This window comes from Pseudomonas sp. PvP027 (genome assembly GCF_017833005.1).
Lineage (GTDB): Bacteria > Pseudomonadota > Gammaproteobacteria > Pseudomonadales > Pseudomonadaceae > Aquipseudomonas > Aquipseudomonas congelans.
In genome coordinates, this window is record NZ_JAFIBK010000001.1 from 2,014,198 (window position 1) to 2,070,910 (window position 56,713).

Sequence of the window (56,713 nt, forward strand, 5' to 3'; positions counted from 1 at the left end):
AGCATCGAATTCGAGCACCGCTTCGAAGCGGACCTGCCGTTATATCTGGGCATCAGCCGTAACGGGCTGAACCTGCACCTCTCCGAGCATCACGGTGATGCCTGTCCAGGTGCGGCGGTGTTCATCCCCACGCAAAACATCGAGCAATTTCGCGACGAGCTGATCGACAAGCAGTATGGCTATGCCCGCCCGGACATCGTTCAGCAAGGCTGGGGAAAAACCCTGGAAGTCTGCGACCCGTTCGGTAACCGTCTGAGGTTCTGCGAGAGTTGAGAACCCCGCATTAATGTCAGCCGCAGGGCGATACATTTGCCCCAGGCTGGCACGACCCATCTTTGTGCACGCAAACATATTCAAGCGCAAACATGACGCATGCCTGCAGCGAAACACCCCGTCAATTCTCAGTAATCTCTCCGTAAATCATCCTCCGGCCGAGTTTGGCCCGTAACGTGCAAACGCGTCAGTTCATCTTGTATACATGAATGAACACCACCATGACCGCACTCGATATCCCTGAACTTCAGTCGGCGCTCCGCTCGGGCGAAACCACGCTGACGACACTGGTGCACACCCTGACCGCACAGATTGATACGGATGACCGGGCAGAGGTCTGGATTCATCGCGTTCCTCTGGCACAGCTGGTCGAGCGGGCAAAGGCGCTGGAGAGCATTGCCGTACAACTGGGCGATGCGGTTTATGAGCGGCTGCCGCTGTTCGGCGTGCCCTTTGCGGTCAAGGACAATTTCGACGTGGCGCACATGCCGACCACGGCTGCATGCCCGACGTTCGCCTACGTGGCCGAGGACAATGCGCACGTTGTGCAGCTGCTGCTCGACAGCGGCGCAATCCTGATGGGCAAGACCAATCTCGATCAATTCGCCACTGGCCTGGTGGGCGTTCGTTCGCCCTACGGCGCGGTACGCAATGCGCATGATCCGGCCTACGTCAGCGGCGGTTCGAGTTCCGGCTCGGCAGTGGCGGTAGCGCGTGGCTACGTCAGTTTTGCACTGGGCACAGACACCGCTGGTTCAGGCCGCGTGCCGGCCGGTTTCAACGGCATCGTCGGGCTCAAGCCCAGCCTTGGCCTGTTCAGCAGTCGAGGGATCGTGCCTGCCTGCCGCACGCTGGACTGCCCCTCCATATTTGCCAGGGATGTCATGCAAGCCTGGCAGGTGGCGCAGGTCATTGCAGCTTACGACCCACTGGATGCGTCCAGTGTGGCTGTGCAGACATTGCCGGTGCAGCGCAGGGTTCGGCGTGTCGCCGTCGCACGGCACTGCGAGTTCTTCGGTGACGAGCAGGCAAAGGCGGCTTACCTCAAAACCCTGGAAGCCCTGCAGAACGACCCGCTGGTGACTGTCAGCGCTATCGAGTTTGACGTCTTCGCCGAAGCAGCTGCCCTGCTGTATCAAGGCCCGTGGGTGGCAGAACGCCGCGCTGCCATCGGCGAATTCTTCGCCAGCAACGCTGCCGATATTCATCCTGTGGTGCGCGACATTGTGCAGAGCGCGGATTCATTCGACGCCGTGGATACGTTCAAGGCCCGCTATCGCCTGGCAGAACTGACTCGCGCTGCGCAGCAGTTGCTGACCGACATCGATGTGCTGGTGGTGCCGACCGCGCCGTGCATGCCGACCATCGAAGCGGTGCTCGGCAACCCGGTCGCGCTCAACTCACAGCTCGGCTATTACACCAACTTCGTCAACCTGATGAACATGTGCGCCATCGCCATCCCGACAGATCGTCGCGCGGACGGACTGCCTGCGGGCATCACACTGATCGGCCCGGCCGGTGCCGATCAGCGCCTGGCAGAGATCGCCGCAGCCTGGCAGCCGCTGTTCGGCCAGGCTGACCAGCGTGACGTCGTGGCGATGGCTCCCCTGCCCTATAACAGCCCGACCGTGCAGGTGGCGGTTGTCGGTGCACACCTGGTCGGCCAGCCACTCAACTGGCAGTTGCTCGAAGGCGGCGCACGTCTGCTGCGCACCACAACCACCAGCGCGGATTACCGCCTGTATGCGCTGGCAGAAACGTCGCCGCCGAAACCTGGACTGGTGCGCGTGGCTGAACAAGGCGCAAGCATCGAAATAGAAGTCTGGGAAATGCCGCTTAGCCAGTTCGGCGCTTTCGTCGCGGCCATTCCCGCGCCACTGGGCATCGGCTCCCTGCAATTGGCTGACGGCCAGTGGGTCAAGGGTTTCATCTGTGAGCCTGGCGGCCTTGAAGGCGCGTTGGACATCACCGACTACAAAGGCTGGCGCGCCTACCGCGCTGCGCACACATCTTCCATCGTTCAATGACCAGAGGTAGCACACATGTCGAATGTTGATCGTCGCAGTTTCATCAAGTTGGCGGGCATTATCGGCCTGAGCGCAGCGCTGCCTTTCGGTCGCGCCTATTCAGCCGATGCACCGCTGGTAGTGGGTTTTATTTACGTCGGCGCTCGCGACGACTTTGGTTACAACCAGGCCCACGCCCAGGCAGCGGCCATCATCAAGACGCTGCCCAACGTCAAAGTGATCGAGGAAGAAAACGTTCCGGAAACCGTGGCCGTACAGAAGACCATGGAAGCCATGATCCGTCAGGACGGCGCAACGTTGATTTTCCCGACCTCGTTCGGCTACTTCGAACCGCACGTGGTCAAGGTCGCCAAAAAGTACCCGGATGTACGTTTCGCGCACTGCGGTGGTCTGTGGCAGAAAGGTCGCGACCCGATGAACGCGGGGAGCTTTTTCGGTTACATCGATGAAGCGCAATACCTCAACGGCGTGATTGCCGGGCACATGAGCAAGAGCAAAAAGCTCGGGTTCGTCGCCGCCAAACCTGTGCCTCAAGTGCTGCGCAACCTGAACGCGTTCGCCATGGGTGCCCGCTCGGTGGACCCGAGCATCGTCACCACGGTGATCTTCACCGGTGACTGGTCGCTGCCGGTCAAGGAAGCAGAAGCTGCCAACGGCCTGATCGACCAGGGTTGTGACGTGCTGACCTGCCATGTCGACGGGCCCAAGGTGATTGTCGAGACCGCTGAAAAACGCGGCGTCATGACCTGTGGCTACCACGCCAGCCAGGCTGCGCTGGCCCCCAAAGGCTACCTGACCGGTGCCGAATGGAATTGGGAAACACCTTATCGTGCTCACGTCGCGGCAGCCCAGAGTGGCGCGCCGATGATCAACTTCCTGCGCGGCGGGCTGAAGGAAGGCTTCGTCAAAACGTCCGCCTACGGGCCTGCGGTAACCGCCGACGCCAGGCAGAAAGCAGATGCCATCAAGGCGCAGATGATGGCCGGTCAGTTCGTGATTTTCAAAGGCCCGCTCAAGGACAACAAGGGCAACGTGGTGATTGCCGATGGCGTTGCCCAAGGCCAGACCGACATTGCTCTGGAGAGCATGAATTATCTGGTCGAAGGTGTGCTTGGCCAGCTCTGAGGAACGTTCATGAGTTCATCGATAAGTCTGCGCCGCCTGGCCAGCGCGTTGTTGCCGGGGCTGCCTACGGTGCTCGCGGTGTTTTCCTCGTGCGTGCTGTTCGGGCTGTTTCTGGCGGTTCAGGGCAAGCCTGCCTGGCAGGCGCTGCACCTGGTCGGCGAAGGTGCGTTCGGCTCGTGGTTCGCCCTGGAAAACACCTTGCAACGCGCCGCGCCGCTGATGCTGACCGCACTGTGCGTTGCCCTGCCCGCGCGGGCCGGGCTGATCATCATCGGCGGCGAAGGTGCGCTGGTACTGGGCGGCCTGGCTGCCGCAGTGACCCCCTTGTGGCTCAGCCATCTGCCAGCCGGTTTGATGCTCGCCTGCATGGCGGTCGCCGCAATGACCGTGGGCGCACTGTGGATCGGCCTGAGTGGCTGGATGCGCCAGCGGCGCGGGGTCAATGAAACGATCAGCAGCCTGCTGCTTTCGTACATCGCCCTGGCGCTGTTCAGGCAGTTGGTGGAAGGGCCGCTGCGCGACCCGGCCAGCCTGAACAAGCCATCGACTCCGCCGCTGGACGATGCCTATATGATCGGCACGATCAGCGACAGTTTCGAGGTGCACTGGGGCCTGGTGGCGGGCGTCGCTGCCTGTGTGCTGGCATATGTGCTGGTGCGCCACAGCGTCAAGGGTTTTGCCCTCGCCGTGGTCGGCGGCAACGTGCGGACCGCGCTGATGATCGGCTTGCCGGTGGACCGGCTGATCATGCTCAGTTGCCTGCTGGGCGGTGCGGCGGCTGGCCTGGCCGGCATGTTCGAGGTCACCGCAGTACAAGGCAGCGCCAACGCTGCCTTGATCGCAGGCTATGGCACCAGCGGCATCCTCGTGGCCTTCGCCGCTCGCCATCATCCGCTGGCAATTATCGTCTGCGCCATCCTGCTTGGCGGACTGGAAGCCAGTGGCGGACTGCTGCAACGACGGCTCGGTCTGCCGGACGCCACCACGCTGATTCTTGAAGGTCTGCTGTTCACCAATCTGCTGCTCTGGGAAGCCCTGGGCGGGCGTATCGCGGCCTGGAAGATCCGGCTGACGGCGTCGCCTGCGCCGCTCGACAAGGGAGCACTGCAACATGGCTGATATCGACCTGACTACATTTCTCCTTGCCCTGCTGGCCGGCGCTATCCGCGTCGGCACACCCTTTCTGTTCGTCAGCCTGGGCGAATGCCTGACTGAAAAAAGCGGCCGGATCAACCTGGGGCTCGAGGGCATTCTGGTAGCGGGTGCCATGTCCGGATACGCCGTCGCGTGCCTGAGCGGCTCGGCGTGGCTGGGCGTCGGCGCGGCTGCCGGGGTCGGCATTCTACTGGGCCTGCTGCATGGGCTGGCGTGCTCGTTGCCACGGGTCAATGACATCGCTTTCGGCATCGCGCTGATCCTGCTCGGCACCGGCCTGGCGTTCTTTCTCGGCAAGGCCTTTATCCAGCCACAGGCGCCCATGCTGCCTTCACTGGCGCTGGGCGCCTGGAGCAGCGAAGAACGTGTGCGCTCGGCGCTGAACATCAATGTGCTGTTCTTCGTCGGTGCCGCGCTGGCGTTCGTTCTGCATTGGGGGCTAAGCACCACGCGCTGGGGGCTGATGCTGCGTCTGGTCGGCGACCATGCCGAAACCGCTCAGGCGCTGGGCTATCGACCGCTCAAAGTACGCATTGTGGCCACTGCGGTCGGCGGCGGGCTGGCCGGTATCGGCGGCGCCTATCTGTCGCTCTATTACCCCGGCAGCTGGAACGAAGGGCTGTCCAGCGGTCAGGGGCTGATGGCCGTGGCGCTGGTGATCTTTGCCCGCTGGCGTCCGCTGGCATGTCTGTGGGCGTCGTTGCTGTTCGGCGCTGCCGGTGCCATCGGTCCTGCCCTGCAAGCGGTCGGTATCAGCAGCGGCTATTACCTGTTTGCCGCTGCACCTTATGCGCTGACGCTGGTGGTGATGTACGCCACCTGCCGCCGTGGTCGCACTCTGAACGGCGCGCCTGGCGAACTCAGCCTGACGCGATGAACTGATCTTTTCGAGGAGACATTGCATGGCCAGTGGTCTTGGTGGTTTGAACAAGTCGCCCAATGGCGTGGTGATCGGCCTGGCGCAGCTGGCGTTGCCCGATCCGCATACGCGCGAGGCGTTGTGGGCGCAGACACAGAAAGTGGTCGGCATGGTCGCCAAGGCGCGACGCAGCAACCCGGGCATGGACCTGATCGTATTTCCCGAATACTCGTTGCACGGCCTTTCGATGAGCACCGCACCGGAGATCATGTGCAGCCTCGACGGCCCGGAAGTGATCGCGCTGCGCGAGGCGTGCAAGGCGCACCGGATATGGGGCTGCTTCTCGATCATGGAAGCCAACCCGCACGGCAACCCGTTCAACAGTGGCCTGATCGTCGATGACCTCGGGGAGATCCGCTTGTACTACCGCAAGCTGCACCCGTGGGTGCCGGTCGAACCCTGGGAGCCTGGCGATCTGGGCATTCCGGTCTGCGACGGACCGCGCGGCAGCAAGCTGGCGCTGATCATCTGCCACGACGGCATGTTCCCGGAAATGGCCCGCGAGTGTGCCTACAAGGGCGCCGACATCATGCTGCGCACTGCGGGCTACACCGCACCAATCCGCCACTCGTGGAAGATCACCAATCAGAGCAACGCCTTCACCAACCTGATGCAGACCGCAAGCGTCTGCATGTGCGGCTCCGACGGCACGTTCGACTCCATGGGCGAAGCGATGTTTGTCGACTTCGACGGTACGATCATGGCTGAAGGGGGTGGCCGGGCCGACGAAATCGTCTGCTGCGAACTGCGCCCCGACCTGGTCCGCGAAGCCCGTGTGCACTGGGGCGTGGAGAACAACATCTATCAATTCGGGCATCGCGGCTATGTGGCGGTCAAAGGTGGCGCACGCGACTGTCCTTACACCTACATGCACGATCTGAGCGCAGGCCGGTATCGTCTGCCGTGGGAAGACGACGTCGTGCATACCGATGGCAGCTCGTGCGGTTTTGCAGCCCCCGAGCGCGACTTCAAACCTACCCCCAGCAGCTGGAAGGAGTAACGCCATGAGCGAACGTCATATTGCATCGGCGCCCTACCCCTGGCCCTGGAATGGGCAATTGCATGCGCACAATACGGCCTTGATCGTGATCGACATGCAGACCGACTTCTGCGGCGTCGGCGGCTACGTGGACAGCATGGGTTACGACCTGGCCCTGACCCGTGCGCCCATCGAGCCGATCAAGGCGCTGCTCGCCGCGATGCGCCCGCTGGGCTTCACCATCATCCACACCCGCGAAGGCCATCGCCCGGACCTCAGTGACTTGCCCGCCAACAAGCGCTGGCGCTCGCAGCGTATCGGCGCGGGGATCGGCGACCCCGGTCCGTGCGGCAAGATTCTGGTACGTGGCGAGCCGGGCTGGGAAATCATCGACGATCTGGCACCGCTGCCCGGCGAAATCGTTATCGATAAACCCGGCAAAGGCTCGTTCTGCGCCACCGATCTGGAACTGATTCTGCGCACTCGCGGCATCGACAACCTGATCCTGACCGGTATCACCACCGACGTCTGCGTGCACACCACCATGCGCGAAGCCAATGACCGTGGCTTCGAGTGCCTGCTGCTGGAAGACTGCTGCGGGGCGACCGACGCTGGCAACCATGCAGCGGCCCTGAGCATGGTCAAAATGCAGGGGGGCGTGTTCGGCGCAGTCGGCCATTCCTCGATGCTTCGCGACTTGTTGGGAGCATGAACATGCGCGCCCCGAGCCTTGAGACGATTGGTGCCAGCAAGCATTTCGGTGCATTTCGCGCACTCGACGAGGTGTCCTTCAAGGTCCGCGCCGGCACCGTCCACGCCCTGCTCGGCGAGAACGGCGCCGGCAAGAGTACGCTGGTCAAGGGCATCATCGGCTACAGCCCGCTGCAGTCGGGCAGCATTCTGATCAACAACCGCGAACACGAGATTCGTACCCCGCGCGACTCTCATCAATTGCAGATCGGCATGGTGTATCAGCACTTCACTGTCGCACCGGGCCTGAGCGTTGCGGAAAACCTGGTGCTGGCGCGCGGCGATCTGCCCTGGCGTATCGACTGGGCCAACGAGCACCAGCGTCTGGAAGCGTTCATGGCAAAGATGCCTTTTCGTCTGGACATCCATCGCCCGGTCAGCAGCCTGGCGGCCGGCGAAAAGCAGAAACTGGAAATCCTCAAACAGCTGTACCTGGAGCGTCGACTGGTCATTCTCGACGAACCCACTTCGGTGCTCACGCCGCAGGAAGCCGACGAAGTGCTGGGGCTGATGCAGGCGATGGCGCATCGTGGCGAACTGACCGTCTTGATGATCACCCACAAGTTTCGCGAAGTCAGCACCTACGCCGATGACGTCACGGTGTTGCGCAAGGGTCGCTGGGTGGGCAGCGCGGCAGTGGCTGATACCAGCACGCAACAGATGGCGGCATGGATGATGGGCGAAGCGCAGGTACGCGGGGTGAGCACCGAGCGCCCAGTGATGGCGGCCCGCCCGCCCCAGTTGCAGGTGGCAGGTCTGGATGTCCCTGGCGACAAAGGCACGCTGGCGGTGAAGAACCTGTCTCTGGCCGTTCACCCGGGAGAGATCGTCGGGGTTGCAGGTATCTCCGGCAACGGTCAGCGCGAACTCACCGAAGCGCTGCTCGGCCAGCGAGCCTTAAGCGCCGGGCAGATATCGGTCGACGGTCAGCCTTACCACGCGCGGCGCAACCAGATGCAGCGCCTGCGCGTGTTCAGCCTGCCTGAGGAACCCTTGCGCAACGCCTGCATCGGCACGTTCAGCGTGGCTGACAACCTGGCCCTGCGTAATTTCGACCAGCCGCCCCTGTGCCGGCAGGGCTGGCGCCTGGATCGTCGCGCGGCAGGTGTCCAGGCACGCAGCCTGATTGAACAGTTCCAGGTATCGCCCAACGATCCGAACCGGCCGATCGGCACCTTGTCCGGGGGCAACGTGCAGCGCGCTGTACTGGCCCGTGAACTGACCCATGATGTCGCGGTGCTGATCGTCGCCAACCCGGTATTCGGCCTGGACTTCGCCAGTGTCGCGCTCATTCACCAGCGCCTCATTGATGCTCGCAACAGCGGCACAGCGGTCCTGCTGCTCAGTGAAGACCTCGACGAACTGCTGAGCCTGGCAGACCGAATCGTGGTCATCCACGATGGCGAGCTGGTGTTTGAAACCAGCGCAGCGGACGCCGACCGTACCGAACTGGGTCGACACATGGCCGGTGCCGAACACCTCACGGGGGAACCGGCATGAACAAGGTCAATGCACGCCCTGACAGCTTCGCCTTCGACACGTCCCGTACCGCTGTGGTGATCATCGACATGCAGCGCGATTTTCTCGAACCCGGTGGCTTTGGTGCCGCGCTGGGCAACGATGTCGCACCGTTGCAGGCCATCGTTCCGTCCGTGCAACGCCTGCTGGCGCTGGCCCGCGATGAGGGCATTGCGGTGATCCATACCCGTGAATCGCACCGTGCCGACCTTGCCGATTGCCCGCAAGCCAAACGTGACCATGGCTCGCCGGGCCTGCGCATCGGCGATCCCGGTCCGATGGGACGCATCCTGATTCGCGGCGAACCCGGCAATCAGATTATCGACGCCCTTGCGCCGCTCGCTGGCGAGTGGGTCATCGACAAACCCGGCAAAGGCATGTTCTTCGCCACCGAACTGCAGCAGCGGCTGAGCGAAGCCGGGGTCACCCATTTGATCTTTGCCGGCGTCACCACCGAAGTCTGCGTGCAGACCAGCATGCGCGAAGCCAATGACCGGGGTTATCGCTGCCTGCTGATCGAGGACGCGACCGAAAGCTATTTCCCCGCGTTCAAGCGGGCCACGCTGGAGATGATCACCGCACAAGGCGGGATTGTCGGCCGGGTTGCCTCACTGATGGACCTGGAGCAGGCGCTGCAGACAAGGAGCACACACTGATGGACATCAACCTCCCCCACGTGGTCGCCGAAGTGACCCACGCTTTTCACGACTACGAACGCGCCCTGCTGGCCAATGAACTGACCACGCTGGATGCGTATTTCTGGGATTCAGAACACACCGTCCGCTATGGCGTTGCCGAGAACCTGCAGGGCGCGGACACGATCGCGCGCTATCGACGCCAGTGTCAGCCGGTCGGACCGGGACGCACACTGCTGCATACCGTGGTGAGCACCTTCGGTGAAGACTTCGCCACGGTCAGTACCGAGTTTCATGATGGCGTCACCCAGCGCCTTGGTCGGCAGATGCAGACCTGGGCGCGACTGGAGGGCGGCTGGAAAGTCGTTGCCGCACATGTCAGCATTGACCTGAGCAGCCTGGAGCCACGCCCTTGAATTCCCCGAACACCACCAACGCGCTGGCCGAAGACGTCTATCGGCGGCTCAAGCAGGAGATTTTCGACTTCTACCTGCTGCCCTACGACCGGTTTACCGAAACCCAACTGGCCGACCGTTATCAGGTCTCGCGAACACCGGTGCGTGATGCGCTCTATCGCTTGCAACGCGAAGGCTACCTGGATGTCGAGTTCCGGCGCGGCTGGTCGGTCAAGCCTCTGGATTTCAACCAGATCGATCAGCTCTACGACCTGCGCATCGTGCTGGAGTGCGCGGCGGTCGAGCGCATCTGTGCATCCGCCGATGTGCATCCGGAACTCAATATTCTGCGCCAGCACTGGTTGATCGATCGCGATCGCTGGCAGATAGACATGCAAGTGGTCGCCGACCTTGATGAACAGTTTCACACTCAACTGGTGGCCGCTTCGGGCAATCTGGAAATGGCCCGTATTCATCAGGAAGTGACCGAGCGCATCCGTATTGTGCGCCGCCTGGACTTCTTCAAAAGCGCCCGTATCGAACACACCTACCTCGAACACGCCGCGATCCTCAATGCACTTCAGGCGCGCAAACGTGACGAAGCGTTATTGCTGCTGCGCTCCCATGTAGAGATCAGCAAACTGGAAGTACGCAAACTGACGATTTCCATGCTCAGTGATGCGCGGCGGCGGTATGAGGCGTGAGGTTTCATGTCAAATTTCCAGGTAGACAAACCATTGCGTGAGCGCAAATCATCGAGGCTGTTAATCGTCAGCCCGTCGATGAGAATACTGCTTTTCAGATTTCAGCACACAAAAGGGGCGTTGGCCGGCAGCAATTATTGGGCAACGCCTGGTGGAGGCGTCGAAGACGGCGAAACTTATGAGGCCGCCGCCATACGTGAATTGCGCGAAGAAACCGGTATTAGGGTCAACTCGGTCGCTGAGCATATTGCCAACAGACGTTTTCCAATGCTGCTCCCTAGTGGTGAGAGCGTACTCGCTGTTGAACGCTATTACGTTGTATATGCAGAGAGCCAGGTAATCTCTCGATCAGAATGGACGCTGCAGGAAACCCAGGTGATGACGGAGCATCGGTGGTGGTCCGCCCATGAACTGAACTCGACGACGGAAATCATCAAACCGGATGATCTAGTGAGAACGCTTGAGAAAGCGGGTGTCTTTAAAGCTGAGCGTTAGGAGCACCGTAACGCTACAAATAGCATGGCTGCGAACGACTCCAACTTCCCCTTACTGGCTCATTCATATGAGCAGGCCAACTTCGACTCTCCGTCTGACGCTATCACTCCACAATAGCGCTAGCACTCCATGCGGATAGATATGATCCCATGCAACCTTTTCAAACCAGCCCTGTCCTAGCCATTAGTACGTAATGGCACTTAACCATCATCTCTTATTCGATGTATTGACACATGACTCCCTACTGCAGATTAGCCGGTGAATGACCGTCTGGCTCGTTATGCAATGGGTCAGTCGTCGCCTCGACCAAACATCGTGAGCAACTTCAAGTCTGTACGTAGTCGCAGCTGAAAACTGCTAAGTCAACCAGGCCATGTCTGCGCGCAGCTGGAAGAGGTCCACAGGACGGATCCGCCGCTTATGCGCCGCCAAACATGATCCGGGCCACACATGCGCGCCACTCAGGAATAGTGATCGATGAACCCACAGGGCTATGAGCACGACCACGTCATACCGACGAATATTGAAGATGTTGCCAAGGTATTGCAGGCCGCTGCTCACTCCGCCTTGTGCACCGCCGGTTTGCTGATGGTATCCAGCGCTACAGGCTGGGAGCAGTTGGTCAGCTCCGGTCAAAGCCTGCCCAAAGCGGATGAGGCATGGTTGAGGATGATCTCGTCTTATGGCGACGTGGTGCTGGTCGGTAAGGACAGCCCGGCGGATACGATGGAAACCAACAGGTCGGGGTCTACGCTGATCTACGTTGCTATCCGTGGTTTCAGGCATGAGTTGCTCGGCGCAATGCTGTTGAGCAACAGCGATGACGCAATGGTGCTGAGCGCTGCGCAACGCTATGCGCTGCAGGCCCAGGCGGCTCATATTCGTACTTACCTGCAACCGGGCCGTGATCCCGAGGCCAATAACCCGCTGGTCACCTCGTTCGAACGCCTGCGCTTGCTTGAGTCGGTGGTCATCAACGCCAATGACGCGATTCTTATCACCGAAGCGGAACCCATCGATCTGCCGGGCCCGCGTATCGTCTATTGCAACCCTGCGTTTCTGGCGATCACCGGCTTCACTGAAGAGGAAGTCATAGGTCGCACGCCCCGCATCCTGCAGTGTGAGGACACCAGCCGGGCAACGCTGGACGTCATTCGTGAGGCACTCAGTCAATGGCGGGCGGTTGAGGTCGAACTGCTCAACACCCGCAAGGATGGCAGCAAGTTCTGGGTCGAGCTGAGCATTGTGCCGGTGGCCAATGAAAAAGGCTGGTTCACCCACTGGGTGTCCGTGCAGCGCGACATCACCGAGCGCAAGGAGTCTCAGCAACTGGCTCAGCGAGCCCGTCTGGAGTGGGAAGAAAAGCTTGCGCTACAGAGCCGGCTGGAGGAGCGCGAACGCATTTCCGAAGAGCTGACCTATATCGCTTTTCACGATGAGCTGACCTCACTGTTCAACCGCGCTTACCTGATGAACGAGTTGACCACGGCCTTTGAAATCCGCGACCCCCGATACGAACGGGCAACGGTACTCTTTCTGGACCTGGACGGCTTCAAGGTGGTCAACGACAGCATGGGGCACCTGGCCGGTGACAAGTTGCTCAAGGCAGTGGCGAATCGATTGCAGACCTGCGTTCGCTCTAATGACGTTTTAGCGCGAATCGGCGGCGACGAATTTGCGATCCTGCTGATGGGCAAGGATCAGCCGGAGACTGCGGTAAAAATGGCTGAACGTATCGTCAGTCAATTGCACACGGCAATACAGATCGAAGGCCAGGACATTTTCATCTCGTGCAGCATCGGCATTGTCACCGCAGGTGAAAGCCATACCAAGCCCGAAGAATTGCTGCGTGACGCCGATGTGGCCATGTATTCCGCGAAAAAACAGGGCAGAGGGCGCTGGAGCATCTTCAACTCCTCGATGCGCGAGGCGGCGATCGACACGCTTGTGATTCAAAACGCGCTGCGCCAGGCACTGGAAGACAAGGATTTCCTGGTCTTTTATCAGCCGATCTACAGCGGCAACTGTGAACATCTGGTCGGGGTCGAGGCGCTGGTCAGGTGGAACCATGCGACCATGGGCATCATCTCCCCCGATGCGTTTATTCCGATTGCCGAAGACCTCGGGATCATTCATGAATTGGGGGCCTGGGTGATGCATCAGGCCTGTAGCGAAGTGCAGGCCTGGCGCAAGGAATTCTCTCACCTGGACCTGAGGCTCAACGTCAACGTGTCCGGAAAAGAGTTGAGCCATCCCGGGTTCGTCGATCAGGTGACACGGATCATCGCCGCCACCGGCCTGCCTGCGGGCCAGCTTCAGATCGAGGTCACCGAATCGGTGTTTCTCTATCAGCCTGACGCGATCGCCGAGGTTCTCCGGCAGATCAGGCAGCTTGGCGTGAGGGTGGCGCTGGATGATTTCGGTACGGGTTACAGCTCGCTCGGCTACATTGACCGTTACCCGATCGATGCGGTGAAGATCGATCGCTCCTTCGTGTCCCGAATGATGACGTACGAACGCAGCAAAGCCATTGTCAGCAGCATCCTGTCGCTGGGCCGAGCGCTGAATCTGGATATCACGGCGGAAGGTGTCGAGACCGCAGAACAATACAACCTGCTGCGCAAGATGGGCTGCCCTTACTTTCAGGGCTACCTGTTGAACAGACCGATGCGCTCAGAGGCGCTGTTGCATATCATCAAGTCCGCAGCCGAATGCACTGCCTGATTTACGCCGACGTTGATGGGCCGGAATGACTCCCGGCCATACCGCAGCCTGAGCGTGAGCATGCTGTCTTGTAATGTGTCTCTACCTGTAAAATCTTGCCAGTGATCTGGTAACTGATCCAGGAAGCTCTGCGCAGCGTACTGAATACTGTCGTGATGGGCATCATGCACCCGTTTATTCATGGAGGTATAGTGCCTGTGCAACCAGTGCTCAGTGCCTGCGGTCCAACTCACTGCATCCATTGTCCAACCGGCATTGCGTCACACATTATCTGATCAGAGCCGCGATCAATTAACGGATCACTCGACAGGAAATCAGATGACCTCATCCAGCCAGCGTCTTGCCTTGCTTGAAGCAGTTGTCGAACAGTCATTCAATGCCGTATTGATCACCGACGCCAATCTGGCCAATGGCGGCCCCTTCATTGTGTACGTCAATCCGGCATTCTGCTCCATGACCGGCTACACGGCCGAGGCATTGATCGGTGCTTCGCCGCGAATCCTGCAAGGCCCGGACACCGATCCTCAAGTGATCGAGCGGATGCGCGAATGCCTGAGCGAGAGTCTTTTTTTCGAAGGGTCGACGGTCAATTACCGCGCGGACGGAAGTCCTTATATCGTCGAATGGAAGATTTCTCCGGTGCGCGACGATGCAGGCACGGTGTGCAACTTTGTCTCCGTGCAGCAAAACATCAGCCCGCGCATCCGCGCCGAACGTGAGCAACACCTGCTGGCGCAGGCACTGAACGCTGCGCTTGATCCGATTATCATCACCGACTGCAATTCCACCATCGTGTTTGCCAATGAAGCCTTTCAGCAGATCACGGGCTACAGCAGCAGCGAAATTATCGGCGAAAACCCGCGGATGCTGCGCTCCGGAAAACACGATGAGGCGTTCTATGCGCAATTCAGGGAAGCGCTGAAGAGTGGCGCCCCGCTGCGCACGACCTTCATCAACAAGCGCAAGGATGGCTCGTTGTTCTATGCGGAACACAGCATTTCTCCGCTGTGTAACCTGGAGGGCGCAATCACCCACTACGTCAGCATCAGCCAGGATGTGACAACACGCCTGGGCCGGGAACAAAAGTTGCTGGAGATTGCTCACAGCGATCCGCTGACCGGGCTGGATAACCGCCGCTCCGCCGAGCATATGCTTGAGAGACAGATACCTGCGGTGAGCATGTCGGGCAAGCCGTTCAGCCTGATCATCTGCGATATCGATCATTTCAAGGCGGTCAATGACCGATACGGCCATCCTGCCGGCGACAGCGTAATCACCAGTGTTGCGGCCATTCTCAAACAGCGGATCCGCCTGATGGACATCGCCGCTCGATGGGGAGGAGAAGAGTTTCTGATTCTGGTGCCCGACAGCTCGTTGAGACAGGCTGCCGAACTCGCGGAGCGCATTCGCAACAGCGTTGAAAACCTGGTGATCCCGGAAACAGGGTCGGTGACCATTTCCCTTGGCGTTGCAGAACTCAGCGCCGGGGAAACGGCTGCCAGCCTCATTCAGCGCGCAGACAAGGCGCTTTATCAGGCCAAGCGTCTGGGCCGCAACCGAGTTGAGTGCGCTTAGTAAAGATCCGGTATTACTCGCTCCCCGCGTCGTGTGCCTGCGCTTCGAAATAAAAACCCTCATCGAAACCGGGCCTGTCATTGCAACAGGCCCGGACGTCGTGTCAGAGCTTCGGCAGCTGTCCGATACGCCCCATCATCTCAGTGACGATCTGCAGATCCAGCAAGAACTGCCCGGTGGTCTTGAACTCGTTATCCGTATGACCGGTGTATTTGACTTCGGGTCTTGCCAGGCCGAACTGCACCCCATTGGGCAATGAATGGACCGACGTCGCGCCAGCCGAGGTGCCAAAGGTGTGCTCCATACCGAGATTTTCACTGGCGACAGCGAGCAGCGCCTTGACCCACTCACCCTCGGGGTTGCGGTACATCGGCTCGGCAATGGAATAGTCGAACGCTGGCTTGATAGCGGTTTTCGTACTCCAGGCCGCGAGCTTTTCGGCGATTTCGGATTTGAGCTCCTGCGGGGACTTGCCCTTTGGCACACGCAGATTGACCGCAAGTTTGAATGCCTTTTCATCCATTGCGACGTACGTCAGGGATGCCGTCAGAGGCCCCATGAAGTCGTCGGAGAACCCGACGCCCAACTTGCTGCCCAGGTAATCTAGCCCCCAGTTGTCGGCGGCATAGCGAGCAGCGTCAGTGATCTGGTTGTGTTTGAGCGCAACCTTGCCCTGCAGACTGTTGATGAAGTCCAGCATCCTCGCGACCGGGTTGACGCCGGACTGGGGTGCCGATGAGTGCGCGGAAACACCGGTCACGGTCAGTTTGACGTCCTTGCCGTCGACCTTGGCATCGACCTCGAAGTCACCGCCATTGCTTTTCACGTACTCGGCACCGGCCTGTTGCAGGCTGGCAGCAAGCTCGGCAGGCTTGTCGGTCAGCAGCGTGGCGACCGACTTCGATGGAATCTGATTGGTAGCCATGCCCCCGGTCATTGAAACGATCTCGGCCCCCTCGCCTTCAGCCTTGCGTCGGGCAAAGCTCGCCATGACCGTGCCGTAACCTTTTTCGGCAATCACGACCGGGTAACCGCCATCCAGCGCCAGGTTGTAGGCAGGCGTCGGGTTACGCTCGAAATAGTAAGGGATGGCGTCACCGGCCGTTTCTTCCGTGGTATCGATCAGCAACTTGAAGTTTCTGGCCAGCGGCAGTTTTTCTTCCTTGATGACTTTCATGGCATAGAGCGCAACCACAATACCGTTCTTATCGTCCTCGGTGCCGCGTCCATACATGCGATCACCGATCAGCGTCACCTTGAACGGGTCCAGACGAGTGCCGTCAGGCAAGACCCAGTTGTCCGGCGTGACCGGTACAACATCGGCATGCACATGAATGCCCACCACTTCATCACCGACCCCGTCGAGCGAGACTTCATACACACGATTATCGACGTTGCGGAACTTCAGATCGAAGCCTTCGGCAAGGCGCTTGATCGTGTCGGCGATCTTTATGAACGCCGGGTTTTCGTGCTGGGCAACGCCGTCGACACGAACCGTGGGAATGGCCACCAGCTCACGCAGGGTTTCAGTGGCCGCGCTGCCGTACTTCATGCGGGTATAAAGACCGAGCAGGCGATGAATATCGTTTTGTTGCGCTTCGGAAAGTTGTTTGTTGTCGAGAAAGGCACTGATGGCCGGGCCAAAATCAGCAGTTTTAACCACATCAGCGTTGGCAAGACTGTTCAGAAACTGCCTGAAGTCCTTTACCGATGTCTCACTGAACGTCTTGAGAATAATGGCGCTCTGTTGTGCAGTGACGTTGGCATTGGCCAGACTGGTGAACGACGAGAGACTGGCCAGTATCAGGGTGGAGACGGCCAGTTTTTTGAGTGACAAGTTCATTATTGAAGGCATTCCTTGGCAGGCAAAGCACGAATTTTCTGATCGTTTGATCAGGAAGCTTTTCAACTTACACCAAGAGCAATGATGCGAGAATCCCCTTTTAAATCGAAGCGATGCACTGGAGTGCTCATATGATCAAGCTGCTGATGCGCCTGAAAGCGCGCTTCGACCGAAAGCCCAAGACGCAACAACCTGTCCGGTTGCCGCCAGCGCAGCCTGCCGATCAGCAAGCTCCCCTATCACGCGTACAGGAAAATCTGGCGTGGCTGCCAGTCTATAGAGAGCCGGAGCCACTGCGTCTCCGGCCACCAGCCTGCCCGCCCTTGGGGCAACAGGACGAACCGCTGCGAGCTCGCTATCACGCCTATGTTGCGCAAATGGAACAGGCTGATCCGGCCAGTCAGGACGAGTCATGCCGTGAAACAGGACGGCAGTTGGCCAGAGAGCTGCAGTCAGCGGCAATCGACATCGTCACGTCTAAAGCCGAACACTCGCCGGATGTTTACTGGCTGACTCAATCAGCGGCAATCGCTTCACTGTTTGCCGACGGCGCGCAATCGGACGCGTTTCAACGCTATCAAGAATATGTGCGGCACTACAAAGACCAGCAACTGACGGCCGGGCAAGTCTGGGCGTTTGATATTTATGTGGCCGAACATACGCCAAGGCAGGTCAGGACATTCCTGCCACACCCCTCAAGCGCGACACGTTTGCCTGATGAACCCGCGCCGGGGCCCGACGATATTGACCAGCTACTCTCCTACCTGCCCCTGCTGTACCCAGACGGCGTGGCGATCAAGACTTATATCGTCAGGGAAAACACCTATTGGCCAGACTACTTTCCGGTAGTCGAAGCGTTTTATCGCGCGGTGGCCAAAGACTGCTGGTGTGACATTGATTACCTTAATCATGGCGCGGCGGACATGCTCGATGACGACCTCTATATCGCCCAGGCAAACCTCGCTGATATGCAAACCCTGCTGACCTACTGCATCAGAGGCGAGCGTTTTTGCGATGGACACCATGGCGCGATGATTGAAAAAGGCTACGTGCTGAAGATCCTGCGCAGGCTGGCGGTATTGCGCGAGGATTGAAGTTCACGTTAAGCAGGCGGTGTGCCGGACAATGCGCGGCCGTGTTGCAAGATGCCGTCAACCACAACCCGGGGTTGATCATTGGCAATCTGTGCGTCTGTAAGCCACTTCCTCATGTAGTCACTTCCTTCAAACGGACTGCGCGTACACGAGCGACATAAAGGCCAACCACACAATCAACCGCAGTGAATTCTTCCTTTTCTGAACACTCCGAACAGTACCGAGCGAATTTTCCGGATCATTCGCTCCCCCACTTGAGGAAAATCCGAATGACCATCACATTCAAAGTTGGCGACGCTGTACGCTGGAATTCCGAGGCAGGCGAAGTGCATGGCAAAGTCACCAAAGTACATGTGAAAGACGTGGAGTTCATGGGCAAACATCGGCCCGCCTCAAGGGACGATCCGCAGTACGAAGTGAAGAGCGACAAGACCGGTCACTCGGCGATGCATCATGGAGATGCTCTCAAGCACGCGTGACTGCCCTGCACCGGGCCAGGCACGCTGCAGCGCCCGATTTACTCATGCGATAAAGAGAGCTTTACCGATTGGCGCACCTGCACCCGAAACGGATGCAGGCACGATGTATCAGATCACGCCGCAGGCAGCACGATCACCGCCACCGCCCAGAGGTGCGGGGTGGTCGGAATGGTTATCACCGCCCGCGTGAACCATCAGCGCGTGGCCTTTGATTTCCGAGAGTTTCTTCAGGCGTGGGGCGAGAACCGGGTAACTCGCGGTGCCGTCAGTGGCCACGTACAGCGCAGGCAGGTCGCCTAGATGGCCATCGGCGTAAGGCCCCAGGTGCTTGCCGGTCTTGGCCGGGTCGAAGTGACCGCCAGCCGCGAGGGCTGCGACCTTCTTGCCGTCCTTGGTACCTGCTTCGCAACTGCCGTTTTCATGCACATGAAAACCGTGGATGCCCGCAGGCAGCGCCTTCAGATTCGGCGTGAACAGCAAGCCGTATTGCGTTTCGCTTACTGTCACGCTGCCGATAGGTTTGGGGGCGCCGTCAGCGCTGACCAGATTGATCGGAACGTCCAGCGATGCAGCCTGAACACCGAAAGAGAAAACGCCAAGCAGACCTAGCAGAAGATGAGGTTTCATAATTTCAATGCGTCCCTGATCTGATAATCGAATTGAACGTGGCGCCAGACAGCGCTGGACGCTGCACAGCACGAACGTCTTTCATGCCACAGAGGATGTGACCACAGACCTGCGAACTTGATGCAAGGAAATGAGCGGGACCGCCGGGAAAGTAATGCAAAACATCACGACTGGCCTGCCGATACCAGGGTCGGCAGGCCAGCGCTGTTCACCTGTGCCCGGTTAGCAGCACAGTGGTGCAGATCAGATATCCAGGCAGATCTTGCCGAAATGCTGATTGGTTTCCTGATAACGGAACGCTTCGACGATGTCGGTCATCGGGAAGGAACGGTCCATGACCGGGCGCATGCCGTTGGCATCAATGGCACGGATCATGTCCTGCTGCTGGGTGCGACTGCCCACCAGCACGCCCTGCATGCGCAGTTGTTTGACCAGCGCCGGGACGAACTCCAGTTGACCGGCAACACCGCTCAGAATGCCGATGACCGAGATGTGGCCAGCGACCCGTGCCGCATTCATGGACTGCTGCAGTGTCGATGGACCGCCCACGTCGATGATGTGATCCACACCACGGCCGCCGGTCAGCTTGCGGGCAGTCTCGCCCCAGTTGCTGTCCTTGCGGTAGTTGATCAGGTGGTCGGCGCCCATGGCTTGCAGACGCTCAAGCTTTTCATCACTCGACGACGTCGCGATAACGGTAGCGCCGACCATCTTGGCGAACTGCAGCGCGAAGATCGATACACCACCAGTGCCCTGTACCAGAACGGTATCGCCGGCTTTCAACGCGTCATCGACCATCAGCGCACGCCACGCGGTCAGGCCGGCGGTGGTCAGCGTGGACGCTTCGGCGTGGCTGTAGCCCTTGGGTGCATGGGTGAACGAAGTGGCACGGGCAGTCACCTGCTCGCGGGCATAACCGTCGACGCCATCACCCGGTACAGTGACAAAACCTTCAACCAGCGGCTCGCCGCTGATCCATTCAGGGAAGAACGTGCTGACCACGGAGTCGCCCACTGCGAACTCGCTGACGCCCTCGCCTACTGCGGTGACTACGCCTGCACCGTCGGCCATGGGAATGCGTTTTTCCGTCGGTGCCCACATGCCGGTGACGACCGCGAAGTCGTGATAGTTGAGCGAGTTGGCATGCAGACGCACAGTAATCTCGCCGGCTTTCGGTGCAAGCACTTCGCTTTCGCCAACGCTGACCTGATCGTAGCCGCCGCCAGCCTGCACATAGATGGTTGTATTGCTCATGGTCAATCTCCTATCAATTCAACATTACGCAAAATGACGAAATGTATAAGTAACGCTCAAAGCCTAGAGTTCTTTCTTGAGCCTGTCGGCAAACCGGTCGATGGCCTGCTCGTCACGACGAAAATACGTCCACTTGCCGATCCTGGTCGCCTGAACCAACCCGGCACGTTGCAGGATGGCCAGATGCGCGGACGCGGTAGAAGCCGACAGGCTGGCCTTGGCCTGAATGTGCGACACGCACACGCCTATCGCCGGATCACCGTGGTCCTGGGGAGGGAAATGGGCTTGCGGGTTTTTCAGCCACTCCATGATCAACATGCGAGTGTCATTGCCGACCGCTTTGATTTGCTCAAGAATCATGGGGCACAACATTACGCTTTTTTACGAAATGTTCAACCCCTGATTTATGCTCTTCCGCCAACTGCATGTTTTGATTACGGCTTCACATCGGCCTGACAAATGAAGCAATCTGTCGACTCCAATAAAACCGACTGCACCGCTGAGAGCATCCAGACTCATGATGAATCTTAAACACAGCGCACTGACCGCCCTGCTGCTGGGCATCACAGGCATGGCTCACGCTCAGGACTACACCTCGCATCTGGACAAGGTGCTGCAGGCCGGCCAGTTGGCTGTCTGCACCACTGGCGACTACAAGCCCTACACCCTGCTGCGCGAAGACGGTGAATACGAAGGCATTGATATCACCATGGCCCGTTCACTGGCCAAGAGCCTGGGGGTAAATGTGCAGTGGGTGCCCACCACGTGGAAAAACCTGATGCCGGACATGGTGGCCGGTAAGTGCGACATCGGTATGGGTGGCATCTCGGTGAGTCTGGAACGCCAGAAAAAGGCTTTTTTCAGCAACACGCTGGATGTGGATGGCAAAATCCCGCTGGTGCGCTGCGCCGATCAGGCCCTGTATCAGACCGTCGAACAGATCAACCAGCCCTCGGTGCGTTTGATTGAACCAGCCGGTGGCACCAATGAAGCTTTCGCTCGCGCTCATCTGCCAAAGGCGTCCCTGGCATTTCACGACAACAAGACCATCTTCCAGGAGCTGCTGGACAAGAAAGCGGATGTGATGATCACCGACGCTTCCGAAGCGCTCTACCAGCAGAAGCGCATGCCCGGCTTATGCGCGGTCAATCCGACCCGGTACATGCAATACGGCGAAAAGGCCTACCTGTTGCCACGCGACGATGTCACCTGGAAAGGCTACGTGGACCAGTGGCTGCATCTGAGCAAAGCGACCGGCGAGTATCAGCAGGCGCTGGGAGAGTGGCTGGCAGTGCCCGCCGAGTAACTTTGAAGCGGTTTTTCCGGGCACGGCCTTCGACGTCCTGCTGTGCAATGGTTGCAAGGCGTGTCCGGGTGAAATAGCGTGTTGCAGCAACTCCCACTGGAAGGCAGCCAACGAGCATGAAGCCCAGCAAACCCATCACCCGTGCGTACTGTGTGGAACTGCAGCAGGAGCTGTCGATCGCCGCTGCCCGACGTGAATACTTCTCCCAGGAGCCGCCACGCGCACGCTTCGAGTTTCTCTGCTCCACCGAGGCTTGCCGGGCAATGGGGGCGAAAGTCACCGGGGTTCGTTACGACGTGAAGCCACAAGACAACCCGACCTTCGTCGCCGCGCACTTTCGCGCCAATCCGCATTACGACCATCACTCGAGCTGCGAATGGGTGGATGAGCGCGCAGAGGCAGAGGAGGAACCGAACGATCCGCTCGAAGAAACCGATGTACAGACGCGCCTGCGCAAGGCCAAACGCAAGCTGGATGATTACATCGATGTATTCGACCCGGTCATCAAGACGCCAGTCAAGGACGAGTCCGGCCCGGAAAAGCCCGCTGCCGGCAGTCAGCAACCTGCGGCAAAGCCTCCAGCCACAGAGCCCGCCAAGCCACCGGTTTCTCGCTATAGCGAAACCCGCACCAACAATCTAGAGCGGCTGGTGGACAGCTATCGGCAGGCCAAGGCCGAGCTGTCACTGGAAGACTTCAAGCTGCTGAAGCTGAAAATCCCGGGCCAGGGCGAGGTTTCGCTGCGCTCGTATTTTCGCCACATCAAATACGCGCAATCAGGCGATAACGGCCGGGTGCTGTTCGGAGGCGGCCTGATCGAGCAGCGTTACGGGCTGGGCTTCAAGTTCAGGTTCTTCGACCGTCTCGATGGCAAACTGGTGACGCTCTACGTGTCGCCTGCGCAGATGCAGGCCTATCGCTCCAGCCGCTACATCAGTGAGCTGCTGAGCCATGCGGACGACGTGAAGTTTTTCACCGTGTATGCGCTGGGAACGGTCACACAGAGCCCGTCAGGCAAGAGCTATGGCCTGGAGGTCGACGACCTGCGGCATCTGGCGATTGTGCTGGGGCCGGCGAAAGAGCCGGTTGAGGAAGGGAAAACACCTGAGTCCTGAACCTGTGGTCGAGGATCGTTCCAGCGTTCGACGCAGGAACGATCCGGGTCAGGTCATCAGACCTTGACGATCCAGCCGGCTGGCGCCTCGATGTCACCGGACTGAACGCCGGTCAGCTCCTTGTACAGACGCTGGGTCACAGGACCGACTTCGGTCTGGCTGTAGAACACGTGCAGGTTGTCCTTGTAGGAAATCCCGCCGATCGGGGTAATGACCGCAGCCGTACCGCATGCGCCCGCTTCCTTGAACTCGCCGAGCTGGTCGATGAACACATCACCCTCTTCGACCGTCAGGCCCAGACGGGATTTGGCCAGTTCGATCAACGACAGACGGGTGATCCCCGGCAGCACCGATGGCGACTTGGGCGTCAGGAACACATCGTCCCTGGTGATGGCAAAGAAGTTGGCCGAACCCACTTCCTCGATCTTGGAGTGGGTCTGCGGATCGAGGTAGATGCAATCTGCAAAGCTGTGCTTCTTGGCTTCGGAACCGGGCATCAGGCTGGCAGCGTAGTTACCGCCGACCTTGGCCGCACCTGTACCGTTGGGCGCAGCGCGGTCGTAGCCGGAGATCACGAAATTGTTCGGCTTCAGGCCACCTTTGAAATAGGCGCCCACCGGAATGCAGAAAATCGAGAAGATGAACTCAGGCGCCGTGCGCACGCCGATGTTGTCACCCACACCGATGACAAACGGGCGCAGGTACAGCGCGCCGCCGGAACCGTAAGGCGGGATGAAGCGTTCGTTGGCCTTGACCACCTGCTTGCAGGCTTCAATGAATACATCGGTCGGGACGTGGGGCATCAACAGGCGGGAGCAGCTGCGCTGCATGCGCTGGGCGTTCTGGTCGGGACGGAACAGATTGATCGAGCCATCCTTGCAGCGGTAGGCCTTGAGGCCCTCGAAGCATTGCTGACCATAATGCAGCGCAGTCGACCCTTCGCTGATATGCAGCGTGTTGTCGTCGGTCAGAGAGCCCTGATCCCAAGCACCGTCGCGCCAATGAGAAAGGTAGCGCTTGTCAGTCTTGATGTAATCAAAACCCAGAGTGTCCCAGTTGATGCTTTCTTGACTCATAACGCCCTCTATCATTTTAGCGACTGCCTGGTCGAGTCAGGCCAATGCCTTATTCTGCCAGATCATTCAGGCCATGAGGCTCGAAATAAATGCAAACCGACATGGCATTTCTGAATGAGGCTTGCGGGCAGTCGCCTCATGAGTCCAGCGATCACCCTACCGGGAGTGGAGGCGATACCTGACGCTGGCGAATGTAGTCGATAAATGTGTCCATATCCGAACTGCACAGTGTTCGTGCAACGGACTTGACCTCTTCAACAGGCCAGTCCCACCAGGCCGCCTGAAGCAGCAACTGGCGGATTTCCTCGTCGAACCGCCAACGGATGAATTTGCAGGGGTTGCCTCCCACCACCGAATAGGGCGCTACGTCCCGAACGACCATCGCACCTGCCGCGACAATGGCGCCATGGCCGATGGTGACACCCGACACGATGGTTGCATTCGCGCAAATCCAGCAGTCGCTGCCGATCACCACATCGCCCTTGCTTGGCGCGTAATCCTGAATATCCGCGACTTGCGAGACCATCGCCGGGAACGGGTATGTGGTAATCCAGTCCGTGCGATGTTCGCCGCCCAGTAGAACTTTCACGCCCTGGGCAATGGATGTGTAAGCACCGACCCTGAACACCGCGTCGTCACCGAAGTCGACAATATCCGGGATGCCATAAGTCCCCACGCCGACGACCGCACGCGGGTATTTCAATCTGATTTTTTCGGCATGCCTGTCCAGCTTGTCCATCTTGCGCAACTGCTTGCGTATTTTTCTATTTTTCAACAGCTCGATGAATTTCATATCTTCAATCACATGTTCTTGGACCAGGCCGCACCTACCGATAGCTCAACAGCAAACGCTTGCAGCGCCGCAAGGTCGTTCTATCGATATGCCTCCATGGTATGGAAAACAACAGACTCCAGGCATATCGCTTGTCCGCAACCGCTGCATATTTCAAGGCTTTGTTGATGGCCTGCGTACGGCCGCTCTGGTATTCGCGATGATCCCGATAAGGCTCGATGCTTTTCAGATCAGCCTCAAGCAACACCTTGTACTTGCGCGAAAGGTTGTTCGGATGACGTCGATAGCGCGTGACGATCTCGGGGAGCACATGAATTTCATAGCCCAGGTGAGCGATTTTCAGTGTCGCCTGAAAATCCTGAACCCTTATCTGCGGATCATAGCCGCCCGCGTCCTTAATGGCCTTCATGCGGTACAGCGCGACCGGCGCACCGACGACCACCGCACCGCGCAATATGTCGTCGAATGTCAGCCGCTCGATGTAATCGCGAGACTGATTTTTGATTTCCTTGCCGTCAGAGTCCATGTAGCTGATCAACGCGCCCACACAGCCTACTGCGGGATGATTGTCCAGATACTCGGCACGGATCCGCACCGATGAGGGAAGCATGATGTCATCCAGATCCGGCGTAGAGAGATAAACGCCTTTGGCGTACCGCAGACCATGGTTGAGGGCAGCACTGACGCCTTGATTGGCCTGACGGTAGAGTTGGAAAGGATAGCGTTGCTGCAGCGACTCGAGCATGGCAATGCTGTTGTCGGTAGAACCATCGTCAACGACGATGACTTCGAAGTTCTCGTAGTCCTGAGCAAAAATGCTCTGAATCGCGACCTCAAGAAATCGCTCGGCGTTGTAGCAAGGGGCAACGATGGAAACCAAAGGGCTGGGCCTCAGGTTCTGACTTTCTGAAGACATCATGGGTAGCAGCCATAATCATGATCAGCCCTGACGGGCTCGGAAACCGGATATATGTCACAGGTCGCTTGAAAACGGCACATCATGCGGCAAGCGCTCCTGTTTTTCCATGAAAGGTCAAAAACGTCCTGTGAACAGGCATTTACGGCCGCTAAAAACTGCAGACACGTCCTGTCTTTCAACCAGTGTAGATCGACACTCGAAAAAAAACCCCGCTCTTCGCAGAACGGGGTTTTTCAGGTCGCGTACCAAGTGGAATCAGAAGGCGTAAGTCACCAGCAATTCTTTTGTCACCTGAAAGTCGACCGACATCATCACGCTCAAGGCAGTGATGGTGAAGATCGAAAACACGAACAGCTTGCGAGCCCAGACAGTATCGTCAACGGCCTTGTAGCCCTTCCAGGCCATGTACAGCCAGTACATGCCCATACCTGCTGCTACAGCCAGGTAGTTGAGGCCCGCATAGCCACCGACGGTCAACATCAGGGTCGCTACGAGGAACGCCAGGATGTAGAGCATGATGTGGCGCTTGGTAACCAGAATGCCGCGCTTGACCGGCAGAACCGGAATCTTCGCAGCACGGTAATCATTGAAGCGGAAGATGGCGATTGCATACGAATGCGGCATCTGCCAAAGGCTGAACATCACCAGTAGCGTCAGGGCCGCAAAGTCGAAGCTGTTGCTCACTGCGCAGTAGCCAATCACCGGCGGCATTGCCCCCGACAGACTGCCCACCAGCGTGCCATGAACGGATCTGCGTTTCAGGTACAGGCTGTAAAGGCCGACGTAGATCACGAATCCGATCACTGCAAACAGTGCGGCCAACGGATTGGCCTCGGTGTACAGCAGGCCAACGCCTGCAATACCGAGCAGGGTTGCGTAGAGCAGCGCCAGTTTCAGTGAAACCAGGCCCTGCACCAGAACCCGGTTACGGGTTCTTTCCATTCGCTGATCGATATCGCGATCGATGCAGTTATTGAATACACAACCGGACGCAACGACCAGGGAAGTACCGATGACCGCAGCGAGGAACACGCCGAAATCGATATTTCCCTTGGAAGCCAGAAAAAAGCCACCTGCCACCGAAAGCACGTTACCGAAAATGATCCCCGGCTTGGTGATTTGGATAAAGTGCTTCAGTGACATCTGGTATTCCTCAATGCGCCATCATTTCGCGGTGGACGCTGAAAATGATCCACAGCGACAAGCCGACCAGCAGGACGATAACCATCGTGGTAAAGGCGAAGGCCATCACGTTGTTACGTTGCACGCTTGTGAAGTCCAGATGCAGGAAGTAATGCAGGTGCACCAGAATCTGGATGATCGCGAAGACCAGAACGATTGCGATCGTCATGTCCTTCGGCAGCGAAGGCGACATCACCAGGGCAAACGGAATGGCGGTCAGGATGATCGACAGTACGAAACCGATGATGTACGACTTCACTGAGCCATGACTATTGTCTTCAGCGGAGTGATGCGAATTTGACATTACAAAGCTCCCATCAGATAGACAACGGTGAACACGCCGATCCAGACAACGTCCAGGAAGTGCCAGAACAGGCTCAGGCAGCTCAGGCGCGTCTTGTTGGTGTTGGTCAGGCCCTTTTTCTGGACCTGGAACATCATGATCGCCATCCAGATCAGACCGCTGGTCACGTGGACGCCGTGCAGGCCTACCAGCGCGAAGAACGCTGACAGGAAGCCGCTGCGGCTCGGACCGTAGCCTTCGTGGATCAGGTGATGGAATTCATAGACTTCCATACCGATAAACGCAGCACCACACAGGAAGGTCAGTGCCAGCCAGCCCAATACCTGGCTTTTATTGCCCTTGTACAGTGCCAGCATGGCGAAGCCGTAAGTGATACTACTGACCAGCAGGAACGCGGTTTCCACAGCCACGAATGGCAGCAGGAAGATGTCCTGGCCCGACGGGCCGCCCGCGACACTGTTGACCATCACGGCGTACACCGCGAAGAACGAGGCGAACAACACGCAGTCGGTCATCAGGTACAGCCAGAAGCCGTAGACCGTCATGCCACCGCTGTCGTGGTGATCGTCATGCCCATGATCATGGTCGTGACCGTGATCCTGGGCTCCGGAGTTGATTGCAATATTTGACATTGTTTAAACCTGTTCCAGCGAGGACTTGACAGGAGTGTATGCACCGTTGGCCGCCAGGACCTTGTGATGCTCACCTTCAATACGCGCTACATCTTCAGCAGGCACCATGTAGCCTTGGTCGTCACGCATGGCGTGAGCAACGAAGACGGCAATGGTCGCAACCAGGCTTGCGCCTACCAGCCACCAGATGTGCCAGATGAATGCAAAGCCGAAGACCGTCAGCAACATACCCATGTACAGGCCGGTCGCCGTGTTGTTAGGCATGTGGATCGCCGAGTAGCGGGCAGGAACCTTGTAAGCGGTACCGACACGTTTAGCATCGGTGAACGGGTCGATGTCGTCAGCTTTTGGCAGCTCGGCAAAGTTGTAGAACGGTGGAGGCGATGAAGTGGACCATTCCAGAGTGTGGCCATTCCATGGGTCACCGGTCAGATCGCGGTTGCTGTCGCGGTCACGGATGCTCACGAACAGCTGGATAAGCTGCGAAGCGATACCCATGGCGATCAGCACGGCGCCGAACAGCGCGACGTCCAGGTAGATGTTCCACTCTGGCATGTCAGTAGCGTTCAGACGACGGGTCATGCCCAGGAAGCCCAGCGCGTACAGCGGCATGAATGCGACGAAGAAGCCGACGATCCAGAACCAGAACGCTGCCTTGCCCCACTTCTCGTTCAGGGTGAAACCGAACGCTTTAGGGAACCAGAACGCGAAGCCGGCGATGTAACCGAATACCGCACCGCCAATGATGACGTTGTGGAAGTGAGCGATCACGAACAGGCTGTTGTGCAGCACAAAGTCAGCACCCGGGATCGCCAACAGAACGCCGGTCATGCCGCCGATCGAGAAGGTGACCATGAAGCCCAGGGTCCAGAGCACCGGCGCAGTGAAGCGCAGACGGCCCTGATACATGGTGAACAGCCAGTTGAATAGCTTCACACCCGTCGGGATCGCGATCAGCATCGTCGCCAGACCGAAGAAGGCGTTGACGTTGGCACCCGCCCCCATGGTGAAGAAGTGGTGCAGCCAGACCATGAAGCCCAGGATACAGATCGCACCGGAGGCGAAGATCATCGACTTATGGCCGAACAGACGCTTGCCGGAGAACGTTGAGATGACTTCCGAGAACACACCGAATGCCGGCAGGATCAGGATGTACACCTCAGGGTGGCCCCACGCCCAGAACAGGTTCACGTACATCATGGGGTTACCGCCCATTTCGTTCGTGAAAATGTGGAAATCCAGGTAGCGGTCAAGGGTGAGGAACGCCAGGGTAGCGGTCAGGATCGGGAACGAAGCCACGATCAGGATGTTTGCCCAGGTGCAGGTCCAGGTGAAGATCGGCATGTCCATCAGTTTCATGCCAGGGGTACGCATTTTCAGAACGGTCACGAGGAAGTTGACCCCCGTCAGCGTCGTACCTAACCCGGATAACTGTAGCGCCCAGATGTAGTAGTCAACCCCCACGCCAGGACTGTATTGCAGCCCGGAAAGAGGCGGATACGCAACCCAGCCGGTCTTGGCGAATTCACCGACACCCAGAGACAGGTTGATCAGCAGCATGCCTGCGACCAGCAGCCAGAAGCTCAGGGAGTTCAGGAACGGGAACGCCACGTCGCGAGCGCCGATCTGCAGAGGCAGAACGATGTTCATCAGGCCCGTGAAGAACGGCATCGCCATGAAGATGATCATGATCACACCGTGAGCGGTGAAGATCTGGTCATAGTGCTCAGGCGGAAGGAACCCTTCAGCACCGTTCTGGGCCATCGCCAGTTGGGTACGCATCATGATCGCGTCGGCAAAACCGCGCAGCAGCATGACCATGGCAACGACGATGTACATCACGCCGATTTTCTTGTGGTCGACAGAGGTCAGCCACTCAGACCACAAGTACGTCCACTTGCGGAAATAGGTGATCAACCCGACAACCGCAATGCCGCCGAGCGCGATCATGGCAAGTGTCACCATGACTATGGGCTCGTGGAACGGCACCGCTTCCAGACTTAATTTGCCAAACATCGTTTACTCCTCTGCCCCAGCAGCTGAATTTTTGCCTTTTTCCGCACCAGCCTCACCGGCTACTTCCTTCTCACCAGCAACAACCTTCTTGCCCGGATTCATACCTTCATACTTGTCGATGACGATCTGGAACAGGTTCGGGGTGACCGAGGAAAAGAGTTCGACAGGGTTGCGTTCGCTCGGCTTGATCAACTCGGCATATTCGGCCGTGCCAAGCTTTTTGGGCGAGCTCTTGACTTCGCTGACCCAGCTGTCGAAATCAGCCTGGCTGGTAGCGATGGCCTTGAACTTCATGCCGGTAAAGCCTGCGCCACTGTAGTTGGCCGAAATACCGTTGAATTCGTGATTCTCGTTGGCGATGAGGTGCAGCTTGGTGTGCATGCCCGCCATCGCGTAGATCTGACCACCCAGGCCCGGGATGAAGAACGAGTTCATCACGCTGTCCGAGGTGACCTGGAAGTTGATCGGCGTCTTGGCAGGGAACACGATCTTGTTGACCGTGGCGATGCCGTAGTCCGGGTAGACGAATACCCATTTCCAGTCAACCGAGATCGCCTGGATGGTGATCGGCTTGACGTCCGAATCAAGCGGACGGTAAGGGTCCAGCGAGTGAGTCGAGACGTAAGTGATGTACCCCAGGAAGACCAGCAACAGCATGGGTACGCCCCAGACTGCGATTTCGATCTTGGTGGAGTGAGACCAGTCCGGCGTGTACTTGGCGGCCTTGTTCGATGCGCGATACTTCCAGGCGAAGATCAGGGTCATCAGGATGACCGGGATAACGACAATCAGCATCAGCAGCGTTGCGATTATGATCAGGTTCCGCTGCTCGATACCCACCTGCCCTTTTGGATCGAGCAGAGGTACGCCATCGCATCCACTGAGCAAAAGCATACAGAAAAGGGCCAAGAAGCCAAAAAACCTGGGGTACCTTTTTTTACTCATTTCACGACCTCTAAAAGCAGCTTGCGCGGTGCAGTTGGGTTTCGACCGCCAACACTTCGCCCTGCCAGTGCCGGCTAATTTTTTTGAATTGAACAAGGGCCGCCAGTACGCACAGCGGCGTATCGACAAGTCCGGGTTTAGCTATGGATTCTTGTTTTTTGAGTTGCTGGAACTGCCCAAAACTTCGGGCAGACGCTTTCGACGCGGCCATTATACGCCCTCAGAGGCAAGCGTTGCGCTGCCTGTTCAGAGTGCACAGGGGACGCTCCAAGCCTCAAAATGCTGATCGTTCGGCCAAGCTGAACGACAAGTGACGGGGATTGTAGATACGTAAATTTTTAATGACTATGCCTAATTTTGTAACAGTTATTCTCTATAAGCGTAACAATCGTCTTTCAAACGCCTCAGTAGACTTGAAAAAAGCCCCGTATTCCCGGGGCGTTTTTAACGAAAGCCCTTGTAGTTAGTAAGGTTTGCGGCGATTGCGAACAATGCACGCCGGCACCAGAACTGCGGTCAGAACAAACGCCGTCAGGGCCCATTGCGCGAGTGATAATCCGAGAACCGGCGGATATGGCGTCGTGCAGAAGCCACTGACCTGAAACCCTGTAGGGAACAGTGTAGCCAATGGCAGGCCATCGACAATCGGCTGCAGCACATCGATACCGCAGCTGTCGGACGGATGGGCGAGGATCCAGACATGCCGGCCGGCAGCGGCGATGCCGCCAAGAGCGCTGAGGGTAACCAGGGTTTCAAATGCCGTGACGCTGCGGCGCCCGGGCATGGCTGCGCCGATGAACGCGAAGATGGCGATGAACAACAGCGCGTAACGCTGCAGGATGCACAGCGGGCAAGGCGCTTCGCCCAGGACGATCTGCATGTACAGGGCGCCGCCGATCAGGGCCAGGCAGATAATGCCCAGCAAAACCAGAAAGCGCTTTTCGCGTCTCAGGTACAACGTGTTGTCGCTCATTCACATACCTTACTGAACTGATGAAAGGGTTGGTCAACGCCATACAGCGTGCGTGCGCAGCCTGCCTGAACGGAGGTGTACGGCCTTGGCTGCGCCGAGGCGTGCGCGATGATCAGCTGTCTGATTCGGCAACTCAAGCATTGGCCAGCCATACGGACGCATTTACCGGTCAGGTGGTCTGCGCGGCAGTAGATCCACAGCCGACAGGACGTTTTTGCAGGAGCCGGATGAAAACCCCTTCTATATATAGAGGGGTGCGTCAGTTTGTCGCAGCTCTTCTTCTATATATAGCTGCGGTATTTTGTCGCAGGGCGCCTTTTCGTCAAAGCACTGCGGCGTGCGAACCCGCGACGCAGCTTGTAGGAATACGAAGAGCGACAATGTGTCGCCCTCCCCCGGTTTGACGCAACCGAAGCCAGACTGCCACTATCCGGACATGCGCAGGCAGTTTGTCGAGCCCGCCATCGTGTGTTGCAACGACTTTCAATGGCAAGCAAACAGCGCGCTCGGCTGTCGGTTAAAAATCCTAAAGCCTGCCCGCCACAGGTCGATAACCTGTCATAGAAAGTTGTTTGCCGCTACCAGGCGACGAAACACCTACAGCCAGAAGGTTCATATGTCCAAGAACGTCCGAGCAGATTCACTTTCGCTGCTCCTCTTCACGTTGCGCAGCGGCAAGCTGATGGCGATCAATCTGCTCAAGGTCAGCGAGATCATTCCCTGCCCGCCTCTGACCCATCTTCCCGAATCGCACCCGCACGTCAAAGGCATCGCTACGTTACGTGGCTCGTCACTGTCGGTTATCGATCTGAGCCGTGCGATCGGCGAGCGGCCGCTGGCCGATCCGGATGGTGGCTGCCTGATCGTCACGGATGTGAGCCGCTCGAAACAGGGCCTGCACGTTCAGGCCGTCAGCAAGATTGTGCATTGCCTGACCACCGATATCCGTCCGCCGCCCTACGGGTCGAGCAGCAAATCGTTCATCACAGGCGTCACTCAGGTGGACGGCGTGCTGGTGCAGGTGCTGGATATCGAAAAAGTGATCCACGGCATCGCCCCTGCGCAGATCGTCGTGCAGTCGACCGAGCTGGCCAAAGAGGATGCGGAACTGCTGAGCAAGGCGCGGATTCTGGTCGTCGACGACAGTCAGGTTGCCCTGCAGCAGTCGATCATTACCTTGCGCAATCTCGGCCTCGAATGCCATACGGCACGCAGTGCCAAAGAGGCCATCGATGTCTTACTCGACCTGCAGGGCACTGCGCGGCAGATCAACGTGGTGGTTTCCGATATCGAGATGTCGGAGATGGACGGCTACGCCTTGACCCGCACACTCCGCGACACGCCGGACTTCAGTGACCTGTACATCCTGCTGCACACCTCGCTCGACAGCGCGATGAACAGCGAGAAGTCGCAGATCGCCGGGGCCAATGCCGTGCTGACCAAGTTCTCGTCACCCGAGTTGACCAAATGCCTGATCGAGGCCGCACGTACGGTGGTCGCCCAAGGGCTCTGATCCCAGAGCGCACAGCGATACAACGTCCGAACCCGACCGATGCATCCGCCGCGCATTACTGGCTGATGCGTCGGGATCTCGCAGCACCAGTGCCACCCCCGGCCTGGCCGCCTGGCATCCAGCCACATCCCTTCACGCTTGAGCGAGCCCCAGAGGTTCACCACCTGCTGACCCTGGGTTACGGCAGCGCGGCCGGCTGCGTGGCGGATTATCCGGACTGGCTGGCCGCATTCGAACACGATCCCGAATGCGATCCGTCGCTGTGCTTTCTGGCCATGCGTGACGATACGGTAGTCGGCGTGATCGTGTGCTGGACCAGCGCATTCATCAGGGATCTGGTCGTGCACCCTGATGTGCGACACAGCGGGATCGGCCACGCCCTGCTCAATCACCTGTTCAACCATCTGCATACGCGCAACGAAGCAGCGGTCGATCTTCACGTCATGGAAAACAACCTGGCGGCGCGGCGGCTTTATGAAAAATCCGCAATGGTCTATCTCAAGCGTTTCGACATCCCTGCAGCCTGAACCCGCGACCGACACGCCAACGACTGGCGCGCAACTTGCTTCCCGAGAGACACCAAGCGAGTGAGTGACCAATTGTTGTCGCTTGCCGCCTACCTGTTGGACGGGTCATCGAGATAATGGACACCAAGTTTTCCTGCGTAGGGTGTGGCGGCTGCTGCACCGACCATCACGTACCGCTGACGCTCGACGAAGCCGCGCAGTGGGCGGCCGATGGCGGCAACGTCATCGTGCTGACCGAGGCATTTCTGAGCAATGGCTACGGGGTTTCCGAGACGCAGCTGACCCATGCCAGCCGTCGCTCGACCGAGGTCAGCAGCGGCAGTACCACAGCCTTTGTGGCGATCACCTTCGCGGCCTACAACGTGGGGCGCTGCCGGAATCTTGACGAGAAGAACCTGTGTCGCATCTACGAGCGCAGGCCATTGGTCTGCCGAATCTATCCGATGGAGATCAACCCGCACATTCCGTTACGCCCGGAGACAAAAGGCTGCCCGCCAGAGTCGTGGGGGCAGGGTCCCGACCTCATCGTTAACGACAGGCTGGTCGATACACAACTGATAGACCTGATCGAACGGTCGCGTCAGGCGGACCGGGATGAAATAGAGACCAAACAGCTGATTTGCCAGAAGCTGGGCATCCGCACTACCGCCCTCAAGGGCAACGGTTTCGTCGCCTACCTGCCGGACATGGACGCGTTTGCTGCGGCCATCGAAGACGTCGAGAATCCTGCTCAGGATGGGCAAGCCCTGGGTTCGAAGTGGGAGTTTCACGTAGCCGGACAGCACGTCCTGGACACCCTGCAACAGGAAGGTGCCGAAGTGACTGACCGGGAGCCGGTTTCCTACCTGTTCATCCCTTTGCAGGCGGCCTGACAGAATCTGTCAGGCAATCAGCGCTTGCCCATCGACCTGCGGGTGCCTGCCGGCGCGACGCCCGGGGTCTTGTGGTGGCCGTGCTTGTTGGCTTTCTGATGCCACCCCGGCTCCTTTTTGGCCTGGGCAAACTCCGAAGGCTTGAACGGAAAACTGAAAGGCGCAATGACAGCCTTCTTTTCAGTGTCTGCGACGGAGTCGGCTGCGGCGTCTTGAACAGGGGGTTGTTCAGGAGTGGTCATGGTGTCACCAGAAAGTCGAATTGGCCGGGCAAATGCCCGCGGCCGCGCAGCATACATCAATCGCCGCACAACCGCCCGAGCCTCCTGTCGCCGTCATTTGTAGAACAGATCGACCATCACCTCGGCATTGAAGGGTCCGGGTCTGGGCATGTTGGTGTTCCACAGCAGTTCGGCATTGAAGTCAGCCCTGGCAGTGTTGGTTTCGCCCAGCAATTCCGCCAGATGAAATGGCTCGTTGTAACGTAACGGCTGACCATTGACTGCGCTGGTAATCCGGATCCCCAGCGAATCATTCCCGACGGGAACCAGCAGTTCGCCAGACAGATTGCCTGTCACCGGCCTGAATCGCGCATCGATGCTGAACGGCGAATCACAGCTACGGCTGGTCAGCAGGGAGAATGTCTGGGTGGCAGCCACTTTGCCAATGGCCACCTGGTGTATCGCGACGTCGCCAAATTCCACGGTTTCCGGGAGCACTTGCAGATCGGCGTCGCAGGCCACGAACCTTAGCCCGCGCAGGTTATTGATCACATAACTGAAGCTGCGCCCTGACAGCCGACTCGAGTCTGTCGCGCCGCCCAACTGAAAAAACCGGTAATCCAGCAGGTCACTGGCCACGCCGGAGGACGGTGTGGCGCCGAACTTCTGGATAAATACCGAAAACGCCAGGCTGAAGCGCACCTTCGGGCAGTTTTCGAGCGTGCTTTCACCCTCGCGACATGTCGGCAGGTAGCTGCCGGTACTGACCCGTCCATTGCCTTGCAGGTGATCGATCCCCTGCAACGTCATGCCGGCCCGAATTCCCTGACCGATCGAACGATTGTCCGGATTCAGGTAGATAAAAATCTCTTCTGCTTCGGACTGCCAGCCCTCTCTGGCGCATTCGACCTGAACATTCAGAGGTTCGGAACGCCATACCACTTCCCCGTCAGGAATCGACTCCGGGATTGCCACCGTACTGCTCAGGTCATCGTGAATTTCGGTTTCGCCCGTCCCTTGAGTGGTACAGACCAGTGCGAAGGTGGAGCCCGGATGCAGTAACAGCAATACGGCAAGGGATCGCAGCCAGCCTCTGGCGGAGAGATGTTTCATATCAGCATTCGTCCTGAAGGGAATTGTTTTTCGGCAGCCTGGCTGTAGTGGCCGTCTGTCCGGTGAGCTGTGCGCAATAGGTTCGTCGGCCGCCGTAGTCGGTCAGCGCCTGGAATGAAAAACGATGTGTGGCAGAGGGCTCGACACTCGCCGGCACAACCATCGCCACCTGGGCGCCCGGCGCCAGCAGCAGGTGATTGCCGAGCGGCACATCGTCGATATGCAACGCTTGCAGAGCGGCGTGGTAGGGCGTGGGGTTACTGACCGTCAGCAACAAGGCGTGCGTCGGGTCATGAGTCAGTGTCCATAGCAGCCCCGCGGGGGTATCGGCCGGATCACCGTCAAGGCCGGGGGGCCGGTAGAACACATTGATGCGCTGGCGCACGGCGATGTTCAGTTGTCCCACGCCGTCGTGGCGTCGGGGTACCTCAAGCACATACAGATGCAGCAGCGACTCGTGTTCCTGGGGCATGCCTGCACCCTGATACAGCACGCGCAGGGCCTGCCTGCCACCCACCGCCAGGCGCGAAAGCGGTGGTGTGACCACGAATGGCAGTGCCTTGCGCAGCTCAACCGGGGTGTCGTCACCATCCGCGGCGTCGCTGAGCCAGGCTTGTAAAAGCGCCTCGGACTTGCCGCGATTGCGCACCTCTAGAGTGACTTCGCGACACTGCCCGTCGAAAATCAGCCGCGTTCCGCTCAGCGAAACAGCCCCGTGCGCCGCAAAACCTGTCGCCAAAAGCAAACTCGTCAACACCGCCTTGCATGAACCCGCGAAGGCGCTCATCGGCATACCACCCTGATCCGCTCATAGGCTCGCGACGGATCTCTGGGCGGCAGCGAGAATGTTGCCTGACAACGTTGATCGGACCAGCGCACCCACAGGCTGCCGGCATCCTGCTCGCTGAGCACCAGCGCCTGACTGCCGGGATCGACCACCGCCAACGCCCTGCCCTGCTCATCTTCGACACTGGCACCCAGCGGCACCTTGCTGCCATCGGGGCGCACCAGTTCGAACTGGACCCGGCGGCCCACATTGGCCTTGAAGCGCACCACGGGTATCGCGCCCCTGCGCGGCACGATCTGGGTGATGGCGTTTTCCAGATCGACATCAGCACCCAGCTGCCGGGTATCCAGGCTGACCCAGTTGGTGCGATAGGCCTGCGCATAAGGCAAAACCGCATAGCCGTTGCCGGAGGTCTCGACATTACTGAACGACTTCAGGCGAGCGCCACCGACATCCGGCACCTGAACCAGCGCAAAGGTTTCCCCCAAGGACTGCCCCAGATTCACGCCACCGGCATGCGCCACCAGCGAACCTGCGGCGGACAGGCTGAATGCATCGTAGTCCTGGCCCTGGCTGTAACCGGCCTCGAAACGGCCGAATGCCGTGCTGGTGCTGAGCTTGCCTGCACCAAAACTACCGGAGGTGCTGTCACGTCCGGCCTGTACCGAATAGAACGTATCGCGGTCGCCGAGCACCTGGCCGTTGAGTCCGGCAGTGGCGTTGTACTCGCCACGGCTGTCGCGCACCGCGTTGAAAGACAGTCGCGACGAGCCGGGGCTGGATCCGAGCGGCAGGGTCACGCTCAAGGCGACACGATTGTCGGTGCTCGCGTCACCGCTTCGCCCGAAATCCTCGTTGCGTTCGATGGACAGACTGTAATTGAGCGAATGCCAGGCCGCGTTATAGGACAGGTAAAGTTGCCGGGTCTTGCCGGGCAGGTTCCAGTAGCGCTGCTCGGAAGCAGTCAGGCTCAGCGACGCCGCCTGGCCAGGCACGATCTGAGTGATGCTGAGTTCCAGCCGATCCCGCGCAAGGCCAGAGGACAGCACTCGCCGCTGCAGGCCGCTATCGCTGACATGCTGGCTCAGGGTCCGGTATTGCTCGGTCGAATACCGATAACCGGCCACGGCCAGGGTGGTGTCGGTGACGTCCAGCGTATTGGCATAACGCACCCGCAAGCTCTGACCGCTACGCGCCTGCCGATCCACCTTGCTGACCGACCGGGTGAGGTCCATCGACACCGCGCCCAGCCCGGTGTTGACCCCGGTGCCCAGGTTCGCGGCTTGATAAGCCTCGGCCAGTTGCACCCCGGCGAACCCGGTAATCCGTTCGGAAAGACCATAGATCAGGGCTGCGCTGGCAAACGCCGGAGCGGCCTGCTGATCATCACTGGTGTCGACCTGCCCGCCGGCCAGGCTATAGCGCAACGAGCCTGCGGGAACCATGATCGGCAGCGACGCGTAGGCCTGGGTGAAGGTTCGCACACGCCCGTCGGCTTCGATGACAGATACCGACAAGTCGCCATTGGAGCCACTGGGGTAGATATCGGCAATCTCGAAAGGCCCGGGTGACACGCTGCCGCTGTAGAGCAGAAAACCGTTCTGGCGAACTTCCACGGTCGCATTGGTTTCGGCAATCCCGCGGATGACCGGGGCATAGGCCCGCTCGCTGTCAGACAGCATGCCATCGTCAGAGGCCAGGGCCGCACCCCTGAAGCGGACACTGTCGAATACCTGCGAATCGGTAAACGTCTCGCCCAGCGTGAGCTGGCTTTTCAGGGCAGTGATGTCGCGCTGCGCGAAGGTACGGTTGCTGCGATAACGCCAGGGTCTGTCACTGCCGCCCACCAGAGAGGACTCGTTGCGCAAACGCCAGGCGCCGACGTTCAGCCCGTTTCGCAGCCCGACGTAGTACTGATCCGATTCCACGCCCTTGTTACGCCGCCGGCTGCCATTGAAGTTGTAATTGATAAAGCCTGCGGTCTCGCCCTGATCCCACAGCTCCGGCGACACATAACCACGAGTACCCCGCGACATCACCGCTTGCGGCACACTGATCGCCAGTCGCAACGCACCGGGCTGATAGTCGACGCGGGCAAATTCGACACGCGCGGGCAGGTCGAAACAGGCTTGGGCAGATGCGTCACCTGATGGCAGACGACTCAAGTCCAGACCGAAGCTCTGTAGCATCTCGAGCGACAGACAGGGCTCGATCAGGCCTGATAGCGGATTTTTCAAAAAGCGAATATCCCGCCTGCCGCTCAGCTTGCGATTGACATAGATATCAACCCGGTAAGTACCGGGCAATACACTATTGGAACGCAGAAACTCCTGGAGGTCTGCCGGCTGATCGCTTCCCTGGATAAAAGCCGTGTTGAATCTGACTGCCCCGTTGCCACCCGACGAGGCGGCCGACGCGCTGACCGCAAACATCAACGTTAATCCGAAAGCGATACCCGGCGCACAGCGTCGGGGGTGAGGGAGCGCGCACTGGGCCATGACTCCCTGGTTAACTTCTTTGCGCCATTCCATAGCGGTCTTCACTCTACTTCGGCTGTCGCGCGCGCCGCGCAATCCTTTTACACAGACGCAGGTCTGCCGGGCTGTCTTGTCACTGCGGCCCGACGGTTTGAATAATGAACGCTGACAGTGGCTAAGCCAGCTTATCGGGGCGACGCCTTGCCGGCGTTAACCGGTTGTTTATTGATAAGGGTTGCCTGATAAGGCACTTGTCCGCCGTAGTCATTGAGACTGACGAAACTCAGAACCAGCGGTGCACTTGCCGGCGGGTGCTGTAACGGAATACGCAGACGCTGATGCGGCGCCAGCATCTGGCTGTCCAGACGGGCAAGTTCGGTGTCATGTTGGCGTATGGAAATCCTGAGCATCGAGACATGATAGGGGCCGGGATTTTCGACTTGTACACCGGTGTCATCGCCCCATTTCCAGTTCAGTTTTTCCGGTGCCTGCTGTGGATCACCCTGCAAACCATCAGGCCGGAAGAAGACTTTTATGCGCTGACGTACCGCGATCTGCAGCGTGTTCTCTGCTGCGGTCTGGGGTATTTCCTGAACATTGAGCCATAACACCGATTCACGATCGGTGGGCATGTCGGTACCGGAATGAATGATCCGCAATAGTTGCCTGCCACCCCCGGCCATACGCGTCAGTGCGGGTGTGACAATGAACGGCAGGTTCTGCAGCGTTGGGTTATTGCTGCCCGCTGCCACAGGAGATTCAAGCCAGGACTGCAGGAGAATCTCTCCCCCGCCACTGTTGTGAACACCCAGACTGACCTCTTTATCATTGCCCTGGTAAATGACTCGCGTCGTATTCAATACGATGCCCGCCTGAACGGCGGATGCGCAGGACAACAACGCAACAAGCATCGTGTAGCGGAAAAAATCGAAAAACATGCTGGCGTTCGCCTTGAATTCGGTAGAGGACAGAGCGAGCGCTGCCCGCCCTGCCCGATACGATTACTCGTAATCCATCACGAACGGCAGGAAGCCGTCGGCATTACCAGGATTGGTGGGCGTGCCGTTAAGCACATACACCGCGCCAAAATTGATTTCAGCGGTGGCACCATTGGCGCCATCCTTGATGAGCGTGGTGTCGACGGTTTCGTCACCACTCAGATCCATCAGCACACTGGACGCATTGAGCAGGCCGATACCGACGCCATCGGCCGCACCGGTGGTGCGCAGGAGTTTCGCGTCGTTGTTGTCCAGGCCACTGCCGTTACGGGCAATAAGGCGCATTTTCACCATGTTGTATTGGTCTGCACCCGCACTGCAGTTGACCAGCAGCTGGATGGGGGCTGCCGTTTCGAACCGGCTTTCGCTCGATACACCGATATCAGAGAAGGACACATTGCCCAGGTCGATATTGATTTCGCCGGGGTTGGTCCCCGCACTGACACCCGTGCCCGGCCCCACATCGCAGGAGATATTAGTCAGTGTTCCGTTGAAGACCATTGTGCCGTTGTTCGCCGCACTGGCGGTACCTGCCATGCCAACGCCCATTACGCCCAGAACTGCCAATGTAAGAGAACGCTTTTTCATGCTAACGACCTTCCTTGTGTTATTTCGTGTGTGCCCGCTATCGGACGCTGAGCACTATAGAGCCAGGTCTATTTCAGTGCTGTCAGCCCGGTAACTTTCACCCCGCAGACAACACAACACGACACGCAGGACAGGTCTGTAGGAATAATTATAAGTCGTGCCCGGCACACTGATAAAAACCCTTTTCCACACAGAAGCGCGCTTTAACTCAAGCACAGACTACCGATGTCTTCACTGTGGCCGAGGTTATTTATCGTTCACATTTTTCGAGCACTGGACTGCCACTTTTTAACGTGACAGTCCGGACGAGAAAACCATACAGACAGGGATTTACTGATAGCTCAACGTGACCACCGCAGCGCGCGCCTGCAGGGCTTCTCCGTCGATCACCACGGCGGCAGGCAACACTTGATACTGCGTGACGAAGGGCATTGCCTGCTCACCACAGACATTGTGTTCGGTGCTCACTTGTATATTGACCCCTGGTGCAACTTCCAGCGTTCTCGTGTGAACATCTGACGCACTCGCATGGGCACTGGACACCCTGCAACCGCTGTTGACGATACTGCCATGCAACGTTATTGCACCGTCCTTTGCCCATGACAAAGCGGGAGCAGCCAGCCACAAAGTCGACAGGATTACGACCCACAAGCGTTTATCAAGGGAGCGTAACTTCAACATCACTTTTCCGTTTGTTTTCTGACTGCTCATGGCACACTCCCTTCATAGACTCATACAGTAATTTAAGTTGATGAGAGAATGATCTGCCAGAAACTTACTTAGGAAAATGTAGGAAAACTCCTAGGACTTTATAAACATCTGGACAATTATCTCTTCAACATAGATATCGTCCAATTCCGACTTTTCTTGACTGCACGCCACACCCGCTCGCGGCTTTCTGACAAACCTGACAGCTGAAAGTCATTCTGTTGACCGGATTTGCAGGCTATAAGGAAGCTGTAAAGAACATCACTCCCGTACCGACATTTGGCGTTTTCTTCATATGCGCAGAAAGACCCTGACCGTCACCGCCGTCGTCCTGGTGATCGCCTGTGCGGCGATTGCCGGCTGGAAACTGACACGCCCGGCAACACTCCCAAAAAATACCGCTGCCGCTGTGCCCGTCAAAGTGATCACGGTCAGTCTTGAGGACGTGCCGCGTTTCGTCACAGGGATCGGATCGGTGCTGTCGCTGCAAAGCGTCGTGATCCGTCCCCAGGTGGATGGGGTGCTGACGCGCGTGCTGGTCAAGGAAGGTCAGCAGGTCAAGGCCGGCGACTTGCTGGCAACGCTGGATGACCGCTCTATCCGGGCAGCGCTGGAGCAGGCGCGTGCCCAGTTGGCGCAGAGCAAGGCGCAGCTGGATGTCGCGCAACTGGACCTCAAGCGCTATCGCCAGCTCACCCAGGAAAATGGCATCTCGCGACAGACATTCGATCAGCAACAGGCGCTGGTCAGGCAGCTCGAAGCCACGGCGAAAGGCAACGAAGCGAGCATCAACGCCTCGCAGGTGCAGCTGTCCTACACCCAGATTCGCTCGCCGGTAACGGGACGGGTCGGTATTCGCAATGTCGATGAAGGCAACTTCCTGCGTGTCAGCGATGCTGCCGGGCTGTTTTCAGTGACTCAGATCGACCCGATTGCCGTGGAGTTTTCCCTGCCACAGCAGATGTTGCCGACCCTGCAGGGGCTGATTGCCGAGCGCAACGCCGCGACCGTCAAGGCGTATCAGGGCGACGGCGCGGCCAACGGCCTGCTGCTGGGTGAAGGCACGCTTTCATTGATCGACAATCAGGTGTCGGCGAGCACCGGTACGATCCGCGCCAAGGCTCAATTCAAAAACCCCGGCGAGCAACTCTGGCCGGGGCAACTGGTGACGGTAAAGATCCAGACCGGTATCGAACTCAACTCGCTGAAAGTACCGCCACAAGTGGTGCAGCGCGGCGTCGACCTGCACTTCGTCTATCGGCTCACTGCTGATAACAAGGTGGAAGTCGTGCCGGTCAAAGTGCTCTATCAGGACAGCGAACAGACGCTGATCAGCGGGCCGCGTGCTGGCGATGTACTGGTCAGCGACGGCCAGTCGCGGCTACGCCCGGGGGCAACGGTCGAAGTGATCAGCGCGCCTGCTGCGGATGTGGCGAGCGCGCAAGTGGAGCCCGCCCGATGAACGGCCGGGGCTCGGTGTCGGCGTGGTGCATCGATCACCCGGTGGCCACCTTGTTGTTGACCTTCGCCCTGGTACTGCTGGGGGTCATCGCCTTTCCGCGGCTTCCGATCGCGCCGTTGCCGGAAGCGGAATTTCCGACCATCCAGGTTACCGCGCAGCTCCCCGGCGCCAGCCCTGAAACCATGGCGTCCTCGGTTGCCACGCCACTGGAAGTGCAGTTCAGCGCGATACCGGGCATGACCCAGATGACCTCCAGCAGCGCACTGGGCTCCACCAACCTGACGCTGCAGTTCACGCTCAACAAAAGCATCGACACTGCGGCCCAGGAAGTCCAGGCCGCCATCAATACCGCAGCTGGACGCCTGCCGGCCGATCTGCCCAGTCTGCCGACCTGGCGCAAGGTCAACCCGGCCGACAGCCCGGTGCTGATCCTCAGTGTGAGTTCCAGCTTGATCCCCGGCACAGAGCTGAGCGATGTCACTGAGACCATTCTGGCGCGCCAGCTCAGCCAGATCGAAGGCGTGGGCCAGGTATTCATCACCGGTCAGCAGCGTCCGGCGATTCGTGTCCAGGCCGCTCCCGAGAAACTCGCTGCGCTGGGGCTGACCCTGGCGGACATTCGCCAGGCGGTGCAGCAGACCAGCCTGAACCTGGCCAAGGGTGCCCTGTATGGCAAGGACAGTATTTCGACCCTGTCTTCCAACGACCAGTTGTTCAAACCGCAGGACTACGCGCAACTGATCGTTTCCTACAAGAACGGCGCGCCCGTCCAGCTCAAGGACGTGGCCCGGGTTGTCGCAGGCTCGGAAAACGCCTACGTCAAAGCGTGGTCCGGCGATCAGCAAGGCGTCAACATCGCTATCTTCCGGCAGCCGGGCGCCAACATTGTCGACACCGTGGACCGTATCCAGCGTGAACTGCCACGCCTGCAGGAAATGCTCCCGGCCAGCGTCGATGTCTCGGTACTCAACGACCGAACGCGAACCATCCGTGCCTCGCTGCATGAAGTGGAACTGACCCTGATGATCGCGGTGCTGCTGGTGGTGGCAGTCATGGCGCTGTTCCTGCGCCAGCTGTCAGCCACCCTGATCGTCAGTGCGGTACTCGGGGTCTCGCTGATTGCCAGCTTTGCGATGATGTACCTGTTCGGCTTCAGCCTGAACAACCTGACACTGGTGGCCATCGTGGTCGCGGTCGGTTTCGTGGTGGACGACGCCATCGTGGTGGTCGAGAACATCCACCGTCACCTTGAAGCGGGCCAGGGCATGCGCGAGGCCGCGATAAAGGGCTCCGGAGAAATCGGCTTTACCGTGGTATCGATCAGCTTCTCGCTGGTGGCGGCGTTCATTCCGTTGTTGTTCATGGGCGGCGTGGTCGGGCGACTGTTCAAGGAATTCGCGCTGACCGCAACGGCGACCATTCTTATTTCGGTGGTCGTCTCCCTGACCCTCGCGCCTACCCTGGCCGCCCTGTTCATGCGCGCGCCCACCCATCATCCGCATCAGAAACCGGGGTTCGGTGAGCGCCTGCTCGCCTCCTACGAGCGTGGCTTGCGCAAGGCACTGGCGCATCAGCGACTGATGCTTGGCGTGTTCGGCCTGACCCTGGCGCTGGCAGTGGTCGGTTACGTTCTCATACCCAAAGGCTTCTTTCCGGTCCAGGACACCGCTTTTGCACTCGGGACCACCGAGGCGGCTGCCGATATCTCCTACCCGGACATGGTGGAAAAACACCTGGAACTGGCAAAGATCGTCGGCGCGGACCCTGCAGTGCTGGCGTTCTCGCATTCGGTAGGTGTTTCAGGCAGCAACCAGACCATCGCCAACGGCCGCTTCTGGATTTCCCTCAAGCCACGCTCCGAACGCGATGTGTCGGTCAGTGAGTTCATCGACCGCCTGCGCCCCAAGCTGGCCAAGGTCCCGGGCATCGTCCTGTATCTGCGCGCCGGGCAGGACATCAACCTCAGTTCCGGCCCGAGCCGCAGTCAGTACCAGTACGTGCTCAAGAGCAACGACGGCGAATTGCTCAACACCTGGACGCAACGGCTGACTGAAAAACTGCGCAGCAACCCGGCGTTTCGTGACATGTCCAACGACTTGCAACTGGGTGGCAGCGTCACGCACATCGACATCGACCGCAGTGCTGCCGCGCGCTTCGGCCTGACCACGGCAGACGTCGACCAGGCACTGTACGACGCGTTCGGCCAGCGGCAGATCAGCGAGTATCAGACGGAAGTCAACCAGTACAAGGTGATCCTTGAACTGGACGCCCAGCAGCGCGGCAAGGCCGAAAGCCTGGCGTACTTCTACCTGCGTTCACCGCTGACCAGCGAAATGGTGCCGCTGTCGGCGCTGGCCAAAGTCAGCGCGCCGCGCATGGGACCGTTATCGATCAGCCATGACGGGATGTTCCCGGCGGCGAACCTGTCGTTCAACCTGGCACCCGGAGTCGCTCTGGGCGATGCCGTGCGCATGCTCGATCAGGCCAAGAACGAAATCGGCATGCCCGCCTCGATCATCGGCAGCTTCCAGGGCGCGGCACAGGCGTTCCAGAGTTCGCTGGCCAACCAGCCCTGGCTGATTCTTGCGGCGCTGGTGGCGGTGTACATCATTCTGGGCGTGCTCTATGAAAGCTTCGTGCATCCGCTGACCATTATCTCTACCCTGCCCTCGGCAGGTATCGGCGCACTGTTGCTGCTGTGGATGATGGGCCAGGACTTCTCGATCATGGCCCTGATCGGCGTGGTGTTGCTGATCGGTATCGTCAAAAAGAACGGTATTCTGCTGGTGGACTTTGCCTTGCAGGCCCAGCGCGATCAGGGTCTCACGCCGCACGAGGCCATTTATGAAGCCTGCATCACCCGCTTCCGGCCGATTATCATGACCACCCTCGCCGCCCTGCTCGGTGCGCTGCCGCTGATGCTAGGTTTCGGGGTCGGTGCCGAGTTGCGTCAGCCGCTGGGGATTGCCGTGGTCGGCGGCCTGCTGGTGAGCCAGATGCTCACCCTGTTCACGACGCCGGTCATTTATCTGCAACTGGAGCGGCTGTTTCATCGACGCCACCCGGCGCCCGGCGCACCGGCGCCGGCCCTGCACAAGTGAGAGTCGCCCGATGCGCGTGCTGATTATCGAAGACGAAGAGAAAACCGCCGACTACCTGCGTCGGGGTCTGACCGAACAGGGCTATGCCGTGGACGTGGCGCGCGACGGGATCGAAGGCCTGCACCTGGCACTGGAGAATGACCATGCGATCGTCATTCTCGACGTGATGCTCCCGGGCCTGGACGGTTTCGGTGTGTTGCGTGCGTTGCGCGCACGCAAACAGACACCCGTCATCATGCTGACCGCGCGAGAGCAGGTCGACGACCGCATTCGCGGCCTGCGCGAAGGCGCGGATGATTACCTGGGCAAGCCGTTTTCCTTTCTGGAACTGGTCGCCCGCCTGCAGGCGTTGACCCGGCGCAGCGGTGGCCACGAGCCGGTGCAGATCACCATTGCCGACCTGTGGATTGACCTGATCAGCCGCAAGGCGACCCGCGCCGGCCTGCGTCTGGACCTGACCGCCAAGGAGTTTTCGCTACTCAGCGTGCTGGCCCGGCGTCAGGGCGACATTCTCTCCAAGACATCAATTGCCGAAATGGTCTGGGACATCAACTTCGACAGCGATACCAATGTGGTCGAAGTCGCGATCAAGCGCTTGCGGGCCAAGCTTGATGGGCCTCACGAACACAAGCTGCTGCACACCATTCGCGGCATGGGCTATGTGCTGGAGAACCGCAGTGCGGGTTGATTCGATTGCCCTGCGCCTGAGCGGACTGTTCGCGCTGGTGGCACTGGTGGTCTTCCTGCTGATTGGCTGGGCCTTGTACCTGCAGGTCGACAAGAGCCTCGACCTGCTGCCCCGCGCCGAGGTGGATGCGCGTTACAGCGTGCTGGAATCGGCGGTCAATCGTTTCGGCAACCCGGAGCACTGGGGCAAGATCAAGGCCAAGCTCACCTTGCTCAGCGAAGAGGACAAGCGTCTGCGCTTCTGGGTGGTGAGTGACAATCCGCTCTACGAGTTCGGCAATCCCGGTGCGGACATTCGTCGTTTTGCGCAGGGGCCGCTGGGCATGCACGACCTGAAACTGGCGGATCACCCGTTTTCGTTCAAAGTGCTGGTCAGCGAGTTTCCGGCCAAGGAACAGCGTCCGGCACTGCGCTTTCTGACCGCCATCGACACCGAGACGTTCTGGCACACGCAGCACTCGCTGCTGGTCGCCTTGATCAGCCTGGCCTCGCTGGGCATTCTGCTTGCTTCGGCGCTGGGCTACTGGGCCGCGCGGATTGGCCTGCGCCCGCTGACCAGCCTGTCGCAGGAAGTCCAGAAACTCGCCCCGCCAAGGCTGTCCGGACGCCTGCAGCTGTCGCCGCTACCACCGGAGCTCGAACAATTCGTCGCCTCGTTCAACTCCACGCTGGAGCGTGTCGAGCAGGCTTATTCAAGGCTGGAGTCGTTCAATGCGGATGTGGCGCACGAGCTTCGCTCGCCACTGACCAACCTGATCGGTCAGACCCAGGTAGCGCTGACCCGCGGCCGCTCTGCCGAGCATTATTTCGAGGTGTTGCAGTCGAACCTCGAAGAGCTGGAGCGCTTGCGTTCGATCATCAACGACATGCTGTTTCTGGCCAGCGCCGATCAGGGCACCAAGGTCAAGGCACAGACCTGTACCTCGCTGGCCGAAGAGGTCGCGACTACTCTGGATTACCTGGACTTCATTCTGGAAGACGCGCGCGTGCAAGTCCGTGTCAACGGCGATGCCAGCGCGCCGATTGAAAAACCCCACCTGCGCCGCGCGCTGATCAATCTGTTGCATAACGCCGTTCAGCATACCGACGCTGGCGAGGTCATTGAAGTCAACATCGAGTCCGGCGATGCCCATGTCACTGTCAGCGTGACCAATCCGGGCCTGCAAATCGCTCAAGAACATTTACCCAGACTGTTCGAGCGCTTTTATCGGGTCGATGCCTCACGCAGCAACAGCGGCGCCAATCACGGCCTGGGGCTGGCCATCGTCAAGGCGATTGCCTTGATGCACGGCGGCACCGTGTTCGTGAACAGCGACAAGGGCGCCAATACCTTCGGCATCCAGTTGCCTCGCTGACACCTGAAAATACTGACTACACTGAGCGTTTTCACGGTCCTCAGTGTGCGCCTGTTCGCAGCGTTTTAAATACACTTGCTTTATTCACATTCCCTTCATATGGGGCTATAAGGAGCGTGTTATACACGCGTCATAAGTTCCCCACATAAATGATAATTTTATTAACCGGTTATCAAGAATCATTCGTCTGCAGGTAGAACAACCGATGGTGGTGTTTGCGTTTTCTCGGCAAGCCCGGCTCAGATGGACCCGTCCGGAGCTGATATTGATCTTTGGCAGCTCGGTTTCAATGCTCGCCATTCTGGCGATCGTGGCGTCTTTGCTGGCCCGGGAGCGCGACGACGCAGCACAGACAGCAGCACGTGCAGCGTCCAATATCGTGCGTTTGATCGATGCGGACGTCATGCGTAACGCAGAACTTTACGACTCTTCCCTGCAAGGCATGATCAGCGCGTGGCAGCGTCCGGACCTTCAGCAGTTGTCACCTGAACTGCGCCAACTTGTTCTGTTTGATCGCTCTACTGCCGCCTCTTACAAGGGCGACCTGGTATTGCTCGATAACCGCGGCGACATATTGGCTGATTCTTTATCTGTCATCCCTCGACATGACAACTTCTCTGATCGCGCCTATTTCAAGGACCATGCGTTAGACCGCTCTTTGACGTTACATGTCAGCGCGCCGTACAAGACTCGCTGGGGCTACAAGGACTGGTGCATCAGTTTCAGCCGTCGCATATCAGGGCCCCACGGCGAGTTCATGGGAATCGTGAGCGCGGCGATGCGTCTGGTGTATTTCAAGCATCTATTCATGAGCCAGAATCTGGGCAGTGACAGCAGCATCAACCTGATCAATACCTCGGGCATTCTGATCGTTCGCTACCCGGAAATGGAAGGCCAGGAACTGATCGGCAAGGATTACAGCCGCAGCCCCAACTTTCAGCGCATCCTTCAGGAAGGCGATGGCAGCTTTGCCGCGATGTCCACGCAGTTGAACGCTCGTCGGCTGTACACCTTCTCCCGAGTCGGCAACCTGCCGCTGATCGTCGTCATCGGGCAGTCCGAGGATGAGGTGTATGCCGTCTGGCGGCGCAATGCCTGGCTGGTCGGCTCGGCCACCAGCGTGTTGTGTCTGGGCATTCTGTGGCTGACCTGGCTGCTGTGTCGCGAGCTGCGAAGACGCCATCGTGCAGAAGATGCGCTGGCCAGCCTGGCCGCTACAGATGGCCTGACCGGGCTCGACAACCGCCGCCAGCTCGACGAAGCCATGGAAACCGAATGGGCGCGAGCGCAACGCTCTGGCAAGCAGCTGTCATTGCTGATGATCGACGTAGACCATTTCAAGGCATTCAATGAGCGTCATGGCCATCAGGGTGGAGACGAGGCGCTGCGTCTGATCGCGCAGACCATCTCCTACTGCATTCGCCGTCCGGGCGACCGGATTGCACGCTATGGCGGCGAAGAGTTCGTGGTTGTGCTGCCGGAAACAGACTTGCCGGGTGCCATGCTGATCGCGGAAAAAATCCGCAAGGCCGCCGAGTCACTTCCACTGTTCATGAATGCCGAGCATGCCATCACTGTCAGCATCGGGGTCGCTTCGGAGGTCGTTCGCCAAGGCGACAAACTGGAGGCATTTTTCGGGGTGGCCGACAAGGCGCTGTATCAGGCCAAGGACAATGGGCGTAACCGGGTCGAGTACCGCAGTTCGGTTGCCCGAAAGGTAACGGACCAGGCTTGACGAGCTGCCTTCGGGCATAAAAAAACGCCAGACTGGCTGGCGTTTTTTCGGTTACCGCTGAGGCATCGAATTACGATGCGGCGCGGGCTGCATCACGCAGTGCTTTTACTTTGTCGTGGTTGGCCAGAACGCCAGCTTGCTGCTTTTCAATCAAAGCAATCACGTTAGGGGAAACGTTCTTGGCACGAGCTTTTTCCAGCGCTTCGCGATAAGCCTTCTTGGCGACGTCTTCACCTTTCTCGACTTCTTCCAGTACAGCCTTGTCGTCGTCGGAAGTAACCATCGACTTCAGGTTGACCCATGCGCGGTGCAGTGCGCCAGATACGCTTGAGGAATCTTCAGGCTTGCCACCCAGTGCGGTGACTTCAGCTTGCAGTTCGCGAACGGCAGCGGCAACTTCAGTAGAACGGTTTGCAAGGAACGATTTTACCTGAGCGCTTTTTGCATGTTCTGCGCTGGTGCGGAAACCTTCTTCGCCGTCTTTGCTGGTTTCGATCAGGTCATTCAGGATAGAGATCGTTTCTTTGTTGATATCAGTCATTTGATAATTTCCTAATGGCAGGTTGATACGAAAGTGTTCGATGTATAGGTAATTGCAGACACCGTGCCAGTTTTTAATATGAAAATATCAATTTAAAATCAATAACTTACGAAATTTTCACAATTGACCGTTCGTGACTTCTGCATGATCTGCCGTTTGGCCTGCATGCAGAATGCACGTATCGTACTGACCGAAAGAGAAACATAGGCCTATCGCTGATGAATCCGGAAAAACTCAAGTTGCTGGTGACGCAGGAAATGCCATTTGGCAAATACAAGGGTCGGCTGATCGCTGATTTACCGGGGCATTACCTGAACTGGTTTGCCCGGGAAGGCTTTCCCAAAGGAGAGTTGGGAGGTTTGTTGGCGCTGATGCAGGAAATCGATCACAACGGCCTTGGCGCGCTACTGGACCCATTGCGCACGCGTCCACGTCAGACATTCAAGGACAAGGGATAAACAGAGAGACGGTCAGGGGAGAAAAAAACGGTGCTCCGGACCAGGGAGCACCGAAAAGCCATACAACCAACAACAACTTCCTTGTCGGAATCAGCCGCAAGGGCTGACTCCGAAATCCTGAAAATCAGTCAAACAGCGCCATTGCCTGCGCAGTCGCTTCCTGGATACGACCCCAGTCGCCATTCTTGACCCAGGCGTTATCGATCATCCAGGTGCCGCCTACGCACATGACGTTGGGCAGGGCCATGTAGCTCTTGAGGTTCTGCTCGTTGACACCGCCAGTGGGGCAGAAACGCACCTCGTTGAACGGCCCGCCCAGAGCCTTGATCGCAGCCACACCACCGCTGATCTCGGCCGGAAACAGCTTGAAGCGGCGATAACCCATGGCGTAGCCGATCATGATTTCCGAGGCACTGCTAACGCCTGGCAACAGCGGCAGCGGACTGTCGACTGCAGCTTGCAGCAGGTCTTGCGTACTGCCAGGGGTAACGATGAACTGCGAACCGGCCGCTTCAGCGTCAGCCAGCATCTTGCGGTCCAGGATGGTCCCTGCGCCCACGCACAACTCGGGGCGCTGTTCACGCAGGATACGAATCGCGCTCAGGCCGAACGCCGAGCGCAGAGTCACTTCCAGCGCAGTCATGCCGCCAGCGGCCAGTGCATCGGCCAGCGGCAGTACGTCCTGGTCACGGGCGATGGTAATCACCGGCAGAATCTTCGCCTTGGCGCAGAGTTCGTCGATCTGGGCAATCTTGTTCGCCATGCTGGTCAGCGGCTGATTATTTTCGTTCTGTGTCATGGCGACGGTTCCTTGTTTGTGGGGCTTATAGGGGCTTATGGGCACCAGTAAATCTCGAGAGACGGGTTGAGAAAGGCACGCACCGGCATCTCGGCGAGGTCATCGCCTGCCAGCGCGGTGCGCAGGGTGTCGAGTTTGGCCTGACCGGACACCGATAGAATCGATGAGCGCGCCGACGCCAGCAGGCGGCGGGTCAGGGTCAGGCGCTGGTGCGGCACGCTCGGTGCGAGCATGGGCAGGCAGCGACGCTCGCCTTGCAGGTCAAGGGCTTCGCTCAGATTCGGGCTGTTGGGGAACAGCGATGCGGTATGCCCGTCGTCGCCCATGCCCAGAATCAGTACATCGATGGGTGGCAACTCGGCCAGCGCCTGATCGGCAGCCTGCGCGGCTTCCTCGACACTGCTCGCCACGTTGTACAGGCCAAGAAACTTCGCCTTCGCCACAGGCCCCTGCAGCAAGTGACGCTGCAGCAGGCCCGCATTGCTGTCGGCATGTTCGGTCGGCACGAAACGCTCGTCTGCGAGACTGATGACGACCTTCGACCACTCCAGCGGCTGTGCCGCCAGACGCTGGAAGAAGGCGACCGGACTGCGCCCACCGGACACTACCAGAGTCGCCAGACCGTTCTCACTGATCGCCTGTTTCAGGCGCTCGGCGACAGTTTCAGCCAGTGCATCGGCCAGTTGCTGCGCAGTGTCGAAATCATGTGCTGCCAGCCCTGCAGGCAGCTTGAGGTCACATATCGCCATACCAGGATCTCCCGTCGCGAGTAATCAGGGCAATGGAGCTCATCGGCCCCCAGGTTCCTGCCGGGTAAGGCTTGGGCGCATCGCCCGCCTTCTTCCAGCCAGCGATCAACTGATCGCACCATTGCCAGGCGTACTCGATCTCATCTTTGCGGACAAACAGGTTCTGATTGCCACGCATGACTTCCAGCAACAACCGCTCATAAGCGTCGGGGACACGAGCGCTGCGGTAGGTGTCGGAAAAATTCAGTTGCAAGGGACCGCTGCGCAGCTGCATGCCCTTGTCCAGGCCCTGATCTTTGGTCATCACCTGCAGGGAAATGCCTTCGTCAGGCTGCAGACGGATGATCAGGCGGTTGCTGATCTGCAAACGTTGTTCAGGCGCGAAGATGTAGTGCGGCGGCTCTTTGAAATGGATCACGATCTGCGACAGCTTTTGCGGCATGCGTTTGCCGGTGCGCAGATAGAACGGCGTACCCGACCAGCGCCAGTTGCGGATATCGGCACGCAACGCGACGAAGGTTTCGGTGTCGCTCTGGGTATTGGAGTTTTCCTCCTCCAGATAGCCAGGCACCGCCTTGCCTTCGCTGTAGCCGGAGGTGTACTGGCCGCGCACCACCTGGGTCGCCAGACGCTCGGGGGTGAACGGGGCCAGTGCCTTGAGCACCTTGACCTTCTCGTCACGGATACTGTCGGCCGACAGGTCGCTTGGCGGGTCCATGGCAATCAGGCAGAGCAACTGCAGCAGGTGGTTCTGAATCATGTCACGCAGCTGGCCGGCCTGATCGAAGTAGCCCCAACGGCCCTCGATACCGACCTTCTCGGCCACGGTGATCTCTACGTGCGAAATATGGTTCTGGTTCCACTGGGTTTCGAACAGGCTGTTGGCGAAACGCAGGGCGATGAGGTTCTGTACCGTGTCCTTGCCCAGATAGTGGTCGATGCGATAAACGCGGTTTTCCGGGAAAAACTGGGCGACGGCGTCATTGACCCGGCGTGAAGAGGCCAGGTCGTGGCCGATGGGTTTTTCCAGTACGGCACGCGTACGTTCGGCGAGATTGACCGACGCGAGGTTTTCGCAGATGGCACCGTAGACCGAGGCCGGTGTGGCGAAATAGGCGATCAGGGTTTCGGCATTGCCGACGCGCTCGGCAAGCGCGACGTAATCCTCGGCCTTGAGGAAATCGACATGCAGATAGCTGAGCCGCGCCAGAAAGCGGCCCAGATTGTCCGGCTCCAGTTCCATCTCGGGAATGAAGCGGCGCATGGATTTCTCGATGTACGCCAGATGCGACTCTTCGTCGCCCGGCTCACGCGCCAGGGCCAGAATTTTTGTGTCTTCATGCAGCAGTCCAGCGCGATCAAGCTGATAAAGAGCCGGGAACAGCTTGCGTACCGCCAGGTCCCCCAGGGCACCAAACAGGGCAAATGTGCACGGTTCAACCGTAATCAAGGGCATAATGTTGGTTCTTTTATCAAGTTAGGCTACAAATACCTTTTTTAAAGGCGTTACTCAAGGCCATATGTAGTAATAACCACAACATTCTGCCTAAAAGCATATTCCAGTGGTGATCAACACAGGCCCTCAGTACGATAGGCCACCTTTGCTACAGGCTAAAGGGCTAATAAAAGCTCAAGGCAAAACCGTTGGTAAATCAGCCCCGACAAGGACTTTGAATGGACCGCGTAAGAAACCTCCTGGAGCAAATCCAGGGCCGACTCGACGAGCTGAACAAGGCCGAACGTAAAGTGGCCGAGGTCATCCTGCTCAACCCGCAGATGGCAACGCGGCTGAGCATTGCAGCGCTTGCCCAGGCCGCCAAGGTCAGCGAGCCGACGGTCAATCGCTTCTGCCGTTCGTTCAGTGTCAGCGGCTATCCGGAATTGAAGCTGCAACTGGCCCAGAGCCTGGCCAGCGGCGCAGCCTATGTCAGCCGTGCGGTGGAAGCGGATGATAATCCTGAGGCCTATACCCAGAAGATTTTCGGCAGTGCCATCGCGTCACTGGACAGCGCCTGCCAGCAATTGGACCCGGCCTTGATCAGCAAGTCCGTGGACATGCTCATCCAGGCGCGGCAGATCCACTTTTTCGGGCTGGGTGCCTCCGCGCCGGTGGCCCTGGATGCGCAGCACAAATTCTTCCGCTTCAATCTGGCGGTGACGGCGCATGCCGATGTGCTGATGCAGCGGATGATTGCGTCGGTGGCGCATACCGGCGAGTTGTTTGTGATCATTTCATATACGGGGCGTACCCGTGAGTTGGTGGAAGTGGCGCGTATCGCGCGGGCCAACGGCGCGTCGGTGCTGGGGCTGACGGCAGCCGGTTCGCCGCTGGCCCAGGCCAGTACGGTGAGTCTGAACATTCCTCTGCCGGAAGATACGGATATCTATATGCCGATGACGTCGCGGATCATTCAGTTGACCGTGCTCGATGTGCTGGCCACCGGCATGACGCTACGCCGCGGCGTCGACTTCCAGCCGCATTTGCGCAAGATCAAGGAAAGTCTGAATGACAGCCGTTATCCGATCGAGGATCAGGGCTGACTGGATGTGATCGGAAGAACGCGTTGACTATCGTTCCAACGCTCCGCGTGGGAATGCCTTTCGTGACGCTCTGCGTCACACAGTGGTTCTGCGATGTTAGTTGGATTGGTGTTTGGCTCCGGTCACCTTTGCGCCCTTACGGCGCCTTACTTTGAGGGACCAAAGTAAGCAAAGTCCCCGCTCCGTTTCCGGCCCGACTTCGTCGGGTTCCTTCGCCCTGTCACTTACGTCGCACTCCGCGTCGTCTGTGCCATCGGGGTTTGACTATCGTGCCGACGCTCCGCGTCGGCATGCAGTTCGTGACGCTCTGCGTCATCTGCAACTCACCCTGCCAGGCTGGCTTGCAGTTTGAGCTGCACCTGTTCTCCGGGCCGCAGGCTGAAGGTGTCGCCGGACCCTGAGGCGGCTTCGACGCGGACAAAGCCTGCGGTTTCGCTGCCGCATACGCCGAGGAGCGGTCTGCTGCCGGGGTGCCAGACGACGGTGTTGGCGCTGTCGCCGGTGTCGATGTTGAGTCTGCGCTGCCAGATCGGGTCCTGGAGCTGTACGGCGCCGGCGTGTTCGAATACGCGCTGGCAGGCGCCTGCCACGCGCAATTCGCCCTGTTGCTGACAGGCCTGGCGGCTGAGTTCGTCATAACCCTGTGCGCCGTCGAGCCCCTCCAGTGCGACTTCAGCCACATCGCCGATCCGCCAGTAAGCGTGCAGCGCATGGCTGAAGTGACACGGTTCGCTGTCTTCGTGACGTGTGCTCAGACGCAGCTCCATGCCCTGCCCCAGTTCGGCATGCAGATCGACCTGCCAGTCCCACAGTTGCAAGCGCCAGTGCAGGCTCACACCCTCCTCACACTCACTGCTGTCAATCAGCTTCCAGTCCAGCAAGCGCCCCCAACCGTGCGCCGGCCAGCCGCTCTCGCCGGGATGTCGGCCATACCACGGCCAGCAGACCGGAACGCCTCCACGAATGGCGCCCACCTGTGGCCACTGCGCGGCGCACCAGAGCCAGGGTTTCTGGCCCTGTGGCTGGAAGTGCAGCAATTGCGCGCCCTGGCGACTGAATACCGCCTGACACTGCGGGTGGTCGATGACCAGCACATCGCGCAGCTGATGGCGCTCCCACTCGAAGGTCGGTCTGGCACGTCGGGATCGGAAGAAGCGTTGCAAGGGATGTTCAGGCAGTTGCGCGTCGTGAGTGGTCATCGCCAATCGCGTCCCTGAAAAATAAAAGGATCAAGCCATAAAAAAACGGGCAGCCAGGCTGCCCGCAAAGCACACACGACCCTTGATCGCGTTACGCGTCAGTCAATACTCAGAACTTCGACTGGATCTTGATGCCCGCAACCAGCGCGTCATCAACCTGATCTACGCCACCAGGATGCTTGATGTACTGCAGGTTGGGACGCACGGTCAGCCAGTCGGTGACGTGGAAGCCGTAGTAGATTTCAGAGTTGTACTCAGTGCTCTGAACAGGCAGGAAGCCAGGGTTATCGTAGTCGTTGATGCCACTGATCTGGTTGGCCAGACGCACGCGATCCTGCACATCGTCGTTGACGTGGATACGGGCGATACCGATACCGATGTCATCTTTCGGACGCGAGTTGAACGGGCCCTTGTAGGTCAGACCGATCTGCTGGTAGTTATCGACGAAGT

55 protein-coding genes (2 of these 55 running past the window's edge) are annotated in these 56,713 nt (G+C 58.9%); 28 read left to right on the forward strand and 27 right to left on the reverse strand.

Annotated elements, in window-relative coordinates; genetic code table 11:
* From JOE33_RS08295 to JOE33_RS08360, 14 genes are all read left to right on the forward strand, one after another.
* Positions 1-273: the 3' portion of a glyoxalase superfamily protein gene (locus JOE33_RS08295; protein ID WP_187625124.1), read on the forward strand. It extends 108 nt beyond the left edge of the window; only the last 273 of its 381 coding nucleotides appear in the window; its start codon lies beyond the left edge, outside the window; its stop codon occupies positions 271-273.
* Between the two features lie 221 nt (positions 274-494).
* Positions 495-2,300, forward strand: a complete 1,806-nt coding sequence (gene atzF, locus JOE33_RS08300) for an allophanate hydrolase (RefSeq protein ID WP_187625125.1) — start codon at positions 495-497, stop codon at positions 2,298-2,300.
* Positions 2,301-2,315: 15 nt separating this feature from the next.
* A complete protein-coding gene (locus JOE33_RS08305) occupies positions 2,316-3,425 on the forward strand; it encodes a BMP family ABC transporter substrate-binding protein (protein WP_004403015.1) in 1,110 nt (369 codons plus the stop codon).
* A gap of 9 nt (positions 3,426-3,434) precedes the next feature.
* A complete protein-coding gene (locus JOE33_RS08310) occupies positions 3,435-4,544 on the forward strand; it encodes an ABC transporter permease (RefSeq protein WP_032615728.1) in 1,110 nt (369 codons plus the stop codon).
* On the forward strand, positions 4,537-5,457 hold the full coding sequence (locus JOE33_RS08315; RefSeq protein ID WP_122579347.1) for an ABC transporter permease: 921 nt from the start codon (positions 4,537-4,539) through the stop codon (positions 5,455-5,457). Before JOE33_RS08310 ends, JOE33_RS08315 begins: the two co-directional genes overlap by 8 nt.
* 25 nt (positions 5,458-5,482) lie before the next feature.
* Positions 5,483-6,499, forward strand: coding sequence for a formamidase (locus JOE33_RS08320; RefSeq protein WP_032615730.1), 1,017 nt, complete (start codon positions 5,483-5,485; stop codon positions 6,497-6,499).
* A gap of 4 nt (positions 6,500-6,503) precedes the next feature.
* The gene (locus JOE33_RS08325) at positions 6,504-7,190 is read left to right on the forward strand and encodes an isochorismatase family cysteine hydrolase (protein ID WP_010429021.1); all 687 of its coding nucleotides are present in this window, start codon (positions 6,504-6,506) and stop codon (positions 7,188-7,190) included.
* Positions 7,187-8,728, forward strand: a complete 1,542-nt coding sequence (locus tag JOE33_RS08330) for an ABC transporter ATP-binding protein (protein ID WP_163023627.1) — start codon at positions 7,187-7,189, stop codon at positions 8,726-8,728. Before JOE33_RS08325 ends, JOE33_RS08330 begins: the two co-directional genes overlap by 4 nt.
* Positions 8,725-9,402 carry an isochorismatase family cysteine hydrolase gene (locus JOE33_RS08335; RefSeq protein WP_122693579.1) on the forward strand — a complete coding sequence of 226 codons (678 nt, stop codon included), beginning with the start codon at positions 8,725-8,727 and terminating at the stop codon, positions 9,400-9,402. Before JOE33_RS08330 ends, JOE33_RS08335 begins: the two co-directional genes overlap by 4 nt.
* A complete protein-coding gene (hpxZ, locus tag JOE33_RS08340) occupies positions 9,402-9,797 on the forward strand; it encodes an oxalurate catabolism protein HpxZ (protein ID WP_187625126.1) in 396 nt (131 codons plus the stop codon). Before JOE33_RS08335 ends, hpxZ begins: the two co-directional genes overlap by 1 nt.
* On the forward strand, positions 9,794-10,480 hold the full coding sequence (locus JOE33_RS08345) for a GntR family transcriptional regulator (protein ID WP_187625127.1): 687 nt from the start codon (positions 9,794-9,796) through the stop codon (positions 10,478-10,480). Before hpxZ ends, JOE33_RS08345 begins: the two co-directional genes overlap by 4 nt.
* Positions 10,481-10,486: 6 nt before the next feature.
* Complete coding sequence (locus JOE33_RS08350) at positions 10,487-10,975, forward strand: NUDIX domain-containing protein (protein ID WP_187625128.1); 489 nt, start codon at positions 10,487-10,489, stop codon at positions 10,973-10,975.
* Between the two features lie 477 nt (positions 10,976-11,452).
* Complete coding sequence (locus JOE33_RS08355; RefSeq protein WP_187625129.1) at positions 11,453-13,699, forward strand: EAL domain-containing protein; 2,247 nt, start codon at positions 11,453-11,455, stop codon at positions 13,697-13,699.
* 318 nt (positions 13,700-14,017) lie between these two features.
* Positions 14,018-15,274: a sensor domain-containing diguanylate cyclase gene (locus JOE33_RS08360; protein WP_010429034.1), complete on the forward strand. Its 1,257-nt coding sequence runs from the start codon at positions 14,018-14,020 to the stop codon at positions 15,272-15,274.
* Between the two features lie 103 nt (positions 15,275-15,377).
* Here the strand turns inward: JOE33_RS08360 and JOE33_RS08365 are convergent, their stop codons facing one another.
* A complete protein-coding gene (locus JOE33_RS08365) occupies positions 15,378-17,117 on the reverse strand; it encodes a dipeptidase (RefSeq protein ID WP_054992933.1) in 1,740 nt (579 codons plus the stop codon).
* A gap of 131 nt (positions 17,118-17,248) precedes the next feature.
* Between JOE33_RS08365 and JOE33_RS08370 the strand changes: the two genes are divergently transcribed.
* Positions 17,249-18,211, forward strand: a complete 963-nt coding sequence (locus tag JOE33_RS08370) for a DUF6508 domain-containing protein (RefSeq protein ID WP_054992932.1) — start codon at positions 17,249-17,251, stop codon at positions 18,209-18,211.
* A 269-nt stretch (positions 18,212-18,480) separates the two neighbouring features.
* Positions 18,481-18,690: a DUF2945 domain-containing protein gene (locus JOE33_RS08375; protein WP_032615743.1), complete on the forward strand. Its 210-nt coding sequence runs from the start codon at positions 18,481-18,483 to the stop codon at positions 18,688-18,690.
* 108 nt (positions 18,691-18,798) lie between these two features.
* Here the strand turns inward: JOE33_RS08375 and sodC are convergent, their stop codons facing one another.
* The 3 genes from sodC to JOE33_RS08390 all read right to left on the reverse strand — a co-directional run bounded on the left by sodC (position 18,799) and on the right by JOE33_RS08390 (position 20,943).
* Complete coding sequence (gene sodC / locus JOE33_RS08380) at positions 18,799-19,317, reverse strand: superoxide dismutase family protein (protein WP_054992931.1); 519 nt, start codon at positions 19,315-19,317, stop codon at positions 18,799-18,801.
* Positions 19,318-19,560: 243 nt separating this feature from the next.
* Complete coding sequence (locus JOE33_RS08385) at positions 19,561-20,571, reverse strand: NAD(P)-dependent alcohol dehydrogenase (protein ID WP_032615747.1); 1,011 nt, start codon at positions 20,569-20,571, stop codon at positions 19,561-19,563.
* 63 nt (positions 20,572-20,634) lie between these two features.
* Entirely contained in the window at positions 20,635-20,943 is a 309-nt protein-coding gene (locus JOE33_RS08390) for a helix-turn-helix transcriptional regulator (RefSeq protein ID WP_074594616.1), read from the reverse strand.
* Positions 20,944-21,088: 145 nt separating this feature from the next.
* Here JOE33_RS08390 and JOE33_RS08395 point away from each other — a divergent pair, with 145 nt between their 5' ends.
* Both JOE33_RS08395 and JOE33_RS08400 read left to right on the forward strand, forming a co-directional pair.
* Positions 21,089-21,877 (forward strand): transporter substrate-binding domain-containing protein, encoded by a 789-nt coding sequence (locus JOE33_RS08395; RefSeq protein WP_122693574.1) that lies wholly within the window; start codon positions 21,089-21,091, stop codon positions 21,875-21,877.
* A gap of 116 nt (positions 21,878-21,993) precedes the next feature.
* Positions 21,994-22,992, forward strand: coding sequence for an ATPase (locus tag JOE33_RS08400; protein ID WP_122693573.1), 999 nt, complete (start codon positions 21,994-21,996; stop codon positions 22,990-22,992).
* A 56-nt stretch (positions 22,993-23,048) separates the two neighbouring features.
* Here JOE33_RS08400 and JOE33_RS08405 read toward each other — a convergent pair whose 3' ends face one another.
* From JOE33_RS08405 to JOE33_RS08450, 10 genes are all read right to left on the reverse strand, one after another.
* A complete protein-coding gene (locus JOE33_RS08405; RefSeq protein WP_010429061.1) occupies positions 23,049-24,068 on the reverse strand; it encodes a branched-chain amino acid aminotransferase in 1,020 nt (339 codons plus the stop codon).
* A 151-nt stretch (positions 24,069-24,219) separates the two neighbouring features.
* The gene (locus tag JOE33_RS08410) at positions 24,220-24,861 is read right to left on the reverse strand and encodes a CatB-related O-acetyltransferase (RefSeq protein WP_010429063.1); all 642 of its coding nucleotides are present in this window, start codon (positions 24,859-24,861) and stop codon (positions 24,220-24,222) included.
* Positions 24,862-24,895: 34 nt separating this feature from the next.
* The gene (locus JOE33_RS08415; RefSeq protein ID WP_122530383.1) at positions 24,896-25,780 is read right to left on the reverse strand and encodes a glycosyltransferase family 2 protein; all 885 of its coding nucleotides are present in this window, start codon (positions 25,778-25,780) and stop codon (positions 24,896-24,898) included.
* A gap of 255 nt (positions 25,781-26,035) precedes the next feature.
* Positions 26,036-26,923, reverse strand: a complete 888-nt coding sequence (gene cyoE / locus JOE33_RS08420) for a heme o synthase (protein WP_003314082.1) — start codon at positions 26,921-26,923, stop codon at positions 26,036-26,038.
* A gap of 10 nt (positions 26,924-26,933) precedes the next feature.
* Positions 26,934-27,266 carry a cytochrome o ubiquinol oxidase subunit IV gene (gene cyoD, locus JOE33_RS08425; RefSeq protein WP_002552345.1) on the reverse strand — a complete coding sequence of 111 codons (333 nt, stop codon included), beginning with the start codon at positions 27,264-27,266 and terminating at the stop codon, positions 26,934-26,936.
* Positions 27,266-27,898, reverse strand: coding sequence for a cytochrome o ubiquinol oxidase subunit III (locus tag JOE33_RS08430; RefSeq protein WP_187625130.1), 633 nt, complete (start codon positions 27,896-27,898; stop codon positions 27,266-27,268). Before JOE33_RS08430 ends, cyoD begins: the two co-directional genes overlap by 1 nt.
* A gap of 3 nt (positions 27,899-27,901) precedes the next feature.
* Positions 27,902-29,914, reverse strand: a complete 2,013-nt coding sequence (gene cyoB / locus JOE33_RS08435; protein ID WP_187625131.1) for a cytochrome o ubiquinol oxidase subunit I — start codon at positions 29,912-29,914, stop codon at positions 27,902-27,904.
* A 3-nt stretch (positions 29,915-29,917) separates the two neighbouring features.
* Positions 29,918-30,859: a ubiquinol oxidase subunit II gene (cyoA, locus tag JOE33_RS08440; RefSeq protein ID WP_025990861.1), complete on the reverse strand. Its 942-nt coding sequence runs from the start codon at positions 30,857-30,859 to the stop codon at positions 29,918-29,920.
* Positions 30,860-30,869: 10 nt separating this feature from the next.
* Positions 30,870-31,070, reverse strand: a complete 201-nt coding sequence (locus JOE33_RS08445) for a hypothetical protein (protein ID WP_003314077.1) — start codon at positions 31,068-31,070, stop codon at positions 30,870-30,872.
* A gap of 252 nt (positions 31,071-31,322) precedes the next feature.
* A complete protein-coding gene (locus tag JOE33_RS08450; RefSeq protein WP_096101902.1) occupies positions 31,323-31,832 on the reverse strand; it encodes a disulfide bond formation protein B in 510 nt (169 codons plus the stop codon).
* A 616-nt stretch (positions 31,833-32,448) separates the two neighbouring features.
* Here JOE33_RS08450 and JOE33_RS08455 point away from each other — a divergent pair.
* The 3 genes from JOE33_RS08455 (at position 32,449) to JOE33_RS08465 (ending at position 34,744) form a co-directional block, all read left to right on the forward strand.
* Positions 32,449-33,345 carry a chemotaxis protein gene (locus JOE33_RS08455; RefSeq protein WP_003408993.1) on the forward strand — a complete coding sequence of 299 codons (897 nt, stop codon included), beginning with the start codon at positions 32,449-32,451 and terminating at the stop codon, positions 33,343-33,345.
* 65 nt (positions 33,346-33,410) lie between these two features.
* Positions 33,411-33,872, forward strand: a complete 462-nt coding sequence (locus JOE33_RS08460; protein ID WP_187625132.1) for a GNAT family N-acetyltransferase — start codon at positions 33,411-33,413, stop codon at positions 33,870-33,872.
* A gap of 116 nt (positions 33,873-33,988) precedes the next feature.
* Positions 33,989-34,744, forward strand: coding sequence for a YkgJ family cysteine cluster protein (locus JOE33_RS08465; RefSeq protein ID WP_187625133.1), 756 nt, complete (start codon positions 33,989-33,991; stop codon positions 34,742-34,744).
* Positions 34,745-34,761: 17 nt separating this feature from the next.
* Here the strand turns inward: JOE33_RS08465 and JOE33_RS08470 are convergent, their stop codons facing one another.
* The 7 genes from JOE33_RS08470 to JOE33_RS08500 all read right to left on the reverse strand — a co-directional run bounded on the left by JOE33_RS08470 (position 34,762) and on the right by JOE33_RS08500 (position 41,639).
* Positions 34,762-34,986, reverse strand: a complete 225-nt coding sequence (locus tag JOE33_RS08470; RefSeq protein ID WP_096125419.1) for a hypothetical protein — start codon at positions 34,984-34,986, stop codon at positions 34,762-34,764.
* Between the two features lie 93 nt (positions 34,987-35,079).
* Positions 35,080-36,078 carry a fimbrial protein gene (locus JOE33_RS08475; protein WP_187625134.1) on the reverse strand — a complete coding sequence of 333 codons (999 nt, stop codon included), beginning with the start codon at positions 36,076-36,078 and terminating at the stop codon, positions 35,080-35,082.
* A gap of 1 nt (position 36,079) precedes the next feature.
* Entirely contained in the window at positions 36,080-36,865 is a 786-nt protein-coding gene (locus JOE33_RS08480) for a molecular chaperone (protein ID WP_187625135.1), read from the reverse strand.
* Positions 36,862-39,363: a fimbria/pilus outer membrane usher protein gene (locus tag JOE33_RS08485; protein ID WP_187625182.1), complete on the reverse strand. Its 2,502-nt coding sequence runs from the start codon at positions 39,361-39,363 to the stop codon at positions 36,862-36,864. The genes JOE33_RS08480 and JOE33_RS08485 overlap by 4 nt, the downstream gene beginning before the upstream one ends.
* A 164-nt stretch (positions 39,364-39,527) precedes the next feature.
* The gene (locus tag JOE33_RS08490) at positions 39,528-40,280 is read right to left on the reverse strand and encodes a molecular chaperone (RefSeq protein WP_010429093.1); all 753 of its coding nucleotides are present in this window, start codon (positions 40,278-40,280) and stop codon (positions 39,528-39,530) included.
* A 63-nt stretch (positions 40,281-40,343) separates the two neighbouring features.
* Positions 40,344-40,928 carry a fimbrial protein gene (locus JOE33_RS08495; protein WP_003365284.1) on the reverse strand — a complete coding sequence of 195 codons (585 nt, stop codon included), beginning with the start codon at positions 40,926-40,928 and terminating at the stop codon, positions 40,344-40,346.
* 330 nt (positions 40,929-41,258) lie between these two features.
* Positions 41,259-41,639, reverse strand: a complete 381-nt coding sequence (locus JOE33_RS08500) for a hypothetical protein (protein ID WP_010429100.1) — start codon at positions 41,637-41,639, stop codon at positions 41,259-41,261.
* A gap of 292 nt (positions 41,640-41,931) precedes the next feature.
* On the opposite strand from JOE33_RS08500, the gene JOE33_RS08505 reads away from it, so the two are divergent.
* The 5 genes from JOE33_RS08505 to JOE33_RS08525 all read left to right on the forward strand — a co-directional run bounded on the left by JOE33_RS08505 (position 41,932) and on the right by JOE33_RS08525 (position 49,976).
* A complete protein-coding gene (locus JOE33_RS08505; RefSeq protein ID WP_187625136.1) occupies positions 41,932-43,098 on the forward strand; it encodes an efflux RND transporter periplasmic adaptor subunit in 1,167 nt (388 codons plus the stop codon).
* The gene (locus tag JOE33_RS08510) at positions 43,095-46,199 is read left to right on the forward strand and encodes a multidrug efflux RND transporter permease subunit (protein WP_187625137.1); all 3,105 of its coding nucleotides are present in this window, start codon (positions 43,095-43,097) and stop codon (positions 46,197-46,199) included. Before JOE33_RS08505 ends, JOE33_RS08510 begins: the two co-directional genes overlap by 4 nt.
* A gap of 10 nt (positions 46,200-46,209) precedes the next feature.
* Positions 46,210-46,887 (forward strand): heavy metal response regulator transcription factor, encoded by a 678-nt coding sequence (locus JOE33_RS08515; RefSeq protein ID WP_003314062.1) that lies wholly within the window; start codon positions 46,210-46,212, stop codon positions 46,885-46,887.
* Entirely contained in the window at positions 46,877-48,241 is a 1,365-nt protein-coding gene (locus JOE33_RS08520) for a heavy metal sensor histidine kinase (RefSeq protein WP_122693567.1), read from the forward strand. Before JOE33_RS08515 ends, JOE33_RS08520 begins: the two co-directional genes overlap by 11 nt.
* Positions 48,242-48,446: 205 nt before the next feature.
* Complete coding sequence (locus JOE33_RS08525; RefSeq protein WP_010429112.1) at positions 48,447-49,976, forward strand: sensor domain-containing diguanylate cyclase; 1,530 nt, start codon at positions 48,447-48,449, stop codon at positions 49,974-49,976.
* Positions 49,977-50,046: 70 nt separating this feature from the next.
* On the opposite strand, the gene JOE33_RS08530 is transcribed toward JOE33_RS08525, so the two are convergent.
* Positions 50,047-50,517 (reverse strand): PA2169 family four-helix-bundle protein, encoded by a 471-nt coding sequence (locus JOE33_RS08530; RefSeq protein ID WP_003314059.1) that lies wholly within the window; start codon positions 50,515-50,517, stop codon positions 50,047-50,049.
* A gap of 218 nt (positions 50,518-50,735) precedes the next feature.
* Here JOE33_RS08530 and JOE33_RS08535 point away from each other — a divergent pair, with 218 nt between their 5' ends.
* Positions 50,736-50,975: a DUF3820 family protein gene (locus JOE33_RS08535; RefSeq protein ID WP_010429116.1), complete on the forward strand. Its 240-nt coding sequence runs from the start codon at positions 50,736-50,738 to the stop codon at positions 50,973-50,975.
* Between the two features lie 124 nt (positions 50,976-51,099).
* Here the strand turns inward: JOE33_RS08535 and JOE33_RS08540 are convergent, their stop codons facing one another.
* Genes JOE33_RS08540 through zwf form a run of 3 tightly spaced genes read right to left on the reverse strand, consistent with a single transcriptional unit; the run spans position 51,100 to position 53,979 of the window.
* Complete coding sequence (locus JOE33_RS08540; RefSeq protein WP_004402926.1) at positions 51,100-51,774, reverse strand: bifunctional 4-hydroxy-2-oxoglutarate aldolase/2-dehydro-3-deoxy-phosphogluconate aldolase; 675 nt, start codon at positions 51,772-51,774, stop codon at positions 51,100-51,102.
* Positions 51,775-51,809: 35 nt separating this feature from the next.
* Positions 51,810-52,523, reverse strand: coding sequence for a 6-phosphogluconolactonase (gene pgl / locus JOE33_RS08545; RefSeq protein WP_010429118.1), 714 nt, complete (start codon positions 52,521-52,523; stop codon positions 51,810-51,812).
* The gene (gene zwf / locus JOE33_RS08550) at positions 52,510-53,979 is read right to left on the reverse strand and encodes a glucose-6-phosphate dehydrogenase (protein WP_010429119.1); all 1,470 of its coding nucleotides are present in this window, start codon (positions 53,977-53,979) and stop codon (positions 52,510-52,512) included. Before zwf ends, pgl begins: the two co-directional genes overlap by 14 nt.
* A 218-nt stretch (positions 53,980-54,197) precedes the next feature.
* Between zwf and JOE33_RS08555 the strand changes: the two genes are divergently transcribed.
* Complete coding sequence (locus tag JOE33_RS08555) at positions 54,198-55,064, forward strand: MurR/RpiR family transcriptional regulator (RefSeq protein WP_002552324.1); 867 nt, start codon at positions 54,198-54,200, stop codon at positions 55,062-55,064.
* A 323-nt stretch (positions 55,065-55,387) separates the two neighbouring features.
* Here the strand turns inward: JOE33_RS08555 and JOE33_RS08560 are convergent, their stop codons facing one another.
* Both JOE33_RS08560 and JOE33_RS08565 read right to left on the reverse strand, forming a co-directional pair.
* Positions 55,388-56,263, reverse strand: coding sequence for a D-hexose-6-phosphate mutarotase (locus JOE33_RS08560; RefSeq protein ID WP_010431726.1), 876 nt, complete (start codon positions 56,261-56,263; stop codon positions 55,388-55,390).
* Positions 56,264-56,372: 109 nt separating this feature from the next.
* Positions 56,373-56,713 carry the end of a carbohydrate porin gene (locus tag JOE33_RS08565; protein WP_010431724.1) on the reverse strand. It continues 1,021 nt past the right edge of the window, so only the last 341 of its 1,362 coding nucleotides appear in the window; its start codon lies beyond the right edge, outside the window — the gene reads right to left on this strand; the stop codon is at positions 56,373-56,375.

Excerpts from the sequence above, each read along its gene's own strand:
- JOE33_RS08490 (WP_010429093.1), bottom strand. The coding sequence starts at position 40,280 with ATGTTTTTCGATTTTTTCCGCTACACGATGCTTGTTGCGTTGTTGTCC.
- JOE33_RS08375 (WP_032615743.1), top strand. The coding sequence starts at position 18,481 with ATGACCATCACATTCAAAGTTGGCGACGCTGTACGCTGGAATTCCGAG.
- JOE33_RS08320 (WP_032615730.1), top strand. The coding sequence starts at position 5,483 with ATGGCCAGTGGTCTTGGTGGTTTGAACAAGTCGCCCAATGGCGTGGTG.
- JOE33_RS08370 (WP_054992932.1), top strand. The coding sequence starts at position 17,249 with ATGATCAAGCTGCTGATGCGCCTGAAAGCGCGCTTCGACCGAAAGCCC.
- JOE33_RS08315 (WP_122579347.1), top strand. The coding sequence starts at position 4,537 with ATGGCTGATATCGACCTGACTACATTTCTCCTTGCCCTGCTGGCCGGC.
- JOE33_RS08400 (WP_122693573.1), top strand. The coding sequence starts at position 21,994 with ATGAAGCCCAGCAAACCCATCACCCGTGCGTACTGTGTGGAACTGCAG.
- JOE33_RS08485 (WP_187625182.1), bottom strand. The coding sequence starts at position 39,363 with ATGGCCCAGTGCGCGCTCCCTCACCCCCGACGCTGTGCGCCGGGTATC.
- JOE33_RS08510 (WP_187625137.1), top strand. The coding sequence starts at position 43,095 with ATGAACGGCCGGGGCTCGGTGTCGGCGTGGTGCATCGATCACCCGGTG.
- JOE33_RS08455 (WP_003408993.1), top strand. The coding sequence starts at position 32,449 with ATGTCCAAGAACGTCCGAGCAGATTCACTTTCGCTGCTCCTCTTCACG.
- JOE33_RS08305 (WP_004403015.1), top strand. The coding sequence starts at position 2,316 with ATGTCGAATGTTGATCGTCGCAGTTTCATCAAGTTGGCGGGCATTATC.
- JOE33_RS08495 (WP_003365284.1), bottom strand. The coding sequence starts at position 40,928 with ATGAAAAAGCGTTCTCTTACATTGGCAGTTCTGGGCGTAATGGGCGTT.
- JOE33_RS08410 (WP_010429063.1), bottom strand. The coding sequence starts at position 24,861 with ATGAAATTCATCGAGCTGTTGAAAAATAGAAAAATACGCAAGCAGTTG.
- JOE33_RS08560 (WP_010431726.1), bottom strand. The coding sequence starts at position 56,263 with ATGACCACTCACGACGCGCAACTGCCTGAACATCCCTTGCAACGCTTC.
- cyoD (WP_002552345.1), bottom strand. The coding sequence starts at position 27,266 with ATGTCAAATTCGCATCACTCCGCTGAAGACAATAGTCATGGCTCAGTG.
- sodC (WP_054992931.1), bottom strand. The coding sequence starts at position 19,317 with ATGAAACCTCATCTTCTGCTAGGTCTGCTTGGCGTTTTCTCTTTCGGT.
- JOE33_RS08330 (WP_163023627.1), top strand. The coding sequence starts at position 7,187 with ATGAACATGCGCGCCCCGAGCCTTGAGACGATTGGTGCCAGCAAGCAT.
- JOE33_RS08405 (WP_010429061.1), bottom strand. The coding sequence starts at position 24,068 with ATGAGTCAAGAAAGCATCAACTGGGACACTCTGGGTTTTGATTACATC.
- zwf (WP_010429119.1), bottom strand. The coding sequence starts at position 53,979 with ATGCCCTTGATTACGGTTGAACCGTGCACATTTGCCCTGTTTGGTGCC.
- cyoE (WP_003314082.1), bottom strand. The coding sequence starts at position 26,923 with ATGTCACTGAAGCACTTTATCCAAATCACCAAGCCGGGGATCATTTTC.
- JOE33_RS08465 (WP_187625133.1), top strand. The coding sequence starts at position 33,989 with ATGGACACCAAGTTTTCCTGCGTAGGGTGTGGCGGCTGCTGCACCGAC.
- JOE33_RS08310 (WP_032615728.1), top strand. The coding sequence starts at position 3,435 with ATGAGTTCATCGATAAGTCTGCGCCGCCTGGCCAGCGCGTTGTTGCCG.
- cyoB (WP_187625131.1), bottom strand. The coding sequence starts at position 29,914 with ATGTTTGGCAAATTAAGTCTGGAAGCGGTGCCGTTCCACGAGCCCATA.
- JOE33_RS08385 (WP_032615747.1), bottom strand. The coding sequence starts at position 20,571 with ATGAGCAATACAACCATCTATGTGCAGGCTGGCGGCGGCTACGATCAG.
- JOE33_RS08445 (WP_003314077.1), bottom strand. The coding sequence starts at position 31,070 with ATGGCCGCGTCGAAAGCGTCTGCCCGAAGTTTTGGGCAGTTCCAGCAA.
- cyoA (WP_025990861.1), bottom strand. The coding sequence starts at position 30,859 with ATGAGTAAAAAAAGGTACCCCAGGTTTTTTGGCTTCTTGGCCCTTTTC.
- JOE33_RS08325 (WP_010429021.1), top strand. The coding sequence starts at position 6,504 with ATGAGCGAACGTCATATTGCATCGGCGCCCTACCCCTGGCCCTGGAAT.
- atzF (WP_187625125.1), top strand. The coding sequence starts at position 495 with ATGACCGCACTCGATATCCCTGAACTTCAGTCGGCGCTCCGCTCGGGC.
- JOE33_RS08335 (WP_122693579.1), top strand. The coding sequence starts at position 8,725 with ATGAACAAGGTCAATGCACGCCCTGACAGCTTCGCCTTCGACACGTCC.
- JOE33_RS08555 (WP_002552324.1), top strand. The coding sequence starts at position 54,198 with ATGGACCGCGTAAGAAACCTCCTGGAGCAAATCCAGGGCCGACTCGAC.
- JOE33_RS08360 (WP_010429034.1), top strand. The coding sequence starts at position 14,018 with ATGACCTCATCCAGCCAGCGTCTTGCCTTGCTTGAAGCAGTTGTCGAA.
- JOE33_RS08365 (WP_054992933.1), bottom strand. The coding sequence starts at position 17,117 with ATGAACTTGTCACTCAAAAAACTGGCCGTCTCCACCCTGATACTGGCC.
- JOE33_RS08525 (WP_010429112.1), top strand. The coding sequence starts at position 48,447 with ATGGTGGTGTTTGCGTTTTCTCGGCAAGCCCGGCTCAGATGGACCCGT.
- JOE33_RS08535 (WP_010429116.1), top strand. The coding sequence starts at position 50,736 with ATGAATCCGGAAAAACTCAAGTTGCTGGTGACGCAGGAAATGCCATTT.
- JOE33_RS08355 (WP_187625129.1), top strand. The coding sequence starts at position 11,453 with ATGAACCCACAGGGCTATGAGCACGACCACGTCATACCGACGAATATT.
- JOE33_RS08475 (WP_187625134.1), bottom strand. The coding sequence starts at position 36,078 with ATGAAACATCTCTCCGCCAGAGGCTGGCTGCGATCCCTTGCCGTATTG.
- JOE33_RS08430 (WP_187625130.1), bottom strand. The coding sequence starts at position 27,898 with ATGTCAAATATTGCAATCAACTCCGGAGCCCAGGATCACGGTCACGAC.
- hpxZ (WP_187625126.1), top strand. The coding sequence starts at position 9,402 with ATGGACATCAACCTCCCCCACGTGGTCGCCGAAGTGACCCACGCTTTT.
- JOE33_RS08540 (WP_004402926.1), bottom strand. The coding sequence starts at position 51,774 with ATGACACAGAACGAAAATAATCAGCCGCTGACCAGCATGGCGAACAAG.
- JOE33_RS08505 (WP_187625136.1), top strand. The coding sequence starts at position 41,932 with ATGCGCAGAAAGACCCTGACCGTCACCGCCGTCGTCCTGGTGATCGCC.
- JOE33_RS08350 (WP_187625128.1), top strand. The coding sequence starts at position 10,487 with ATGTCAAATTTCCAGGTAGACAAACCATTGCGTGAGCGCAAATCATCG.
- JOE33_RS08415 (WP_122530383.1), bottom strand. The coding sequence starts at position 25,780 with ATGATGTCTTCAGAAAGTCAGAACCTGAGGCCCAGCCCTTTGGTTTCC.
- JOE33_RS08470 (WP_096125419.1), bottom strand. The coding sequence starts at position 34,986 with ATGACCACTCCTGAACAACCCCCTGTTCAAGACGCCGCAGCCGACTCC.
- JOE33_RS08515 (WP_003314062.1), top strand. The coding sequence starts at position 46,210 with ATGCGCGTGCTGATTATCGAAGACGAAGAGAAAACCGCCGACTACCTG.
- pgl (WP_010429118.1), bottom strand. The coding sequence starts at position 52,523 with ATGGCGATATGTGACCTCAAGCTGCCTGCAGGGCTGGCAGCACATGAT.
- JOE33_RS08450 (WP_096101902.1), bottom strand. The coding sequence starts at position 31,832 with ATGAGCGACAACACGTTGTACCTGAGACGCGAAAAGCGCTTTCTGGTT.
- JOE33_RS08480 (WP_187625135.1), bottom strand. The coding sequence starts at position 36,865 with ATGAGCGCCTTCGCGGGTTCATGCAAGGCGGTGTTGACGAGTTTGCTT.
- JOE33_RS08460 (WP_187625132.1), top strand. The coding sequence starts at position 33,411 with ATGCGTCGGGATCTCGCAGCACCAGTGCCACCCCCGGCCTGGCCGCCT.
- JOE33_RS08390 (WP_074594616.1), bottom strand. The coding sequence starts at position 20,943 with ATGTTGTGCCCCATGATTCTTGAGCAAATCAAAGCGGTCGGCAATGAC.
- JOE33_RS08395 (WP_122693574.1), top strand. The coding sequence starts at position 21,089 with ATGATGAATCTTAAACACAGCGCACTGACCGCCCTGCTGCTGGGCATC.
- JOE33_RS08530 (WP_003314059.1), bottom strand. The coding sequence starts at position 50,517 with ATGACTGATATCAACAAAGAAACGATCTCTATCCTGAATGACCTGATC.
- JOE33_RS08500 (WP_010429100.1), bottom strand. The coding sequence starts at position 41,639 with ATGAGCAGTCAGAAAACAAACGGAAAAGTGATGTTGAAGTTACGCTCC.